General features: G+C 60.5%; 49 protein-coding genes and 1 pseudogene (2 of these 50 cut by a window edge). 27 read left to right on the top strand and 23 right to left on the bottom strand.

The genetic code is table 11. From position 1 onward, the window contains the following. The 8 genes from HB680_RS19405 to HB680_RS19370 all read left to right on the top strand — a co-directional run. Positions 1–348: the 3' portion of an alpha/beta hydrolase gene (locus HB680_RS19405; RefSeq protein ID WP_213940156.1), read on the top strand. It extends 570 nt beyond the left edge of the window; the window shows 348 of its 918 coding nt (coding positions 571–918); the start codon falls outside the window, past its left edge; it ends in the stop codon at positions 346–348. Between the two features lie 104 nt (positions 349–452). Next, the gene (gene pip / locus HB680_RS19400) at positions 453–1,424 is read left to right on the top strand and encodes a prolyl aminopeptidase (protein ID WP_213940155.1); all 972 of its coding nucleotides are present in this window, start codon (positions 453–455) and stop codon (positions 1,422–1,424) included. Then, positions 1,421–1,858: a D-aminoacyl-tRNA deacylase gene (gene dtd, locus HB680_RS19395; RefSeq protein WP_213940154.1), complete on the top strand. Its 438-nt coding sequence runs from the start codon at positions 1,421–1,423 to the stop codon at positions 1,856–1,858. Before pip ends, dtd begins: the two co-directional genes overlap by 4 nt. A gap of 276 nt (positions 1,859–2,134) precedes the next feature. Continuing rightward, positions 2,135–3,958, top strand: coding sequence for a glucan biosynthesis protein (locus HB680_RS19390; protein WP_213940153.1), 1,824 nt, complete (start codon positions 2,135–2,137; stop codon positions 3,956–3,958). Then, positions 3,951–6,521, top strand: coding sequence for a glucans biosynthesis glucosyltransferase MdoH (mdoH, locus tag HB680_RS19385; protein ID WP_213940152.1), 2,571 nt, complete (start codon positions 3,951–3,953; stop codon positions 6,519–6,521). The genes HB680_RS19390 and mdoH overlap by 8 nt, the downstream gene beginning before the upstream one ends. Before the next feature lie 447 nt (positions 6,522–6,968). Then, entirely contained in the window at positions 6,969–7,766 is a 798-nt protein-coding gene (locus HB680_RS19380) for a transporter substrate-binding domain-containing protein (RefSeq protein WP_213940151.1), read from the top strand. A gap of 139 nt (positions 7,767–7,905) precedes the next feature. Continuing rightward, entirely contained in the window at positions 7,906–8,865 is a 960-nt protein-coding gene (locus HB680_RS19375; RefSeq protein ID WP_213940150.1) for an amino acid ABC transporter permease, read from the top strand. Then, positions 8,858–9,592, top strand: a complete 735-nt coding sequence (locus tag HB680_RS19370) for an ATP-binding cassette domain-containing protein (RefSeq protein WP_213940149.1) — start codon at positions 8,858–8,860, stop codon at positions 9,590–9,592. Before HB680_RS19375 ends, HB680_RS19370 begins: the two co-directional genes overlap by 8 nt. A gap of 159 nt (positions 9,593–9,751) precedes the next feature. Here HB680_RS19370 and HB680_RS19365 read toward each other — a convergent pair whose 3' ends face one another. The 10 genes from HB680_RS19365 to ubiE form a co-directional block, all read right to left on the bottom strand. Continuing rightward, positions 9,752–11,668 carry a methyl-accepting chemotaxis protein gene (locus HB680_RS19365; RefSeq protein WP_213940148.1) on the bottom strand — a complete coding sequence of 639 codons (1,917 nt, stop codon included), beginning with the start codon at positions 11,666–11,668 and terminating at the stop codon, positions 9,752–9,754. A gap of 191 nt (positions 11,669–11,859) precedes the next feature. Beyond that, positions 11,860–12,567 (bottom strand): 16S rRNA (uracil(1498)-N(3))-methyltransferase, encoded by a 708-nt coding sequence (locus HB680_RS19360; RefSeq protein WP_213940147.1) that lies wholly within the window; start codon positions 12,565–12,567, stop codon positions 11,860–11,862. Beyond that, complete coding sequence (gene tatC, locus HB680_RS19355; protein WP_213940146.1) at positions 12,564–13,358, bottom strand: twin-arginine translocase subunit TatC; 795 nt, start codon at positions 13,356–13,358, stop codon at positions 12,564–12,566. The genes HB680_RS19360 and tatC overlap by 4 nt, the downstream gene beginning before the upstream one ends. After that, positions 13,355–13,807, bottom strand: a complete 453-nt coding sequence (gene tatB, locus HB680_RS19350; protein ID WP_054054648.1) for a Sec-independent protein translocase protein TatB — start codon at positions 13,805–13,807, stop codon at positions 13,355–13,357. The genes tatC and tatB overlap by 4 nt, the downstream gene beginning before the upstream one ends. Positions 13,808–13,817: 10 nt before the next feature. Further along, a complete protein-coding gene (locus tag HB680_RS19345) occupies positions 13,818–14,096 on the bottom strand; it encodes a twin-arginine translocase TatA/TatE family subunit (RefSeq protein WP_149659152.1) in 279 nt (92 codons plus the stop codon). A 25-nt stretch (positions 14,097–14,121) separates the two neighbouring features. Next, complete coding sequence (locus HB680_RS19340) at positions 14,122–14,454, bottom strand: phosphoribosyl-ATP diphosphatase (RefSeq protein ID WP_007899279.1); 333 nt, start codon at positions 14,452–14,454, stop codon at positions 14,122–14,124. Beyond that, positions 14,447–14,848 (bottom strand): phosphoribosyl-AMP cyclohydrolase, encoded by a 402-nt coding sequence (hisI, locus tag HB680_RS19335; protein WP_213940145.1) that lies wholly within the window; start codon positions 14,846–14,848, stop codon positions 14,447–14,449. Before hisI ends, HB680_RS19340 begins: the two co-directional genes overlap by 8 nt. A gap of 79 nt (positions 14,849–14,927) precedes the next feature. Next, a complete protein-coding gene (gene ubiB / locus HB680_RS19330) occupies positions 14,928–16,532 on the bottom strand; it encodes a ubiquinone biosynthesis regulatory protein kinase UbiB (RefSeq protein WP_213940144.1) in 1,605 nt (534 codons plus the stop codon). Continuing rightward, entirely contained in the window at positions 16,529–17,152 is a 624-nt protein-coding gene (locus tag HB680_RS19325) for an SCP2 domain-containing protein (RefSeq protein ID WP_213940143.1), read from the bottom strand. Before HB680_RS19325 ends, ubiB begins: the two co-directional genes overlap by 4 nt. Next, complete coding sequence (ubiE, locus tag HB680_RS19320; RefSeq protein ID WP_007948968.1) at positions 17,152–17,922, bottom strand: bifunctional demethylmenaquinone methyltransferase/2-methoxy-6-polyprenyl-1,4-benzoquinol methylase UbiE; 771 nt, start codon at positions 17,920–17,922, stop codon at positions 17,152–17,154. The genes HB680_RS19325 and ubiE overlap by 1 nt, the downstream gene beginning before the upstream one ends. 155 nt (positions 17,923–18,077) lie before the next feature. On the opposite strand from ubiE, the gene HB680_RS19315 reads away from it, so the two are divergent. Next, positions 18,078–18,353: a polyhydroxyalkanoic acid system family protein gene (locus HB680_RS19315; RefSeq protein WP_213940142.1), complete on the top strand. Its 276-nt coding sequence runs from the start codon at positions 18,078–18,080 to the stop codon at positions 18,351–18,353. 28 nt (positions 18,354–18,381) lie between these two features. Here the strand turns inward: HB680_RS19315 and HB680_RS33110 are convergent. After that, positions 18,382–18,492: pseudogene (locus HB680_RS33110) on the bottom strand (metal ABC transporter ATP-binding protein); the annotation flags it as partial. 110 nt (positions 18,493–18,602) lie between these two features. Between HB680_RS33110 and HB680_RS19310 the strand changes: the two are divergent. Both HB680_RS19310 and HB680_RS19305 read left to right on the top strand, forming a co-directional pair. Beyond that, the gene (locus HB680_RS19310; RefSeq protein WP_213940141.1) at positions 18,603–19,025 is read left to right on the top strand and encodes a phasin family protein; all 423 of its coding nucleotides are present in this window, start codon (positions 18,603–18,605) and stop codon (positions 19,023–19,025) included. Between the two features lie 10 nt (positions 19,026–19,035). Beyond that, positions 19,036–19,926 (top strand): phasin family protein, encoded by an 891-nt coding sequence (locus HB680_RS19305; RefSeq protein WP_213940140.1) that lies wholly within the window; start codon positions 19,036–19,038, stop codon positions 19,924–19,926. Positions 19,927–20,209: 283 nt separating this feature from the next. Here the strand turns inward: HB680_RS19305 and HB680_RS19300 are convergent, their stop codons facing one another. From HB680_RS19300 to HB680_RS19255, 10 genes are all read right to left on the bottom strand, one after another. Continuing rightward, on the bottom strand, positions 20,210–20,830 hold the full coding sequence (locus HB680_RS19300; RefSeq protein ID WP_054054634.1) for a TetR/AcrR family transcriptional regulator: 621 nt from the start codon (positions 20,828–20,830) through the stop codon (positions 20,210–20,212). Between the two features lie 59 nt (positions 20,831–20,889). Continuing rightward, the gene (gene phaC, locus HB680_RS19295; RefSeq protein WP_213940139.1) at positions 20,890–22,572 is read right to left on the bottom strand and encodes a class II poly(R)-hydroxyalkanoic acid synthase; all 1,683 of its coding nucleotides are present in this window, start codon (positions 22,570–22,572) and stop codon (positions 20,890–20,892) included. A 114-nt stretch (positions 22,573–22,686) separates the two neighbouring features. Further along, the gene (phaZ, locus tag HB680_RS19290) at positions 22,687–23,541 is read right to left on the bottom strand and encodes a poly(3-hydroxyalkanoate) depolymerase (RefSeq protein WP_123511108.1); all 855 of its coding nucleotides are present in this window, start codon (positions 23,539–23,541) and stop codon (positions 22,687–22,689) included. Positions 23,542–23,696: 155 nt separating this feature from the next. Further along, complete coding sequence (phaC, locus tag HB680_RS19285; protein ID WP_213940138.1) at positions 23,697–25,376, bottom strand: class II poly(R)-hydroxyalkanoic acid synthase; 1,680 nt, start codon at positions 25,374–25,376, stop codon at positions 23,697–23,699. Positions 25,377–25,635: 259 nt separating this feature from the next. After that, positions 25,636–26,007, bottom strand: coding sequence for a DUF971 domain-containing protein (locus HB680_RS19280; protein WP_213940137.1), 372 nt, complete (start codon positions 26,005–26,007; stop codon positions 25,636–25,638). Positions 26,008–26,087: 80 nt separating this feature from the next. Continuing rightward, positions 26,088–27,428, bottom strand: coding sequence for an ATP-dependent protease ATPase subunit HslU (gene hslU / locus HB680_RS19275; RefSeq protein ID WP_213940136.1), 1,341 nt, complete (start codon positions 27,426–27,428; stop codon positions 26,088–26,090). 54 nt (positions 27,429–27,482) lie between these two features. Further along, positions 27,483–28,013 (bottom strand): ATP-dependent protease subunit HslV, encoded by a 531-nt coding sequence (gene hslV / locus HB680_RS19270; protein ID WP_007899242.1) that lies wholly within the window; start codon positions 28,011–28,013, stop codon positions 27,483–27,485. A 255-nt stretch (positions 28,014–28,268) separates the two neighbouring features. Further along, positions 28,269–28,976 carry an SPOR domain-containing protein gene (locus HB680_RS19265; RefSeq protein ID WP_213940135.1) on the bottom strand — a complete coding sequence of 236 codons (708 nt, stop codon included), beginning with the start codon at positions 28,974–28,976 and terminating at the stop codon, positions 28,269–28,271. 1 nt (position 28,977) lies between these two features. Further along, positions 28,978–30,720: an arginine--tRNA ligase gene (gene argS / locus HB680_RS19260; protein WP_213940134.1), complete on the bottom strand. Its 1,743-nt coding sequence runs from the start codon at positions 30,718–30,720 to the stop codon at positions 28,978–28,980. A 223-nt stretch (positions 30,721–30,943) separates the two neighbouring features. Then, positions 30,944–33,163: a primosomal protein N' gene (locus HB680_RS19255; RefSeq protein WP_213940133.1), complete on the bottom strand. Its 2,220-nt coding sequence runs from the start codon at positions 33,161–33,163 to the stop codon at positions 30,944–30,946. Positions 33,164–33,453: 290 nt separating this feature from the next. Here HB680_RS19255 and rpmE point away from each other — a divergent pair, with 290 nt between their 5' ends. The 3 genes from rpmE to HB680_RS19240 all read left to right on the top strand — a co-directional run bounded on the left by rpmE (position 33,454) and on the right by HB680_RS19240 (position 35,950). After that, a complete protein-coding gene (gene rpmE / locus HB680_RS19250; protein ID WP_017336116.1) occupies positions 33,454–33,684 on the top strand; it encodes a 50S ribosomal protein L31 in 231 nt (76 codons plus the stop codon). Positions 33,685–33,698: 14 nt separating this feature from the next. Continuing rightward, positions 33,699–34,502, top strand: coding sequence for a thermonuclease family protein (locus HB680_RS19245; RefSeq protein WP_213940132.1), 804 nt, complete (start codon positions 33,699–33,701; stop codon positions 34,500–34,502). A 179-nt stretch (positions 34,503–34,681) separates the two neighbouring features. Then, a complete protein-coding gene (locus HB680_RS19240; protein WP_010464435.1) occupies positions 34,682–35,950 on the top strand; it encodes a malic enzyme-like NAD(P)-binding protein in 1,269 nt (422 codons plus the stop codon). 144 nt (positions 35,951–36,094) lie between these two features. On the opposite strand, the gene HB680_RS19235 is transcribed toward HB680_RS19240, so the two are convergent. Next, positions 36,095–38,539 carry a penicillin-binding protein 1A gene (locus tag HB680_RS19235; protein ID WP_213940131.1) on the bottom strand — a complete coding sequence of 815 codons (2,445 nt, stop codon included), beginning with the start codon at positions 38,537–38,539 and terminating at the stop codon, positions 36,095–36,097. 215 nt (positions 38,540–38,754) lie between these two features. Between HB680_RS19235 and HB680_RS19230 the strand changes: the two genes are divergently transcribed. The 11 genes from HB680_RS19230 (at position 38,755) to hemE (ending at position 54,568) form a co-directional block, all read left to right on the top strand. Then, positions 38,755–39,819: a type IV pilus assembly protein PilM gene (locus HB680_RS19230; RefSeq protein WP_213940130.1), complete on the top strand. Its 1,065-nt coding sequence runs from the start codon at positions 38,755–38,757 to the stop codon at positions 39,817–39,819. Further along, complete coding sequence (locus HB680_RS19225) at positions 39,819–40,385, top strand: PilN domain-containing protein (RefSeq protein ID WP_213940129.1); 567 nt, start codon at positions 39,819–39,821, stop codon at positions 40,383–40,385. The genes HB680_RS19230 and HB680_RS19225 overlap by 1 nt, the downstream gene beginning before the upstream one ends. Beyond that, a complete protein-coding gene (gene pilO / locus HB680_RS19220) occupies positions 40,382–41,005 on the top strand; it encodes a type 4a pilus biogenesis protein PilO (protein ID WP_213940128.1) in 624 nt (207 codons plus the stop codon). The genes HB680_RS19225 and pilO overlap by 4 nt, the downstream gene beginning before the upstream one ends. Further along, a complete protein-coding gene (locus HB680_RS19215) occupies positions 41,002–41,529 on the top strand; it encodes a pilus assembly protein PilP (RefSeq protein ID WP_213940127.1) in 528 nt (175 codons plus the stop codon). Before pilO ends, HB680_RS19215 begins: the two co-directional genes overlap by 4 nt. A 13-nt stretch (positions 41,530–41,542) precedes the next feature. Further along, positions 41,543–43,630 (top strand): type IV pilus secretin PilQ, encoded by a 2,088-nt coding sequence (gene pilQ / locus HB680_RS19210; protein WP_213940126.1) that lies wholly within the window; start codon positions 41,543–41,545, stop codon positions 43,628–43,630. Between the two features lie 4 nt (positions 43,631–43,634). Further along, positions 43,635–44,153, top strand: a complete 519-nt coding sequence (aroK, locus tag HB680_RS19205; protein ID WP_201192108.1) for a shikimate kinase AroK — start codon at positions 43,635–43,637, stop codon at positions 44,151–44,153. A gap of 151 nt (positions 44,154–44,304) precedes the next feature. After that, entirely contained in the window at positions 44,305–45,405 is a 1,101-nt protein-coding gene (aroB, locus tag HB680_RS19200) for a 3-dehydroquinate synthase (RefSeq protein WP_213940125.1), read from the top strand. Positions 45,406–45,415: 10 nt separating this feature from the next. Then, positions 45,416–46,999: an AAA family ATPase gene (locus HB680_RS19195; RefSeq protein ID WP_213940124.1), complete on the top strand. Its 1,584-nt coding sequence runs from the start codon at positions 45,416–45,418 to the stop codon at positions 46,997–46,999. Between the two features lie 350 nt (positions 47,000–47,349). After that, positions 47,350–51,795, top strand: coding sequence for a glutamate synthase large subunit (gltB, locus tag HB680_RS19190; protein WP_213940123.1), 4,446 nt, complete (start codon positions 47,350–47,352; stop codon positions 51,793–51,795). A gap of 33 nt (positions 51,796–51,828) precedes the next feature. Next, positions 51,829–53,247: an FAD-dependent oxidoreductase gene (locus HB680_RS19185; RefSeq protein WP_213940122.1), complete on the top strand. Its 1,419-nt coding sequence runs from the start codon at positions 51,829–51,831 to the stop codon at positions 53,245–53,247. A gap of 253 nt (positions 53,248–53,500) precedes the next feature. Next, a complete protein-coding gene (hemE, locus tag HB680_RS19180) occupies positions 53,501–54,568 on the top strand; it encodes a uroporphyrinogen decarboxylase (RefSeq protein ID WP_213940121.1) in 1,068 nt (355 codons plus the stop codon). Between the two features lie 166 nt (positions 54,569–54,734). Here hemE and HB680_RS19175 read toward each other — a convergent pair whose 3' ends face one another. After that, on the bottom strand, positions 54,735–56,009 hold the full coding sequence (locus HB680_RS19175; protein WP_213940120.1) for an MFS transporter: 1,275 nt from the start codon (positions 56,007–56,009) through the stop codon (positions 54,735–54,737). A gap of 118 nt (positions 56,010–56,127) precedes the next feature. On the opposite strand from HB680_RS19175, the gene HB680_RS19170 reads away from it, so the two are divergent. After that, positions 56,128–57,030 carry a LysR family transcriptional regulator gene (locus tag HB680_RS19170; protein WP_213940119.1) on the top strand — a complete coding sequence of 301 codons (903 nt, stop codon included), beginning with the start codon at positions 56,128–56,130 and terminating at the stop codon, positions 57,028–57,030. Between the two features lie 350 nt (positions 57,031–57,380). Then, on the top strand, positions 57,381–57,671 hold the 5' portion of the coding sequence (locus HB680_RS19165) for a DUF6124 family protein (protein WP_213940118.1). Its footprint extends 39 nt past the window's final position; only the first 291 of its 330 coding nucleotides appear in the window; it begins with the start codon at positions 57,381–57,383; its stop codon lies beyond the right edge, outside the window.

Genomic DNA, 57,671 nt, shown 5'->3' with positions numbered 1-57,671 from the left:
TCAGCGTCCCGCAGTGAATGCGCCGACGCTCCGTTGCTCAGCAGCAGCGACGTGGATTGTTATCACGCGCTCTATTTACGTGGCGCCGGACAATCGACCGCCTATGCCATGCCCTTGCTCGCCGACGATCTCAGCGGTTTGCCCCCGGCGTTGATCGCCGTGGCGCAATTCGACCCGTTGCGCGACGACGGTGTGCGCTACACCGAACGGCTCGATGCCGCTGGCGTGAACGCGAAGTTGTACTACGGGGAAGGGCTGGTGCACGGCTGTTTACGCGGCCGGGGGCAGGTCGCCGAGGTCGACCGGCTCTATGAAAACCTGCTCGGGTTTCTGGCTGACAGACTCTGACGCTGCAAGGACATGCTCATTGACGTAATTCGGGTTTATGATGCCGGACGGCAGAATAATTGAAGTCCCCCCAGGGATGACCTCGACCCTTTACGGAGCGTGCAATGCAGACTTTGTACCCGCAGATCAAACCCTACGCCCGGCACGATCTGGCCGTCGATAAAACCCACACGCTGTACGTCGACGAAAGCGGTTCACCGGAAGGTTTGCCGGTGGTGTTCATCCATGGTGGCCCCGGCGCCGGGTGTGATGCACAGAGCCGCCGGTACTTCGATCCCAACCTGTATCGCATTGTGACCTTCGACCAGCGCGGCTGCGGTCGCTCCACACCCCACGCCAACCTCGAAAACAACACCACCTGGGATCTGGTTGCCGACCTCGAGCGCATCCGCAAGCACCTGGGCATCGAAAAATGGGTGCTGTTTGGTGGCTCCTGGGGTTCGACCCTCGCCCTGGCCTATGCGCAAACCCATCCGGAGCGCGTGCACGGTCTGATCCTGCGCGGGATTTTTCTCTGCCGTCCGCAGGAAATCGAGTGGTTCTACCAGTGCGGTGCCAGCCGTCTGTTTCCCGATTACTGGCAGGACTACATCGCGCCGATCCCGATGGACGAGCGCGGCGACTTGCTGACGGCTTTCCATAAGCGCCTGACCGGCAACGATCAGATCGCCCAGATGCACGCGGCCAAGGCCTGGTCCACCTGGGAAGGCCGGACCGCGACCCTGCGCCCGAACCCGCTGGTGGTCGATCGCTTCTCTGAGCCGCAGCGCGCGCTGTCGATTGCCCGGATCGAATGCCACTACTTCACCAACAACGCCTTCCTTGAACCGAACCAGTTGATTCGCGACATGGGTAAGATCGCGCATTTGCCCGGCGTGATCGTGCATGGCCGCTACGACGTGATCTGCCCGTTGGACAACGCCTGGGAATTGCATCAAGCCTGGCCGAACAGTGAGCTGCAGGTCATTCGCGATGCCGGCCACGCCGCGTCCGAACCGGGTATTACCGATGCGTTGGTGCGCGCCGCTGGTCAGATGGCTCGCCGGTTGCTCGATCTGCCGCCAGAAGAAGCATGAAGGGTCTGCTGCAACGCGTGCGTGGCGCGCGAGTCGAGGTGGCGGGGGAGGTAGTTGGCGCAGTAGACCAGGGGTTGCTGGTGCTGGTGGCGGTCGAGCCCGGGGACACTCGGGCCAGTGCCGACAAACTTCTGCATAAACTGCTTAACTATCGTGTATTCAGTGATACAGAAGGCAAGATGAATCTGTCGCTGGCGGATGTCGGTGGTGGCCTGCTGCTGGTCTCGCAATTCACCCTGGCGGCCGACACCAAGAGCGGGTTGCGCCCCAGCTTTTCGACGGCGGCGCCTCCGGCCCTGGGTGAAGAACTTTTCGACTATCTATTAGAGAAAGCGAAAGAGGTGCATGGCACTGTGGCATCAGGTAGATTCGGCGCGGATATGCAGGTGCATCTGGTCAATGATGGCCCGGTCACCTTCCTGTTACAGACCTGAAAGCCCCTGAAACATGTTTTTAAGGGCATTTCGACTGAAAACAGGGGTTTTTCGCGATAAATACTTTGTTACCCCTGATGCGTTGTAACGCGGCCTACTAGATAATCGCGCGCTACGGGGATCAGCGTTCGTTGGCCCATTTTGACTTAGGTAGAGACTTGCCCGGAACCTGTTGGGGAATCATTTAGCCCCATAGGAGTCGGAACAATGCTCGCCAACCTGGCATATAGATAGCTGGCCGTTGGTTTTTTGATCTGTTTTCGGCGAGGGTTGCTCGTGATTGTTAGTCCCTGTAATGCACCAAAATTGTCTGCCCAACGGTTCCGAAGCGCTCTGGTAGCGGGCTCTGCACTGCTGTGCCTGCTCAGCGCCGGCCAGCTTTGGGCATTCAACCTGGATGATGTGTCGGTCAAGGCGAAAGACCTGGCCGGGCAGAAATACGAAGCCCCGCGCAGTAACCTGCCGAACGAATTCCGCGAGATGAAATTCGCGGACTATCAGAAAATTCGTTTCCGCACTGAAAAAGCCGAGTGGGCCGATCAGAAAACCCCGTTCAAGCTTTCGTTCTATCACCAGGGCATGCACTTCGACACCCCGGTGAAAATCAACGAAATCACGGCCAACACCGTCGAAGAAATCAAATACGACCCAAGTCGTTTCGATTTCGGCGATGTGCAGTTCGATCCTAAAGCCACCGAGCAACTGGGTTATGCCGGTTTCCGTGTGCTGTACCCGATCAACAAGGCCGACAAGCAAGACGAAATCATGACCATGCTCGGCGCGAGTTACTTCCGCGTTGTCGGTAAGGGTCACACCTATGGCTTGTCCGCTCGCGGCATGGCCATCGATACCGCATTGCCGTCCGGCGAAGAATTCCCGCGTTTCACCGAATTCTGGATTCAACAGCCGAAACCGGGTGACAAGCACTTGGTGATCTTCGCGCTGCTGGATTCGCCGCGTGCCACCGGTGCCTACCGCCTGACCCTGCGTCCAGGCAGCGACACCGTGGTCGACGTCAAGGCCCGCATGTTCCTGCGTGACAAGGTCACCAAGCTCGGCGTTGCCCCGTTGACCAGCATGTTCCTGTTCGGCGCGAACCAGCCTTCCAAAGTGCTGAACTATCGCCGCGAACTGCATGACTCCAGCGGTCTGTCGATCCATGCCGGCAACGGCGAGTGGATCTGGCGCCCTCTGAACAACCCGAAACACCTGGCGGTGAGCAACTTTGCCATCGAGAACCCGCGCGGCTTCGGCTTGCTGCAACGTGGTCGTGACTTCAGCCACTACGAAGACCTCGACGACCGCTACGACAAGCGCCCAAGTGCCTGGATCGAGCCAAAAGGCGATTGGGGCAAGGGTTCTGTAGACCTGGTGGAAATTCCGACCGCCGACGAAACCAACGACAACATCGTTGCCTTCTGGAGCCCGGAAAAACTGCCTGAGCCAGGCCAGCCGCTCGACGTCGCCTATCGCATGCACTGGACCATCGACGAAGCCGCCATCCACGCTCCGGACAGCGCCTGGGTCAAACAGACCCTGCGTTCCACTGGCGACGTCAAACAGTCCAACCTGATCCGTCAGCCGGATGGCACCGTTGCCTATCTGGTGGACTTCGAAGGCCCGTCCCTGGCCGCCTTGCCGGAAACCGCCGACGTGCGCAGTCAGGTCAGCGTTGGCGACAATGCCGAACTGGTCGAGAACACCGTGCGCTACAACCCTGATACCAAGGGCTGGCGCCTGACCCTGCGCATGAAGATCAAGGACGCGAGCAAGGCCACCGAGATGCGTGCATCCCTGGTCGAGAAGATCGTGCCTGAGGATCTGGCCAAGTCGTCGATTCCGGCCTCCAATTCCTCTGTTGCCAAGGCCGACAAAGTCGCCGCCAAGCAGCAGGAGAAAACGGACAAGGAAGCCAAGGACGCCAAGCAGGCGGACGCCAAGCAGGCCGATGCCAAGCCGGTTGCCGATGCCAAGAACAAGGACAACAAAGACGCCAAGCAGCCTGCTGCTGCGGACGCGGCCCCAGCCACACCGGATTCGGCGGCGACTGAAGAAGTCCTGACCGAAACCTGGAGCTACCAGTTGCCTGCCGATGAGTAATTCTCAAGTAAAGCCAGAGACTCTGTCGGAGTATCTGGCGCATTTACCGATGACCGACGAACAGCGCGCGGAACTCGCGGGTTGCCAGTCCTTCAGTGAACTGCATCAGCGTCTTTCGTCCTCGACGTTCGACGCGCCGGCCGAGGCTGCACAAGCCTCGGTGGGCAAGCGCCTGCTCCTGAACAGTGCTGAAGAACTGGAAGAAGCGCAGATGCTGGCGGTTGACGCCAGTGGTCGTGTCGTCCTCAAGGCGACCCCGCCGATTCGTCGGACCAAAGTCGTGCCGGAGCCGTGGCGCACCAATATTCTGGTGCGTGGCTGGCGCCGGATGACCGGTCGCACCAATCCACCGGCACCGCCGAAGGATGAACGCGTGTTGCCGGCAGCGCGCTGGCGCACCGTCGGTTCGATCCGTCGCTACATTCTGCTGGTGCTGATGCTCGGCCAGACCATCGTGGCCGGCTGGTACATGAAAGGCATCATGCCGTACCAGGGCTGGTCGTTCGTCGACCTGAACGAAGTGCTGCATCAACCGCTGCTGCAAACCGCCACGCAAGTGCTGCCGTATGCGCTGCAAACCAGCATCCTGATTCTGTTCGGGATTCTGTTCTGCTGGGTCTCGGCCGGTTTCTGGACCGCGTTGATGGGCTTCCTCGAGTTGCTCACCGGGCACGATAAATACCGTATCTCCGGTAAAAGCGCCGGCAACGAGCCGATTGCCAAGGACGCACGCACCGCGCTGGTGATGCCGATCTGCAACGAAGACGTGCCGCGTGTATTCGCCGGTCTGCGGGCGACGTTCGAATCGGTAGCGGCCACGGGTGACCTGGACCGTTTCGACTTCTTCGTCCTCAGCGACAGTAACGAAACCGATATCTGCGTGGCCGAGCAACAGGCCTGGCTGGATGTCTGCCGCGAAGCCAAGGGCTTCGGCAAGATCTTCTATCGCCGCCGTCGCCGTCGCGTCAAACGTAAAAGCGGCAACCTCGACGACTTCTGCCGTCGCTGGGGCGGTGACTACAAGTACATGGTCGTGCTCGACGCGGACTCCGTGATGAGCGGTGAATGCCTGACCAGTCTGGTGCGCTTGATGGAAGCCACGCCGGACGCCGGTATTATCCAGACCGCGCCACGTGCGTCGGGCATGGACACCCTTTATGCGCGCATGCAGCAGTTTGCGACCCGTGTGTACGGTCCGTTGTTCACCGCAGGCCTGCACTTCTGGCAGTTGGGCGAATCCCACTACTGGGGTCACAACGCGATCATCCGCATGAAGCCGTTTATCGAGCACTGCGCCCTGGCGCCGTTGCCGGGTAAAGGGGCGTTTGCCGGTGCGATTCTGTCCCACGACTTCGTCGAAGCTGCGCTGATGCGCCGTGCCGGCTGGGGCGTGTGGATTGCCTACGACTTGCCGGGCAGCTACGAAGAACTGCCGCCGAACCTGCTGGACGAACTCAAGCGTGACCGTCGCTGGTGCCACGGTAACCTGATGAACTTCCGCCTGTTCCTGGTCAAAGGCATGCACCCGGTACACCGTGCGGTGTTCCTGACCGGCGTGATGTCGTACCTGTCGGCGCCGTTGTGGTTCTTCTTTCTCGTGTTGTCCACGGCGCTGCTGGCGGTGAACACGCTGATGGAGCCGCAGTACTTCATGGAGCCGCGACAGCTCTATCCACTGTGGCCGCAATGGCATCCGGACAAGGCCGTGGCGTTGTTCTCAACGACCATCGTGCTGCTGTTCCTGCCGAAGCTGTTGAGCATCATCCTGATCTGGGCCAAGGGCGCAAAAGAGTTCGGCGGCAAGTTCAAGGTGACGTTCTCGATGCTGCTGGAGATGTTGTTCTCCATGCTGCTGGCGCCGGTGCGGATGATTTTCCACACCCGTTTCGTACTCGCCGCGTTCCTCGGCTGGGCTGCGACCTGGAACTCGCCACAACGTGACGACGACTCCACGCCATGGAGCGAAGCGGTCAAGCGCCACGGTCCGCAAACCTTGCTGGGCTTCTTCTGGGCCCTGCTGGTGATCTGGCTGAACCCGAGCTTCCTCTGGTGGCTGGTGCCGATCGTCGGTTCGTTGATGCTGTCGATCCCGGTGTCGGTGATCTCCAGTCGTGTGGGTCTGGGTCTGAAGTCCCGTGACGAGAGCCTGTTCCTGATCCCTGAGGAATACAATCCGCCACAGGCACTGCTGGCCACCGACCAGTACACCCACGAAAACCGTTATCACCAGTTGAAAGACGGCTTCATCCGCGCCGTGGTCGATCCGCAGCAGAACGCCCTGGCGTGCTCGCTGGCGACGTCCCGTCACGGTCAGGCCGAGCCGATCGAGTGGTTGCGTGTGGACCGTGTTCGTCATGCGTTGAAGGCCGGGCCTGCCGGGCTGAACAACCATGAGCGTCTGCAACTGCTGAGTGACCCGGTTGCATTGGGTCGCCTGCATGAGGCGGTCTGGAGCGAAGGCCACGCCGAGTGGCTGGACGCCTGGCGGCAGTCGGTGAAAGCCGATCCCCATGCGCCACTGCTGCCGCTCAAGCCATTGAGTGCACAGCCTCAGTTGGCGTGACGAAAAACCCCGCGAAAGCGGGGTTTTTTGTTTGTGGTGTGGGCTGGATGTGTATCGACTTCTAGAACCACCCCTCTCCCTAACCCTCTCCCCGAGGGGGGCGAGGGGACTGACCGAGTTGTGCTTGGAGCTACATCGACCTGAAATACCGAGTCGAACTCAAGACGAGAATAGCGTGAAGATCTGCTCCCTTTCCCCCTCTCCCTTCTGGGGTGAGGGGTGGATCTTGGATGTTTAAAAAACAAACAGTCGTCCACATCCCTCTGACAGGTTTCTCCTACGCCTTAGTCAACAAATCCCGCACAAACCCTTGTGCAAACAACCCAGTGCGTTAGCATCCGTCCCCGAATTGGTGCGCCCGGACAGCTTTCTGTTCGTATCTGTCGGTTTTCCAAGGAAAATCGTCGATTGCGCGCCTCACACCGCAATGGTTTTGGGGACTTGAAGATGAAGAAGTATCTGTCGATGCTGCTGGTCGGCGTCACGGCATTGGTTGCAGTCAACGCGGCGCAGGCCGGCGCCATCGATGACGCGGTCAAGCGTGGCACGCTGAAAGTCGGCATGGACCCGACCTACATGCCGTTCGAAATGACCAACAAGCGCGGCGAGATCATCGGTTTCGAAGTCGACATCCTCAAGGCCATGTCCAAGGCCATGGGCGTCAAGCTGGAGCTGGTGTCCACGGGCTACGACGGCATCATCCCGGCCCTGATGACCGACAAGTTCGACATGATCGGCAGCGGCATGACCCTGACCCAGGAACGCAACCTGCGCCTGAACTTCAGCGAACCGTTCATCGTGGTTGGCCAGACCCTGCTGATCCGCAAGGAGCTGGAAGGCACCATCAAGTCCTATAAAGACCTGAACACCGACGACTACCGCATCACCTCCAAGCTTGGCACCACCGGCGAAATGGTCGCCAGGAAGCTGATCTCCAAAGCCAAGTACCACGGCTACGACAATGAGCAGGAAGCCGTGCTCGACGTGGTCAACGGCAAGGCCGACGCGTTCATCTACGACGCGCCGTACAACGTGGTGGCGGTTAGCAAGGTCGGCGCCGGCAAACTGGTGTTCCTCGACAAGCCGTTCACCTACGAACCGCTGGCCTTCGGCCTGAAGAAGGGCGACTACGACAGCCTGAATTTCATCAACAACTTCCTGCACCAGATCCACGAAGACGGCACCTACGATCGCATCCATGACAAGTGGTTCAAAGACACCGCTTGGCTCAAGGACATGGAATAAGGGCCCGGTCAGTTAGACCGCGTCGCCCTCATTCGCGAGCAAGCCCGCTCCCACATTGGAATGCATTTCCCTGTGGGAGCGGGCTTGCTCGCGAAGACGGCCTCCCTGGCGACACAGAATTCGGAATCTTCAGAGCAAAATGAAACAGAAAACATCCCAACTGCCCTGGCACATCCTGACGGTGCTCGTGCTGATCGGCCTGGCCGGCGCGTTGTATTACGCCACCTCGCTGATGTCCTACGAATGGCGCTGGAACCGAGTGCCGCAGTACTTCGCCTACCAGGCCGAAGAATCCCAGCGCGCCGCCGACATCTCCACCGTCAGCGAACTGGTGCGTCAGGGCGACAAGGCCCAAGTCACCTTGCGCAACGACGCCGGTGACGAGCAGCACCTGACCGTCGACGACAACAGCCTGCAAGTCGCCCAGGGCGATGACGTGGCGGAAGGCGACGTGATCGGCGTGACCCGGCATTGGGCCGCCGGACCGCTGCTGTGGGGCCTATGGACCACGTTGTGGCTGTCTGTGGTGTCTGGCGTGCTCGGGCTGTTGATCGGCCTGGCCACCGGCCTGTGCCGGCTGTCGAACAACCCGACCCTGCGCGACCTCTCGACCCTTTACGTCGAACTGGTGCGCGGTACGCCGTTGCTGGTGCAGATCTTCATTTTCTACTTCTTCATCGGCACCGTGATGAACCTGTCCCGGGAGTTCGCCGGGATCGCCGCGCTGTCGCTGTTCACCGGCGCCTACGTGGCCGAGATCATCCGTTCCGGCGTGCAATCGATCGCCCGAGGCCAGAACGAAGCCGCACGCTCCCTGGGTTTGAGCGCCGGCCAGTCGATGCGCCACGTGGTGTTGCCGCAAGCGCTGAAACGCGTGCTGCCGCCGCTGGCCGGGCAGTTCATCAGCCTGGTGAAAGACACTTCGCTGGTGTCGGTGATCGCGATTACCGAGCTGCTGAAAAGCGGTCGCGAAGTCATCACCACCTCGTTCTCGCCGTTCGAAATCCTGTTCTGCGTGGCCGGGCTGTACCTGTTGATCAACCTGCCGCTGTCGAAAATCGCCAGCCGGCTTGAGCGGAGGCTCGCGCAAAGTGATTGAAGTCCGCGATCTGGTAAAAGTCTTCGACACCCGTGGCCAGGTAGTGCGCGCGGTGGATAACGTGTCCACGCAAGTGGCCAAGGGTGAAGTGCTGGTGGTGATCGGCCCGTCCGGTTCCGGCAAATCGACTTTCTTGCGTTGCCTCAATGGCCTGGAAGAATTCGATTCGGGCTCGGTGAGCATCGACGGCTTGCAACTGGCCGACCCGAAAACAGACGTGAACGCCTATCGCCGGGAAGTTGGCATGGTGTTCCAGCACTTCAACCTGTTCCCGCACATGACCGTGCTGGAGAACCTGTGCCTGGCGCAAAAAGTCGTGCGCAAGCGTGGCAAAAAGGAGCGCGAGGCCAAGGCTTTGGCGCTGCTGGAGAAGGTCGGTATTGCGCAGAAGGCCAACGAGTTTCCGTCACGCCTGTCCGGTGGTCAGCAACAGCGGGTGGCGATTGCCCGGGCGTTGGCCATGGAACCGAAGGTCATGCTGTTTGATGAGCCGACCTCGGCGCTGGACCCGGAAATGGTTGGTGAAGTGCTGGACGTGATGAAAACCCTGGCCGTGGAAGGCATGACCATGGTGTGCGTCACCCACGAAATGGGCTTTGCCCGGGAAGTGGCGGACCGGGTGCTGTTCTTCGATCATGGCAAACTGCTGGAAGACGCCTCGCCGGCGGAGTTCTTCGACGCGCCGAAGGATCCTCGGGCTCAGGCGTTTTTGCGGCAGGTTCTCTGACTTCAGCGCCTGTTCTGACGCCTTCGCGAGCAAGCCCGCTCCCACAGTAGATTTTCGGTGAATACATATTTTGTGCTCGACCAAGGTCCACTGTGGGAGCGGGCTTGCTCGCGAATGGCATCACCTCGGTCTCACGCGGACCGAGGCACCCGCATCACCTCAAACTTTGAACCGCCCCACCAACATCTGCAAATGCGTCCCCAACCGCGCCAGTTCAACACTGGATGCCGCAGTCTCTTCACTCGCCGCCGAGGTTTGCTCGGACACATCCCGCACGTTCAACACGCTGCGGTTGATCTCTTCGGCCACGGCGCTCTGTTGTTCTGCGGCGGCAGCAATCTGCTGATTCATCGACTGGATCGCCGACACCGTGCGGGTGATGCTTTCCAGCGAGCCCCCGGCGCGGCGGGTCAGTTCGACGCTGCTGTCGGTCAGGCTGCGGCTGTTGTCCATGATGGTCGCGACTTGCTGGGTGCCGGTTTGCAGGCCGACGATCAGCTCTTCGATTTCTTCGGTGGACTTCTGGGTGCGCTGCGCGAGGCTGCGGACTTCGTCGGCGACCACCGCAAAACCGCGTCCGGCCTCACCGGCACGGGCGGCCTCGATGGCGGCGTTGAGCGCCAGCAGGTTGGTCTGTTGCGCCACGGACTTGATCACGTCGAGCACGCTGCCGATCTTGTCGCTTTCGCGCTTCAGGTCGCTCATGGCCGCCGTGGAGTTGCCGACTTCGATGGCCAAACGTTCGATCTGGGCGATGGCTTCACCGACAACCTTGTCACCTTCGCGGGCCTGTTGATCGGCGGCGACCGCAGCTTCGGACGCTTCCTCGGCATTACGCGCAACTTCCTGCACGGTGGCGGTCATTTCGTGCATGGCGGTGGCGACTTGATCGGTTTCCACCTTCTGGCTGTTGACCCCGGCGCTGGTTTGCTCGGTGACAGCGGACAGTTCTTCGGCGGCGCTGGCGATTTGCGTGACGCCGTCGCTGATGCCGCCGATCAATTCGCGCAGGCCCAGGGTCATGCTCTGCATGGCGCGCTGGAGCTGGCCCAGTTCGTCCTGGCGTTCGGAGATCAGGTTGTGAGTCAGGTCACCAGCGGCCACGCGTTCAGCCACTTTCAGGGTCTGGCTCAGAGGAATGACGATCTGGCGGGTGATCGCCCAAGCGGCGAGCAAGCCAAACGCCAGGGCGAGCACGGTGGCCATCAGCAGCAGGTTCTTGGCGTGTGCGGCATCGGTGTCACGCACGACGGTTTGCGACACGGTCAGTTTCTTGCTCACGTCGGACAGGATGTCGCCTTGCTCGGTCATGCGTTTGAGCGCGGCGGCACTCGCCACTTGGGAGTCACGGTATTGGCTGACCGCTGCGCGATAAGCCTTGAGGGATTCGGTAGCCTGTTGCAGATTGGCAGCGAACTGCTCCGGCACTTTGCCCGGCAGGCTCTCGAGGTTTTTCAGGGCGTTGTCGATGGCGTCCAGCGCAGGCTGCTCGGCCTCGGTCTTGGCGCTGTAGGTGTAGCCGCGCACCTGGAAGCGCGCTTGCTGGATCAGCTTGCTCAGGTCGATCACGCTGTTGAACTGGGCGACGCTCTCGCCTTGCAGCAGGGCCTTCTCGACTTCGCTCACCTTGGCCACGGCGTTGTCGGCGGTGGCGCCGAGCTTGCTGCGGGCATCTTCGCGATTGGCACCGGCCTGGGTCATTGCGATGAAGGCTTGCTTGTACTGGCTGACGGCGGCCAGTTGCTGATCGATCATCGCCACGTCGGCGGGTTGTTCGATCAGCTTGCGTGCGGTTTGCAGCCCGGCGTCGAGTTGACCCAGCAAGTCATTGACCGCCCCCGGACCTTGTTCGCCACGGCGCATTTCGTAGTCCAGGCGCGCCAGGCGCAGGTCCTTGGTCAGGTCATTGAGACTGGCAATGAACCCGAGCTTGTCGCCACGGCTCATCACACCCGTCAGGCCGGTCCAGCCGGTGAAGGTGATCAACAAGGTCAGGAGCAGGACGAGACCGAAGCCGACACCCAGTTTGCGATTTACGCTTACGTTTCCCAGTTTCTCGGCTAGCCAACGGTACATGTTGCTACTCCCCTCGGACCACAATTTGGTTTTATGGGGACTGTATCGGCTGGAGGGAAGGAATCTGTAGGGCGACGAATACCCCTGTGGGAGCGGGCTTGCTCGCGAATGCGGTCTGCCAGTTGATTGAGATGTCGACTGGCACACCGCTTTCGCGAGCAAGCCCGCTCCCACAGGGTTGGCGTTCGACTTTAGAAGAGTCGCGCCAGCAGGGCGGTGACGGCGGTTTCAACTCGCAGGATGCGGTCGCCCAGTTGCACCGGATTCAGCCCGGACTTGCCCAGCAATTCGATTTCATAGGGAATCCAGCCACCTTCAGGGCCGATCGCCAGGGTCACCGGTTCGTCCAGGCCGCGGGGGCAGGGCGGGTAATTGCCGGGATGGCCGACCAGGCCCAGAGTGCCTTCGCTGATCGCGGGCAAACGGTCTTCAACGAACGGCTTGAAGCGTTTCTCGATGACGACTTCCGGCAGCACGCTGTCCCGGGCCTGTTCCAGGCCGAGGATCAACTGTTCACGAATCGCTTCAGGCTCCAGGAACGGCGTTTGCCAGAAGCTCTTCTCGACGCGATAGCTGTTCACCAGCACGATGCGCGGCACACCCATGGCCGCCACGGTCTGAAACACCCTACGCAGCATTTTCGGGCGTGGCAGGGCCAACACCAGGGTCAGCGGCAGCTTGGTCGGAGGCTGTTGATCGAGAACGACGCGCAATTCAGCTTCGCCGGCGTCCAGGCGCAGCACTTCGGCCGAACCCATCAGCCCGCCGATCCTGCCGACACGCATGCTGTCGCCGACTTCGCAGCGATGAACTTCCTGCATATGCGTCAGCCGCCGATCACGCAGGATCACCCGGTCGGCCGCAATGAAATCGGCCTCTTCGAGGAGCAGCAGGTTCACGGCTGGGTCGCTGGCGGCTGGTCGTTGTGATCGTCAGCCGGTTGGTCGTCCGGGTGCTCGCCGCGTTTGCTGACCAGGCTGCCGAACACGATGCCGATTTCGAACAGCAACCACATCGGTACGGCCAACAGCGTCTGCGAGAAGATGTCCGGCGGGGTCAGGATCATGCCGACCACGAAGCAGCCGATCACCACGTACGGGCGGATTTTCTTCAGGTATTTGACGTCGACCACACCGATCCACACCAGCAGCACCACGGCCACCGGGATTTCGAACGCCACGCCGAACGCGAAGAACAGGGTCATGACGAAATCGAGGTAACTGGTGATGTCGGTCATCATTTCCACGCCGGCCGGGGTGGCGGCGGCGAAGAACTTGAAGATCAGCGGGAAGACCAGGTAGTAGGCGAACGCCATGCCGGTATAAAACAGCAGGATGCTGGAGATCAGCAGCGGCACGGCGATGCGCTTTTCGTGCTTATACAGGCCCGGCGCGATAAAGCCCCAGATCTGGTGCAGGATCACCGGGATCGCCAGGAACAGCGACACCATCATCGTCAGTTTCAGCGGCGTCAGGAACGGCGATGAAACGTCGGTGGCGATCATCGTCGCGCCGGCGGGCAAGTAAGCCCTCAGGGGCGTCGAGACAAAGGTGTAGATCTGCTGGGTGAACGCGAACAACCCGGCGAAGATGATGAAAATCGCCGCTACACAGCGCAGCAGGCGGGTACGCAACTCGGTGAGGTGCGAAACCAGCGGCATGTGCTGGTCGTTTTCAGGAAGTTCGCTCATGGGGCTCGCGGCGGCAGTGTTGGGTCGTGAGGAGCCGGCGTTGTCGGCGCGGCGGCAGGCGCAACAGGTTCTACGGGCGTTGGCGTGGGGATCACAGGCGCGGGTTCGACACCGCCCATGGTCGGCACGGATTCGGTGCCCGGCGCATGAATCGTCGGCTCGGCCACCGGTTCAACCGGTGGCACCGGCGTGGGCTCCTGCTGGGTTGGCGTGAAGATCTTCCGCGCCTCCTGCTCCAGCGAAAGAATGTGCTCGTTGTGCAATTGCCGGCGAATCTCGTCGGCACCGATTTCACGTTCAACTTCCTGTTTGATCGCGTTGAAGCTGCGCTTCAGCCGCCCGATCCACAGACCGGCGGTGCGCGCAGCGCCCGGCAAACGCTCGGGGCCCAGCACCAGCAGGGCAACGAGGCCGACGAGCAGCAGTTCAGAGAAGCTGATACCAAACATTAGTCAGTGCTCACACGTCTTTGCGGATCGGCTCTTCGACTTTCTGTGCCTGCACGTCGATGGTGTGCGGCTGGTTCAGTGGCGAGGTCGTCGTAGGTTGAGCCGGTGGCACCGGTTGCGCCGGAGTCACGGTTGGATCGGCCGGTTTTTCTTCATCGTTCATGGCTTTGCGAAAGCCTTTGATCGACTCGCCGACGTCCGTGCCGAGGTTTTTCAGTTTCTTGGTGCCGAACACCAGCACCACGACAACCAGGATGACGATCCAGTGTTTCCAGTCAAAAATGCCCATGTTGCTGCTCCTCTCAAATAGTTATTCAGGCGGACGGACGCGAGGCTTTCTCGGCGTGTCCGGACAGACCGAAGCGACGGTCCAGTTCATCGAGCACAGCCTGTGGATGCTGCCCCAGTTGGGCGAGCATGACCATGCTGTGGAACCACAAATCGGCGGTCTCGTAGATCACGTCGCTGCAGTCACCGCTGATGGCGGCGTCCTTGGCGGCAATGATGGTCTCGACCGACTCTTCGCCGACTTTTTCCAGAATCTTGTTCAAGCCCTTGTGGTACAGGCTGGCGACATACGAGCTGTCGGCAGCGGCGCCTTTGCGCTCTTCCAGTACCTGCGCCAGACGCGTCAGAGTGTCACTCATGGGTGTGTCCTGCGGAATAGATGGCGTGCGGATCTTTCAGCACCGGGTCGACGATTTTCCAGTCGCCGTTCTCGAAGACGCGGTAGAAGCAGCTCTGGCGGCCGGTGTGGCAGGCGATGTCGCCGATTTGCTCGACCATCAGGATGATCACGTCAGCGTCGCAGTCCAGGCGCATCTCATGCAGGGTCTGCACGTGGCCCGACTCTTCACCCTTGCGCCACAGCTTGCCACGGGAACGTGACCAGTAAATGGCGCGGTTCTCGGCAGCGCTCAGTTCCAGCGCTTCGCGGTTCATCCAGGCCATCATCAGGACGCGCCCGGTCTTGTGATCCTGGGCAATCGCCGGCACCAGGCCATCTGCGTCCCACTTGATCTCGTCCAGCCAGTTTTTCATCTTCGACTCCGACAGCGGGCCCGACACTTCATTAGTCGGGCAGGCGTTGAAACAGTGTGCCAGCGTGCGATGGCGCTGGCTATCGGCGAACGACCAGATACAAACCGACAATCATCATGATTCCGGCGGGCCAGTGCCCCAGATCATTCAGCGGGCCACCGGCGGCGAGTAGCGCGCCGCCGCCCAGATGCGCACAACCGAGCAGGCGCAGGAACCAGTCGTCCTTGCGTCGATGCCACGGTGGTGGCGGGTCGTAGGCATGGGGCTGGGACATGCGTTCCAGCAGGTCGCGGGCCATGTTGGCCAGGTGCGGCAGTTGTTCGAACTGACTCTGCACGTTGCCGATCAAGGCTTTGGGGCTGACGCGCTCGCGCATCCAGCGTTCGAGGAACGGCTGGGCGGTGTTCCACAAATCCAGGTCCGGGTACAGCTGACGGCCCAGGCCTTCGATGTTCAACAGGGTTTTCTGCAAAAGAACAAGCTGCGGCTGCACTTCCATGTTGAAGCGCCGAGCGGTCTGGAACAGGCGCATCAGCACCTGGCCGAAGGAAATATCTTTTAACGGTTTTTCAAAGATCGGCTCGCAAACGGTTCGGATCGCCGCTTCGAATTCGTTGAGTTTGGTTTCCGCCGGCACCCAGCCCGAATCGATGTGCAACTGCGCCACACGCCGGTAGTCACGCTTGAAGAAGGCAAACAGGTTGCGCGCCAGGTAATCCTGGTCTTCCGGGGTCAGGCTGCCGACGATGCCGCAGTCGATCGCAATGTACTGCGGGCTCCACGGGTTCACGGTGCTGACGAAGATGTTGCCCGGGTGCATGTCGGCGTGGAAGAAACTGTCGCGGAACACCTGGGTGAAGAAAATCTCCACCCCGCGTTCAGCGAGCATTTTCATGTCGGTGCGTTGGTCGGCCAGGGTCGCGAGGTCCGTGACCTGAATCCCGTAGATGCGCTCCATCACCAGCACTTTCGGCCGGCACCAGTCCCAATAGACTTGCGGCACGTACAGCAGCTCCGAGCCTTCGAAGTTGCGCTTCAACTGGCTGGCGTTGGCTGCTTCGCGCAGCAGATCGAGTTCGTCGTAGATGGTTTTTTCGTAGTCCTGGACCACGTCCACCGGGTGCAGCAGGCGCGCGTCGGCCGAGAGCTTTTCGGCGGCGCGGGCGAGGATGAACAGCCACGCCAGATCCTGAGCGATGATCGGTTTCAGGCCCGGACGGATCACTTTGACCACGACTTCTTCGCCGGTTTTCAGTTGCGCGGCATGCACCTGCGCTACCGAGGCCGAGGCCAGCGGTTCGACGTCGAAACGGCTGAAGACTTCGCTGATTTTTTTGCCGAGCTGCTCTTCGATCAGTTTGATCGACACTTGCGAGTCGAACGGCGGCACCCGGTCCTGCAGCTTCATCAGCTCATCGGCGATGTCTTCCGGCAGCAGGTCGCGGCGGGTGGACAGGATCTGCCCGAACTTGATGAAAATCGGCCCCAGGTCCTGCAATGCCAGACGCAATCGCGCGCCACGGGTCAGGTCCAGGGTCTTGCGCGGGAACCAGCGCCACGGCAAGGCATAGCGCAGCGCCAGCAGAAACCAGGGCAGCGGCAGGGCGAACAGCAGGTCATCGAGGCGGTAGCGGATCACGACGCGCTGGATGCGCAACAAACGGCGGACGGCAAGCAGCTTCATGCGTTATCGCTTGGGTCGAGGGATCGGGAAAGGCGCTCGAAACGCGCCTCGAGACGTTCCAGATCGAGTTTGATCTGGTCCAGTTCACTGAAACGGGCTTCGGCTTCGCGCTGACCGACGAGGGTGCGCGATTCTTCGGCCAGGTATTCGCCAAGGTTCTGGTTCAGGCTGGCGAACCCTTGCTGATAAAAACGTGCGCGGCTGCGCAGGTGACCGCCGAGCAGTTGCGTGGCCACCGGGCCGAGCCAGCGCGAGAGCTCGTACTCCCAGTCCAGCTCAAGGTCTTGCAGGATCGCCGCCAGCTCCAGTAGCACGCCGCTGTCGCCGTCGAGTTCGACTTCAGGAGCATGCAGCACCGAAGTCTTGTCCTTGCTCAGCGCCAGTTTCAACAGGCTCGAGGCCGGGGCACGCAAGGTGCAATCGGCGCCGGTTTCCCACCGGGAGGCGAGCATCAGGCCTTCGTCGCTGGGCAGGATAAACAGCTGCAACGCCGGGCTGCGGCAATCGACGGCAATCACCCGGCCGCTCAAATGCGCCAGGCGCGGCAGCGCGGTGCTGTCGAGACGCAGCACCCGGTTCAGACCGAGTTCAACGCTGGCGAGCAGGCCGGCCAGCAACATCAGGGCTTGATGCCGCGGTGCAGGGCGACGATGCCTGCGGTCATGTTGTGGTAGGTCACGCGGTCGAAACCGGCCTCGACCATCATCGACTTCAGGGTTTCCTGATTCGGGTGCATGCGGATCGATTCGGCCAGGTAGCGATAACTTTCCGAGTCGTTGGTGATCAGCTTGCCCATCAGCGGCATGAAGGCGAACGAGTAGGCGTCGTAGGCTTTGGACATCAGCGCGTTGGTCGGTTTGGAGAATTCCAGCACCAGCAAGCGACCGCCCGGTTTCAGCACGCGCAGCATCGAACGCAGGGCGTCTTCTTTATGGGTGACGTTGCGCAGGCCGAAAGCGATGGTCACGCAGTCGAAGTGATTGTCCGGGAACGGCAGCTTTTCCGCATCGGCCTGGACGAATTCGACGTTGCCGGCCACACCGAGGTCCAGCAGGCGGTCACGACCGACCTTGAGCATGGATTCGTTGATGTCGGCCAACACCACCTGGCCGGTCGGGCCCACGAGGTGCGAGAACTTCTTGGTCAGGTCGCCAGTGCCGCCGGCGATGTCCAGCACGCGGTTGCCGGTGCGAACGCCCGACAGTTCGATCGCGAAACGCTTCCACAGACGGTGCATGCCGCCCGACAGGAGGTCGTTCATCAAGTCGTACTTGGCGGCTACCGAATGGAAAACCTCAGCGACTTTTTCCGCTTTTTGGCTTTCCGGAACGTTTTTGAAACCGAAGTGAGTGGTGGGTTCGGCATCGCTGCCTTTGCGCTGATCAGTCATATCGCTGTCACCAGAAGAGAATGCGGGACATTCTAATCCCGGTGGCCTGCTTTGTCTTGGCAACACTGAAGGTAAGATAGGCAACCGCCGGGACGTTTTGCCGCAGAGACGGTCAAGATGCTTCAGGAAAGTATCCATAAAGCAGGAGTCATTCGATGGCCCGAATTAGTGTTGAACGTGCCCACGGCCTGGGCAAGGAAGCGGCCCGCGAGAAGGCTGATCTGTTGGCGCAGAAACTGTCCGAGCAATATGGCCTGGAGCCGACATGGTCTGGCGACACCCTGAACCTCAAGCGTTCGGGTGTGAAAGGCGCGGTGTTGGTGGGCGAGGATTCGATCAAGGTGGATGTCGAGTTGGGCCTGATGATGTCGGCCATGAGCGGCATGATCAAATCCGAAATCGAAAAGGCGCTGGATAAAGCGTTGGCTTGACCAGCAATCGATTTGCAAATGCATATCCCTGTGGGAGCGGGCTTGCTCGCGAAAGCGGTGTGTCACTCAACGAGGATGTTGACTGATCCACCGCTTTCGCGAGCAAGCCCGCTCCCACATTGATTTGTGGTGTGGCCACCGGTTTATGTCAGTTGTTAGGGTGCCGTTTCTAATTTTTCTCCCTACTTTGTGCCTGAGCCCGACACTTTCGCGGGCAGTTCCTCAAACCTTCTGCGCGTGAGGTGCACCATGGCCAAAGTTATTTTGAAGAAAAAAATCGACGCATCGACTAATGCTCTGCAAGACGTCAGAACGTATGCCCGCAAGATCTGGCTGGCAGGCCTGGGTGCCTACACCAAGGTTGGCATCGAGGGCAGCGAGTACTTTCAAGAGTTGATCAAGGCTGGTCAAACTGTTGAAACCAAAGGCAAAAAGGTCGTTGCCGAGAAACTCGAAGCGGCCAATGCCGAGATCGATGAAGCCAAGAGTGAAGTGAGTACTTTCAAAGGCAAGGTCGAAGTTCAACTCGACAAGGTCGAGAAGGCTTTTGACTCGCGTGTCGCAAGTGCCTTGAATCGTATCGGCATTCCGTCTAAACATGACGTTGAGACACTCTCTGCTAAGCTCGATGAGCTGACGGCATTGCTCGAACGTGTCGCGCGTAAATCTTAAGGAGAACGGGATGGCTGGTAAAAAGAATACTGAAAAAGAAGGCAGCTCGTGGATCGGGAAAGTCGAAGACTACTCCCGCAAAATCTGGCTGGCTGGTTTAGGCGTGTATTCGAAGATCGACACTGACGGCAGCAAACTCTTCGATACATTGGTTAAAGACGGCGAGAAAGCCGAGAAGCTCACCAAAAGCGCTGTTGGCAAAAAAGTCGACGCCGCCAAGGACTCCGCTTCTTCGGCCAAGTCGCGCATCAGCGGCGTGAAAGATCGCGCACTGGGCAAGTGGGATGAGTTGGAAGGGGCTTTCGACAAGCGCCTGAACAGCGCCATTTCGCGCCTCGGTGTTCCGAGCCGCAACGAAGTCAAAGCGCTGCACAGCAAGGTCGATACGCTGACCAAGCAAATCGAAAAACTCACCGGTGCCAAGGTTGCGCCTGTGGCGGCGAAAACCGCGGCGGCCAAACCTGCTGCTAAAACTGCGGCCGCCAAACCGGCAGCCAAAACCGCTGCCAAGCCACTGGTGAAGGCCGCTGCTAAAGCAGTTGCCAAGCCTGCTGCTAAAGTCGCTGCCAAAACCGCTGCCGCTAAACCGGCCGCCAAGGCCGTTACCAAAGCAGCCGCCAAACCGGTCGCCGCCGCCAAGGCCGCAGCCAAACCTGCGGCTAAACCGGCTGCCAAAACCGCAGCGGCCAAACCTGCAGCCAAGCCAGCGGCAAAACCTGCCGCCGCTAAAAAGCCTGTAGTGAAAAAGCCGGCAGCTCCAAAAGCCGCCGCACCAAAACCAGCAGTGGCTGCCGCCAAACCGGCAACCCCGGCCACTACAGCGAACTCTGCTGCAGCGCCGACCCCTGCTGTGACCCCGACTGCCGCGCCAGCTCCATCGACGCCAACCAGTCAGTCCTGATTTTCAGGACTCAAGAAAACGCCCGGCCTGCAAAGGTCGGGCGTTTTTTTATGCGCGGTTTGTCGTGATGAATGGGGGGGATTGAAGAGCCACCCCTCACCCCAGCCCTCTCCCCAAGGGGGAGAGGGAAAAGGGAGCCGATCTCCATGCATTTCAGATCCGGAGTTCGACTCAGGGCTTTCAGGTCGATGTAAACCGAATAAACAACTCGGTCAGTTCCCTCTACCCCTTGGGGCGGTCCGACGTTTCGGGAGGGTTAGGGTGAGGGGTGGTTCCAACTGACTCAATCGTGTTCTTCGAGATACTGCAAAGCCAACTGCTCAGTCGCAGCCTTGATCGGCGGCAGCAAGTGCGGCGCCACCAGCATCATGATCTGGTACACCACCAGCCTCACTTCACCCTCGCGATCCAGAATCCGCTGATAGTCCAGCGAGAACAGCAACGTCATGGTGATCTGTTCCACCAGTTGCCCCAACGCCTGGGTGTCGCTGACCAACTGCCCTTGAGCCTGGAGCCGCGCCAGCAATGACGCCAGTGTGCGTTTCAAGGCATTGAGCAGATTGCGGATGCCTTTGGCCAGTTTCGGCAGACGTCCGGCCAGGTTCGACAGGTCCTGGAACAGGAACCGGTAATGCGCCAGGCGCTCGACGATCAGGTGCAGGAACAGCCAGTAATCTTCAGGTCCCAGTTCCACATCGGAGGGTGGATCGAGCAGCGGCGCCAGCTCATTCTGGAAACGTTCGAACAACCCCAGGATCAGCGGTTCCTTGCCGTGGAAGTGGTAGTAGAGGTTGCCGGGGCTGATCCCCATTTCGTTGGCAACTTCCATGGTGGAAACGTTCGGTTCGCCCTTGCAGTTAAACAACTGCAGGGCACATTCGAGGATCCGGTCGCGGGTTTTCATCCAGTCTTCTTAATGGTCGAGTCATGCCACGGCCTGCGTCGGCCGTGGTTGGTTGAGCGTCAGCGCACGCGAACGTAAGTGCCGGGTGCGGCTTCCATCGGTGGATAGTTCGGGTTGCCGAGGGCCATGTGGGTTTCTTTTTGCGCGCCGGAACGTTCCTGAATCCAGGTCAGCCATTGCGTCCACCAACTGCCATCGGTTTGCTTGGCGTCGTAATACCAGGCCCGTGGGTCGCTGCTCAGTTTGGGGCTTTCGACGAAGTTGGCTTTCGGGTTGGAAGGCGGGTTGAGGATGCTCTGCACATGACCGCTGTTGGACAGCACGAAACGCCGCTCGCCGCCCAGCAACAGGGTTGAGCGATACACCGCATCCCACGGAGTGATGTGATCGTTGATGCCGGCCACGCTGAAACTGTCGACGGTGACTTTCTGCAAGTCGATCGGCGTGCCGCACACCTCGAGACCGCCCGGATGGCTCAGCGGGTTGTGCTTGAAAAAGTCCAGCAGGTCGCCATGAAATGCGGCGGGCAGCCGCGTGTTGTCGTTGTTCCAGTAGAGGATGTCGAACGCTGGCGGCTCCTTGCCCATCAGGTAGTTATTGACGAAGTAGCTCCAGATCAAATCGTTGGGACGCATCCAGGCGAACACCTTGGCCATGTCGCGACCGTCCAGCACGCCTTTCTGATAAGACCGGCGCTTGGCCGCTTCCAGGGTTTGTTCGTCGGCGAACAGCGTGGCCGGGCTGTCCATCTGGCTGTCGAGCAGGCTCACCAGATAGGTCGCGCTCGACACCCGCCGCAATTGCCGCTTGGCCTGGAGATGCCCCTGCAACGCCGCAATCGTCAGCCCGCCGGCGCAGGCGCCCATCAGGTTCACTTCGCGGGCGCCAGTGATCGCCCGGCACACGTTCATCGCTTCTTCCACTGCTTCAACGTAGGTCGACAGCCCCCACTCGCGATGGCGCACATCCGGGTTGCGCCAACTGATCATGAAGGTTTGCAGGCCATTCTTCAGGGCGAACTGGACGAAGCTGTTGTGCGGGCTCAGGTCGAAAATGTAGTACTTGTTGATCTGCGGCGGCACCACCAGCAGCGGTTTGGAATACTGTTTTTCGCTCATCGGCTTGTACTGGATCAGCTCCAGTAACTCGTTGCGAAACACCACGGAACCGGTGGTGGTGGCGACGGTTTTACCGACCTCGAAGGCTTGCTTGGTGACCTGCCGGGGCAAGCCGTCGTTGTGCAGGAAATCATCGATCAGGTGCCCGACACCGCGCACCAGGCTGTGGCCGCCGGAGTTGAAAATCTCCTTGATCGCCAGCGGATTGAGCAGGGTATTGGAGGGCGAAACCGCATCATTGAGCAGAGCGAAAGCGAAGTGGGCGCGGGCGCGATCGTCCGGGCTCATGTTGCTCTCGTCGATCCAGCTTTTGACCTGCTTCTGCCAACTCAGGTAAGCCTGCAAACTGCGCCGGTAAAACGGGTTGAGGCTCCATGACGGGTCGGCAAAGCGACTGTCCTGCGGGTTGGTCGGATGCAGGGTTTCCCCCAGCAGCACACGGCCCAACTGCCCGCCTAGCTTCAAGGCGTGCCGGGCGCTGTGCACCGGGTTGCGCAATCCGTGGGCGGCCACGCTGCGCAGGGTGGAAAACAGATCCCGGCCACGCAGGCCGGTAATCGCACTCTGTGCGTTGATGAACGCGGCGGGAGTGGGCAAAAATTCCCTCGCTGGCTTTTCGCGCATGAATCAACACTCCTTCGTCTTCAGGCCAAAAACAAACACACCGAACCAGAACACCATAGACGCTGTTGCGGGTTGTTGCGCGGAACGGCGTCCTGCCGTCCGACATTGGGCTCATTAGCCGCCCAATGGTGTCGGGTGCGGATGCATCACCGCACGCTGACGTTCTTCCTCAAGAAATTTCATGATGATCGGCGCCACCGCTTCGGCGCGGGTGATCAGGAACAGATGCCCGTCATCGATGATGTGCAACTGGGCGTTGGGGATGCGCCAGGCAAGCATGCGCATGTTGATCAGCGGGATCAGCGGATCGTCATCGCCGGCCAGTACCAGCGTCGGCTGATGGATCTTGTGCAGCCAGTGAATGCTGGTCCAGCCGAGGCCGGCGAACAGTTGCCAGTAGTAACCGAGCTTGCCCGCCGAACGGACCTTCGCCGCGTGGCTGGCGGCCAGTGTCGGATCGCGCCGGAACGAGCCGCCGTAGATCATCGGCGCAATGCGAATCACGTGGGACGGCTGGATGTAACGCCGGGGGCTGGCCATCATCCACAGTACTTTCGGCTTGCCCGGCACCATCACCGCACCGGCGGCGGTGGCGGCGAGCACCAGTTTTTTGCAGCGCTCGGGATAGTCGTAGGCGAATTGCTGCGCCAGGGCGCCGCCCCAGGACACGCCGATCACGTTGACTTGTCCGTAGTCGAGATAGTCGAGCATCCGTGCCGTCAGTTTGGCCAATCCCGGAAAACGATACGGCCGGTTCGGCGTCGACGAACCGCCGACACCGGGAACGTCGAAGGCAATGACTTCCAGGTCCGGGTCCAGCGCCGCGACGAACGGAAACACCAGCTCCAGGTTGGCGCCGATGCCGTTGAAAATCAGCAAGGGCGTCAAGTGAGGCTTGCCGGGGCGTACCGCGGTGCGGAGGGTCTGGCCATCCAGGTCGACGGTACGAAAAATGAACGGTTGCGGCATGCTTCAGGCCCTGTGGGTCACTCTCTCAAATTCATCCTCGATCCCCCTGTGGGAGCGGGCTTGCTCGCGAAGGCGTCAGGTCAGTCGACATCAATGTTGAATGAATGACCGCTTTCGCGAGCAAGCCCGCTCCCACAGGAAGCAAGGTGTGTCAGTTACCGCTCATGCACGTAGGTACCCGGCGCAGCTTCGCCCGCCGTGTAGGTTTTGTTGCCCAAAGTGGTCGGGGATTTCTTCAGCTTGCCCGAACGCTCGGCCTGCCAGGCCTGCCAGTGCAGCCACCAGGAATCGGTGTGTTTGGTGGAGTTTTCTTGCCAGTCCTCGGCCTTTACCGGCATCTCGGTGCTGGTCATGTAGCGCGACTTCGGGTTGCCCGGCGGGTTCAGAATGCTTTGAATGTGCCCGCTGCTGGACAGCACGAATTCCACGTTGCCGCCGAACAGTTGCGCCGACTTGTAGCAAGACTTCCACGGCGTGATGTGATCGTTGGTACCGGCCAGGGAAAAGATGTCGGCAGTGACCTGCTTCAGGTCGATCGCGGTGCCGCACACTTCCAGGGCGTTGGGGCGGATCAGCGGATTGCTTTTGAACATCTCGATCAGATCGCCGTGGAACGCCGCCGGTAACCGGGTGGTGTCGTTGTTCCAGAACAGGATGTCGAACACCGGCGGTTCATTGCCCAGCAGGTAGTTGTTGACCCAGTAGTTCCAGATCAGGTCGTTGGGGCGCATCCAGGCGAAGACTTTGGCCATGTCGCGGCCTTCCAGCACGCCGGCCTGGTAGGAATGGCGCTTGGCGGCTTCGAGGGTCTGCTCGTCGACGAACAGGGCCACGTCGCTGTCCAGGGTGGTGTCCAGCACGCTCACCAGCAAGGTCAGGGCGTTGACCTTCTTCTCGCCGATCGCGGCGTAGTGACCCAGCAGGGCGGTGCAGGTGATGCCGCCGGAGCAGGCACCGAGCATGTTCACGTCTTTACTGCCGGTGATCGCCATCACCACATCGACCGCTTCCTTGAGCGCTTCGATGTAGGTGGACAGGCCCCACTCGCGTTGTTCCTTGGTCGGGTTGCGCCAACTGACAATGAAGGTCTGCACGTTGTTGCGCAGGCAGAAGCGCGCCAGGCTCTTGTCCGGGCTCAGGTCGAATACATAGAACTTGTTGATCTGCGGCGGTACCACCAGCAATGGGCGCTCGTGCACCTGCTCGGTGATTGGCCGGTACTGGATCAGCTCCAGTACGTCGTTGCGAAACACCACGGCGCCTTCGGTCACGCCCAGGCTCTTGCCGACTTCGAACGCGCCCATATTGACCTGGCTCGGCATGCCGCCGTTGTGCACGATGTCCTTGGCCAAATGGGAGAGGCCATCGAGCAGGCTCTTGCCGCCGGTTTCGAAGAAGCGCTTGACCGCCGCAGGGTTGGCCGCACTGTTGGTCGGGGCCATGGCTTCGGTCATGAGGTTGATCACGAAGTGCCCGCGAGCAACATCTTTGGGCGACAGGCTGCTGTCGTCGATCCAGTCGTGGAGTTCCTTGCGCCACGCCAGGTAAGTTTGCAGATAACGTTTGTAGAGCGGGTTCTGGCTCCAGGCCGGATCGTTGAAGCGACGATCATCACCCGGCGGTTGCAGCTCGGATTTGCCGAACAGCACATTCTTGAGTTCGAGGCCGAAATGAGCGACGTGCTTGACGCTGTGAATCGGTTGTTTGATGGCCTGCCTGAGCACCATCCGAGCAGAAGCCAGTAGATCCTTTCCACGCAGCCCAACAACAGGATTAAGCCCCAGGGTGTTTTCCGAGGCTTGATACTTCAGGTCATCGTTGTTCTTGTTACTCATCTACGACGCTCCATTGTCCTGAGACGAGTACCTGAGCCCAGCCGTGTAGTCACACAACCAATGCCAGGTACTGCTGCTCGGGTGACCGTTAATACTGCATCGCTGCTTTTTCAACACAACGAGCACTGCAGGGAACTTGCCAGTTCCATTGGTTACCCGAGTTTAATTTTTTTCGCAAGCGGGCCGATCCTCGGCCTTACAGCGGAGCATTCAAACAGATGAAATTAGAAAATGCCCTCTAAAGAGCAAGAGGCCTGACCTAGAGCATCAGCTTGACGACGGACTGGCTCGGATCACGGGTTTTGCCGGCGGCTTTGAGCTCGGCAAGATAATCGTTCCAAAGGTCCTCTTGGCGCACCGCCAACTGATAGAGATATTCCCAGGTGAACAGGCCGCTGTCGTGGCCATCGTCGAAGGTCAATTTCAGTGCGTACTGACCGGCCGGTTCTACCTTGCTCAGGCCAACGGCGATCTTGCCAAATTGCAGGATAGGTTTGCCGTGGCCCTGGACCTCGGCGGAAGGAGAGTGCACGCGCAGGAACTCGGCGGGCAGGTGATATTCCTCGCCGGACGCGTATTTCAGCGACAGGGTTTTCGAGGCTTTGTGCAGCTTGATGTCGGTGGGAATCATAGAAAGGGCCTTGGGTGGCAAGCTACAAGCTGCAAGCTTAACGCGATCAGCTTGACGCTTGTAGCTTGCAACTTGAGGCTTTACAGAATGTAACGGGACAGGTCTTCGTTCTGCGCCAATTCGCCGAGGTGGCTGTTGACGTAGTCGGCGTCGATCAGGATCACCTTGTCGTCGTGGGCGCTGGCCAGGTCGCCGGCGCTGAACGACACCTCTTCCAGCAGACGCTCAAGCAGTGTGTGCAGGCGACGGGCACCGATGTTCTCGGTTTTCTCGTTGACCTGCCAGGCGATCTCGGCGATGCGCTTGATCCCGTCCGGCTGGAACTCGATCACCAGGCCTTCGGTTTTCAGCAGCGCGCAATATTGCTCGGTGAGCGAGGCGTGTGGTTCGCTGAGAATGCGCTCGAAGTCTTCCGGGGTCAGCGCCTTCAGTTCGACGCGGATCGGCAGACGACCTTGCAGCTCAGGCACCAGATCGCTCGGCTTGCTCAGGTGGAACGCACCGGAGGCGATGAACAGGATGTGATCAGTCTTGACCATGCCCAGTTTGGTGTTGACGGTGCAGCCTTCGATCAGCGGCAGCAAGTCACGCTGCACGCCTTCGCGGGACACATCGACGCCACCGGAATTGCCGCGCTTGGCGACCTTGTCGATTTCGTCGATGAACACGATGCCATGCTGCTCGACCGCTTCCAGGGCCTTGGCTTTCAACTCTTCTTCGTTGACCAGGCGCCCGGCTTCTTCGTCACGCACCAGTTTCAGCGCTTCCTTGACCTTGAGCTTGCGGCTCTTGCGTTTGCCCTTGCCCATGTTGGCGAACAGGCTCTGCAACTGGTTGGTCATCTCTTCCATGCCCGGTGGCGCGGAGATATCGACACCCGCCACTTCGGCGACTTCGATTTCGATCTCCTTGTCATCCAGCTGACCTTCACGCAAGCGCTTGCGGAACAGCTGACGGGTGTTGGAATCGCTGGCCGATCCGGCGTCTTCGTTACTGAAACCCATGCGTGCCGGTGGCAGCAGGGCGTCGAGGATGCGATCTTCGGCGGCGTCTTCGGCGCGGTGGCGAACCTTGGTCATTTCCTGTTCGCGCAGCAGCTTGATCGCGGCGTCAGCGAGGTCACGGATGATCGATTCGACGTCACGGCCGACATAGCCGACTTCGGTGAACTTGGTCGCTTCGACCTTGATGAACGGCGCGTTGGCCAGTTTGGCCAGGCGACGGGCGATCTCGGTTTTACCGACGCCGGTCGGGCCGATCATCAGGATGTTCTTGGGGGTGACTTCAACACGCAGCTCTTCCGGCAGCTGCATCCGGCGCCAGCGGTTACGCAGCGCGATGGCGACGGCGCGCTTGGCATCGTCCTGGCCGATGATATGGCGATTGAGTTCGTGGACGATTTCACGGGGAGTCATGGACATAGTAATTGGCGGTCCTCTGGCAAAAGTGAGCCGTGGCGCTAGGCCGAAACAGGCTTACTCGGCGAGGTCCTGCTCCTCAATGGTGAAGGTGTGGTTGGTGAATACACAGATGTCGCCGGCGATGCCGAGCGCGGTTTCGACGATTTCCCGAGCCGACAGATCGGTTTTCTTCAGCAGGGCACTCGCGGCGGCCTGGGCGTAACCGCCGCCGGAACCCATGGCGATCAGGCCTTCTTCGGGTTCAACCACGTCACCGTTGCCGGTGATGATCAAGGAGGCGTCTTTGTTGGCGACCGCGAGCATGGCTTCGAGGCGGCTGAGGGAGCGGTCGGTGCGCCATTCTTTGGCGAGTTCGACGGCGGCGCGAACCAGGTGACCCTGATGTTTTTCGAGCTGACCTTCAAAACGCTCGAACAGGGTGAAGGCGTCAGCGGTAGCCCCTGCAAAACCGGCGATGACCTGGCCGTGATACAGGCGACGAACTTTCTTCGCGTTGCCTTTCATCACGGTATTGCCGAGCGAAACCTGGCCGTCGCCGCCCATGACGACTTTGCCGTGGCGGCGAACTGAAACGATGGTGGTCAAGGGAGAGTCTCCACGCAGCGGGGCGAAAATGCCTTATGCCAACTCATATGGGGGTGGTGGAGATTTTTTCAACTGTAGGAAGGGAGAGGGGACGAGCGGTGTTTGGCAGGGAAGGGTGTGTTGTTTGTTCTGGCGCCTTCGCGGGCAAGCCTCGCTCCTACAGGTTTATGTCGTTCGCACATTCGGCGAACGGTGCATTTCCTGTAGGAGCAAGGCTTGCCCGCGAAGGACGATAACTCGGTATTTCTGACGAAATCAGCGGCTCTGGCGTTGTTGTAACAACAGGTTGCTGAAACCGCTGCCAGCCAGTTGTTTCTGGGCGGTGGTCAGTTGTTCGCGGTTGCTGAACGGCCCGACCAATACGCGATACCAGGTTTCGTCCTTGACCATGCCGGACTCAACCGCCACCGCTTGCCCGAGCAAAATGATCTGCGCACGAACCTTATCCGCATCGGCTTCCTTGCGGAACGACCCCGCCTGCAAGAAGAACTTGGTCACGGGCGCCGCTTTCGATACCGGTGGCGGCGGTGGCGGAGTAATCCCCGCCAGCGCTGCCTGGGCCCGCGCGGTGTCGATCTTCGCCGCTTGCTCTGGCGTCACCGGCGTAGTCGGCACGGCCGGCACTTGTGGCGTCGGCAGGGTTTTCTCCGGCACCGCGTCCGGCGGCACGATCACTTCCGATTCCGGCAGCAAGGTGTAGAAGTCGTACTTCGGCTTCACCGGTTGCGTCGGGCTTGGCGGGGTCTTGTTGGCCTCGGCGATCTTGGTGGCTTTCTGCTGTTCGATCTTCTCGCGCTTGACGCTTTCGCTGCCCTTGCCCGGTTCCAGTTTCATCAGGAACACGATAAACGCGCCGACCGTCAGGCCGATGGCCATCCACAGCCAGCCCGGGATCGGTTGTTTGGCAGGAGCGGTGTAACGACTGGCGCCACGCTTGGGTGCAGGTTTTTTCTTGGCAGCCAACTTACATACGCTCCAGAGTTTCCAGACCCAAGAGTTCCAGGCCTTGCTTGAGTGTGCGACCGGTCAGCGCGGCGAGGCGCAGACGGCTTTGCATTTGCGCCGGGGTGTCGGCGCCGAGGATCGGGCAGTTCTCGTAGAAGCTGGAGAACAGGCCGGCGACATCGTACAGGTAGGTGCAAAGGATGTGCGGCGTCCCTTTGTCGGAAACGTTGTTCAGCACTTCGCCGAACTGCGCCAGCTTGGCCGCCAGTTCATGTTCGTGCGCCGCTTCGAGGACGATCTGGCCTTCGACTTCGCTGAAGTCCTTGCCGAGCTTGCGGAACACGCCGGCCACGCGGGTGTAGGCGTACAGCAGGTATGGCGCGGTGTTGCCTTCGAAGTTCAGCATCAGGTCGAAGTTGAAGCTGTAATCGCTGGTGCGGTGTTTGGACAGATCGGCGTATTTCACCGCGCCGATGCCCACGACCTTGGCGATGTTGCGCAAATCGTCTTCGGCCAGCTCCGGGTTCTTCTCTTTCACCAGGGTGTAGGCGCGGTCCTTGGCTTCGTTCAGCAGGTCGACCAATTTCACGGTGCCGCCATCACGGGTCTTGAAGGGGCGGCCATCGGCGCCGTTCATGGTGCCGAAGCCCATGTGTTCCATTTCCATCGGGTGCGTCACGAAGCCGGCCAGACGTGCAACCTGGAACACTTGCTGGAAGTGCAGGGCCTGGCGCTGGTCGACGAAGTACAACGCGCGATCAGCCTTCAGCGTGCCGCTGCGATAACGCACGGCCGCCAGGTCGGTGGTGGCGTAGAGGTAGCCGCCGTCAGCCTTGACGATGATCACCGGCAGCGGGTCGCCGTCAGCGTTCTTGAATTCGTCGAGGAACACGCACTGGGCGCCGTTGCTTTCCACCAGCAGGCCGGCAGCCTTGAGGTCGTTGACCACGTTGATCAGGTCGTCGTTGTAGGCACTTTCGCCCATCACGTCGGCCATGGTCAGTTTGACGTTCAGTTGTTCGTAGATCGCCTGGCAGTGGGACAGCGAGATATCGCGGAAGCTCTTCCAAACGTCCAGACAGTTGGGATCTCCGGCCTGAAGGTCTACAACCAACTGACGCGCATGATTTGCAAAGTCTGGATCTTCGTCGAACCGCTTCTTGGCCGCACGATAGAACTCTTCCAAGTCTGACAAGTTACCGCTTCTGTCAAATTTCTTCTGCTCCATCAGGTACGCCATCAGCATGCCGAACTGGGTGCCCCAGTCGCCGACGTGGTTCTGCCGGATCACGGTGTCGCCGAGGAACTCCAGCACCCGGGCCACGCCGTCGCCGATGATGGTCGAACGCAAGTGGCCGACGTGCATCTCTTTGGCCAGGTTCGGCGCCGACAGGTCAACCACGGTGCGTTGCGCCGGGCCGGACTTGCGTACGCCGACGTGATCATCGGCCAGGGCGGCGTCCAGGCGCGCGGCCAGGGCCTGGGTGTTCTGGAAGAAATTCAGGAACCCCGGGCCGGCGATTTCGGTCTTGGTGACGTTTTCGTCAGCCGGCAGGGCGGCGATGATTTTTTCCGCCAGGTCGCGGGGCTTCATGCCCGCCGGTTTGGCCAGCATCATCGCGATATTGCTGGCGAAGTCGCCGTTCTTCTTGTCGCGGGAGTTTTCCACCTGGATCGCCGGCGACAGGCCTTCAGGCAACACACCTTCGTTGACGAGTTGGGTGATGGCTTGTTGGATCAGCTGGCGAATGGTGTCTTTCATGGTGTTCTCTTTCGACCGCAAGCGCGGCGGCGCCTGGGTGCGCTAGTGGAAAAACTGGGTATTATCCGTGGCATGGACGTGCTTGCCAACTATAGCGGGCAGGTTATGGATATGTGGTGACAATTAGGGCCTCTTCGCGTGTAGGAGCAAGGCTTGCCCGCGATGGCGATCTCTAGGGCGCTATCGCGGGCAAGCCTTGCTCCTACAGGTGGCGATATTTCGATCAATACAAATCCACAGGATCAACATCAAGCGACCAGCGCACCGCCCGCCCACTCGGCATCTGCTCCAGCGCCAGCAACCAACTGCTCAACAATCGATGCAATGGCGCCCGCGCCGTCGCCTGCAACAACAACTGCGCGCGATAACGCCCGGCGCGACGTTCCATCGGTGCCGGCACCGGCCCGAGCAATTCGATACCGCTCAGATTCTGCTCGGCCAGCAATCGTTCCGCCTCGCTGCACGCCTCATCGAGAAAGCCTTCGGCCTGCCCCGGTTTGTGCGCCTCGGCGCGCAACAGCGCCAGATGCGCAAACGGCGGCAGGCCAGCGGCGCGGCGTTCGCTCAAGGCTTGTTCGGCAAAGGCGAAGTAACCCTGTTCGGTCAGTTGCACCAGCAGCGGATGGTCCGCCAAGTGAGTCTGGATGATCACTCGACCCGGCTCTTCAGCCCGGCCCGCGCGGCCGGCGACCTGAACAATTAACTGTGCCATGCGCTCGCTGGCGCGGAAGTCGCCGGAAAACAGACCGCCGTCGGCATCGAGGATCGACACCAGCGTCACTCGCGGAAAGTGGTGCCCTTTGGCAAGCATCTGCGTGCCGACCAGGATGCACGGCTGGCCTTTCTGGATGGTCGCGAACAGCTGATTCATCGCGTCCTTGCGTGAGGTGCTGTCGCGATCGACCCGCAGCACCGGCACATCCGGGAACAGAATCGCCAAACGTTCCTCGGCGCGCTCGGTGCCGGCGCCCACGGGCCGTAAATCGACCTTTCCGCATTTCGGGCAGTGCCGGGGGACGCGTTCGACGTAGCCGCAATGGTGGCAGCGCAGTTCGCCGGAGCGCTGATGCACGGTCATCCGCGCATCGCAGCGCTGGCACTCGGACATCCAGCCGCAATCGTGACATAGCAGAGTCGGCGCAAAGCCACGGCGGTTGAGAAAGACCAAAACTTGCTGGCCGGCGGCCAGGGTCTGGCCGATGGCTTGCTGCATCGGCCCGGAAATTCCGCTGTCCAGCGGACGACTTTTCACGTCCAGGCGTAGGAAGCGCGGTTGTTTGGCGCCACCCGCGCGCTCATTCAGGCGTAGGAGGCCGTAACGACCGGTGTAGGCGTTGTGCAGGCTTTCCAGCGAAGGCGTGGCGGAGCCGAGGACGATCGGGATGTTTTCCTGCCGCGCGCGGACCAGGGCCAGGTCGCGGGCGTGGTAACGCAAGCCTTCCTGCTGTTTATAGGAACCGTCGTGCTCTTCGTCGATGATGATCAGGCCGGGGTTCTTCATCGGCGTGAACAAAGCCGAGCGGGTGCCGATAATAATGTCGGCGTCGCCGTCCCGGGCGGCGAGCCAGGCTTCGAGGCGCTCACGATCGTTGACCGCCGAGTGGATCAGCGCGATGCGTGCATTGAAGCGCTGCTCGAAACGCGCCAGGGTCTGCGGGCCGAGGTTGATCTCCGGGATCAGTACCAGCGCTTGCTTACCGGCCTCCAGGGTTTCGCGGATCAACTGCAAGTAGACTTCGGTCTTGCCGCTGCCGGTGACGCCCGCGAGCAGGAACGCGTGATAACTGTCGAACCCGGCGCGGATCGCTTCGTAAGCAGCGCGTTGTTCCGGGTTGAGCGGCAACTCTGGTTGGGCCAGCCAATGTTCGTGGCGGGCGTCGGGGGCGTGCTTGCGGATTTCCACTTGCACCAGGTCTTTGGCCAGCAGCAGATCGAGACTGTCCTTGCTCAGCATCAGTTTGCTCAGCAACTGATGGGCGACGCCGTGGGGATGCTGCGCCAGAGTCGCCAGGGCTTCACGTTGGCGTGGGGCGCGGGCGATGCGCGGATCATCGAGGCTGGCGCCGGGCGCAGCCGACCAGAAGCGCTCCTGGCGGGCTTCGGCCAGTTCGCCCTGGCGCAACAACACTGGCAGCGCCCAGCTCAGGGTGTCGCCGAGGCTGTGCTGGTAATACTGGGACGTCCACAGGCACAGCTTGAACAGCGCGGGCGGCAGCGGTGGCGTGGCATCGAGCAGGGCAATGGCTGGTTTGAGCTTTTCCACCGGCACTTCGCTGGTGTCGGCGACCTCCACCAGAATCCCGATCATCTCCCGCCGGCCGAACGGCACCCGCAGGCGCATGCCCGGCTGCAACTGGGCGCGCAAGACCCCGGCCGGGGCACGGTAATCGAACAGGCGGCGCAGCGGCGAAGGCAGGGCGAGGCGCAAAATGGCGTCGGGCACGCGGGGGATTCTCTCTGGGCGGGCAATAAATGAAAGGCTGCGCGCATACCTGTGGGAGCGGGCTTGCTCGCGAAGAGGACGTGTCAGTCAGCATTTATGTCGCCTGACACAACGCTTTCGCGAGCAAGCCCGCTCCCACCGTGAGTGTGCTTTGGGTCGGGAGCCTAGCAGACGGTCGGTAGAAGCGACAGCTTGCGTGATTGTCATTGTCTGGTAGAATCCGCGGCCTAATTACGTGCGGTATTCAACAATAGTGTTGAGTGGCGGCACGCTAGCCTGAGGAATACACCATGAAAGCCGATATCCATCCAACATACGAAATCACCGCAGTTACCTGCAGCTGTGGCAACAAGTTCGAAACTCGTTCGAACCTGGCCAAGCCTCTGGCGATCGACGTATGCAATGAGTGCCACCCGTTCTACACCGGTAAGCAGAAGACTCTGGATACTGGCGGCCGTGTACAGCGCTTCGCAGACCGTTTCGGTGCTTTTGGCAAGAAACCTGCTGCTGCAGCAGAGTAAGGTTCCAAAGCCTTATGGGCTTTTCCTTGCTAACGAAAAAGGCGTCCCTTGCGGGCGCCTTTTTTGTGTCCGCGATTTGGCTTTCCGGCGCCCAGGCCTTTTGTTCGGCGCCGGGCGGTTTGACGTCCGTCACCGTGCAGCGGGTAGTGGACGGTGACACCCTGCGCCTGAGCGATGGCCGCAGTGTGCGCATGATCGGCTTGAACACCCCGGAGCTGGGTCGGCAGGGCCGTACCGACGAGCCGTTCGCTGTCGCGGCGCGCAAACGCCTCGAGGCAATGGTGGCTGCCAGCCATGGCCGGGTGGGTTTGCTGCCGGGGAAAGAGGACAAGGATCGCTATGGCCGCACCTTGGCGCATGTCTATGGCGCCAATGGCGCCAACCTCGAAGCGCAAATGCTCGCCGAAGGTCTTGGTTTTCAGGTAGCCATCGCGCCGAATATCGATTTGGTGACTTGCCAGCAGTCAGCGGAACGCGTAGCCCGGCAGGCGCGTCTCGGGCTGTGGCGACAGTCACCTGTGCTGAAAGCGGATCAGATTCGCGCGTCCGGTTTTGCTGTGCTCAGCGGTCGTGTGAGCAAGGTGCAACGCAATCGTGGCGGGGTTTGGATCGAGTTGCAGGATTCGGTTGTATTGCGCGTTGCACCCAGTTTGCTCGGGCAATTCGATGTTGCTTCGCTTGAGGGGCTGAAGGGCAAGCAGGTCGAGGCTCGGGGCTGGGTGCTGGACCGTTCGCGCCGTGGTGGACTCAACGACGGTCAGGCGCGCTGGCTGCTGCCGTTAAGCGATCCATCGATGCTTCAAGCGAAGCAGCCTTAAAAAATTGTAGACATTTTTTGAGTGGATTGTGAACAGTCAAAGCCTTGTGTTCCGTGGCTCTTGGCCCAAAGTCGTAGGGCAGGGCGCTTGACAGGGGTGACCGGTCAGTCTTGTAGGGACTTTACGACACGCGTATCCTCGGCGGTCCGTCTGTCCAACAGTAAAAGCGGAATGCCCACATGTCTGATTTGAAAACTGCCGCTCTCGAATATCACGCCCATCCTCGTCCAGGGAAGCTGAGTGTCGAGCTCACCAAGGCCACCGCTACCGCCCGCGATCTGTCGCTGGCCTACAGCCCCGGCGTAGCCGAACCAGTACGCGAAATCGCCCGCGATCCTGAACTGGCCTACAAATACACCGGTAAAGGCAACCTGGTTGCAGTCATTTCCGATGGCACCGCAATTCTCGGCCTGGGTAACCTCGGCCCATTGGCTTCCAAGCCAGTGATGGAAGGTAAGGGTGTACTGTTCAAGCGCTTCGCCGGTATCGACGTTTTCGACATCGAAGTCGACTCCGAAAGCCCGCAAGCCTTCATCGACACCGTCAAGCGTATCTCCATCACCTTCGGTGGCATCAACCTGGAAGACATCAAGGCACCTGAGTGCTTTGAGATCGAACGTGCTCTGATCGAGCAGTGCGACATTCCGGTATTCCACGATGACCAGCACGGCACCGCGATCGTTACCGCCGCCGGCATGATCAACGCCCTGGAAATTGCTGGCAAAACCTTGGCTGACGCCAAGATCGTCTGCCTGGGCGCCGGTGCGGCCGCCATCTCCTGCATGAAATTGCTGGTGAGCATGGGCGCCAACATCGAAAACATCTTCATGGTTGACCGTACCGGTGTGATCCACTCCGGCCGTGACGACCTGAACCAGTACAAGGCTGTCTTCGCTCACGCGACCGACAAGCGCACCCTGGCTGACGCCCTGACCGGTGCTGACGTATTCGTTGGCCTGTCCGGCCCGAACCTGCTGAGCGCTGAAGGCCTGAAGTCCATGGCGGCCAACCCGATCGTGTTCGCGTGCTCGAACCCGGATCCGGAAATCGCCCCGGAACTGGCGCACGCCACCCGTGACGACGTGATCATGGCCACCGGCCGTTCGGACTACCCGAACCAGGTCAACAACGTGCTGGGCTTCCCGTTCATCTTCCGCGGTGCCCTGGACGTTCGCGCCAAGCGCATCAACGAAGAAATGAAAGTGGCTGCTGCCAACGCCCTGCGTGAACTGGCCAAGCTGCCGGTTCCTCAGGAAGTGTGCGACGCCTACGGCGGCATCAAACTGGAATTCGGTCGTGAGTACATCATCCCGAAACCAATGGACGCCCGCCTGATCACCGTGATCTCCGATGCCGTGGCCAAGGCTGCCATCGAGACTGGTGTGGCAACCCTGCCGTATCCGAAGAACTACCCGCTGAAAAGCGTGGATGACGTGTTCAACGGATAACAGCAGCGCCCATAAAAAAACCCAGCCAAGTGCTGGGTTTTTTTATGGGCTTCAAGTGGCAAGCTACAAGCTGCAAGTCAGGAGCGTGGCGCACGGCTCTTGCTTTTACTTGAGGCTTGCAGCTTAAAGCTTGCCGCTGCTTCTCTAGAACAAATCGATCGGCGCCGCTTCATCCGCTGGCAGCGGGCTGCCCGGCGCTGTGCCGTTGCCCAGCTCGTTCACCGACGGTGGCGTGTCTTCGGCCTTGAACAGCTCGAAGTAGGCCCCAGGCGTACTTGGCGTGGCCGCACGGCCGCTCACCGGGTCAACCCGCAGACTCAGGATGCCTTCCGGCTCGGCTTGCGTATGCGGCGGTTTGCCTTTAAGCGCGGCGCCCATGTAGTTCATCCAGATCGGCAGCGCGACGGTGCCACCGAATTCCTTGCGACCCAGGCTTTCTGGCTGGTCGAAACCGGTCCAGACCGTGGTCACGTAATCGGCGTTATAGCCGGAGAACCACGCATCCTTGGATTCGTTGGTGGTACCGGTCTTGCCCGCAATGTCGGGACGGCCCAGGGCCAGCGCGCGGCGGCCGGTGCCGAGCTTGATCACGTCCTCAAGCATGCTGTTGAGGATGAACGTGGTGCGGCCATCGACAATCCGCTCAGCCAGCGCCGGGGTTTGCGGCAGCGTGCCGGGAGCGGCGGGTGCCTCGCCCGGGGTCGCGTTGACCGTAAACGGCTGCGCGACCGGTGCGGCCAGGCCTGCGGTCGCCGCATCGCCCTGAGGTACGCTCGGCGGGTTGGCGACGAACAGCGTGTCGCCATTGCGGCTTTCGATCTTGTCGATGATGTACGGCGTGATCTTGTAGCCGCCGTTGGCGAAGGTGCTCCAGCCGGTGGCGATTTCCATCGGCGTCAGCGTCGCGGTGCCCAGCGCCAGGGACAGGTTGCGCGGCAGATCCTGCTTGTTGAAGCCGAACTTGCTGATGTAGTCGATAGTGCGATCGACGCCCAGCGCCTGCACCAGTCGGATCGACACCAGGTTGCGCGACTTGTACAGGCCTTCACGCAGGCGGATCGGGCCGAGGAAGGTGTTGGTGTCGTTCTTCGGGCGCCAGACCTTGTCCAGGTATTCATCGACAAACACGATCGGCGCGTCGTTCACCAGGGTCGCGGCGGTGTAGCCGTTATCCAGGGCGGCGCTGTAGACGAATGGCTTGAAGCTCGAACCCGGCTGGCGCTTCGCCTGCAAGGCACGGTTGTAATTGCTCTGCTCGAACGCGAAGCCGCCGACCAGCGAACGGATCGCGCCGTTCTGCGGATCCAGGGATACCAATGCGCCTTGGGCCTGTGGAATCTGGCTGAACTTCAGCGAGTTGTCCGGCTGGCGTTGCACGCGAATCAGGTCACCGACCTGGGCCACGTCCGCCGGCTGCTTCGGATTGGCGCCCATGCTGTTGGTGTTCAGGAATGGCCGCGCCCATTTCATGCTGTCCCAGCCGACGTGTTCGTCGCCGGTGCGGGTCATCACTTGCAGGCCGTTCTTGTCGACCTGAGTGACGATGGCCGGTTCCAGGCTGCTGATGGTGCGCTGCTTGGTCAGCTCGGTGGCCCAGGCTTCACGGGTCTTGCCCGGCAGACGCGACTCAGGGCCGCGATAGCCGTGACGCTGGTCGTAGGTCATCAAACCTTCGTGAACCGCGGTGTTGGCCATTTCCTGCAGATTACTCGGCACGGTAGTGGTGACGCGGAAACCTTCGGTGTAGGCGTCGCTGCCATAACGGCCGACCATTTCGGCGCGGGCCATTTCGGCGATGTACGGCGCGTTCACTTCCGGGGTCGGCACGTGATAGCTGGCGTTCAGCGGTTCGTTGATCGCGGTGGTGTAGTCGGCTTCGGTGATTTTCCCGAGCTTGTACATGCGCCCCAGAATCCAGTCGCGACGCTCCTTGCTGCGGGCCGGGTTGGCCAGCGGGTTGAAGCGTGACGGCGCTTTCGGCAGGCCGGCGATCATCGCCATTTGCGCCAGACTCACATCACGAATCGATTTGCCGTAGTAGACCTGCGCCGCCGCCTCGATGCCGTAGGCGCGGTTACCCAGGTAGATCTTGTTGACGTACAGCTCAAGGATCTCGTCCTTGGTCAGCTGTCGTTCGATCTGCAGGGCCAGGAGAATTTCGGTGGTTTTGCGCGAGAAGCTGCGTTCGCTGGTCAGGAAGAAGTTCTTCGCCACCTGCATGGTGATGGTGCTGCCGCCGGACTGGATGTGACCGCTTTTGACCAATTGGGTCGCGGCGCGCATCAGGCTGCTGGGGTCGACGCCATAGTGGTTGGCGAAGTTATCGTCTTCAGCACTTAGTAACGCATTGATGAAATTGGGGGGAATGTCGGCGAAACGGATCGGAGTGCGGCGCATCTCGCCAAATTCGGCAATCAACTTGTTATCGCTGCTGTAGACCCGGAGGGGAATCTGCAACTGAATGCTTCTCAGCGCCTCCACGGACGGCAAACCCGGACTAAGGTAAAGATAGGCGCCACTGAGACCTAAAAGCAGTCCGCAGAAAACGGCGACGATGGACCAACCGAAAAATTTCAGCAGACGAATCAAGGCGTTTGAACATCCAGGGCAAAGAATGAATTTGGCGTCAGGGTCTCGACTACACAGAGAACGACCCGCGCTGGCAGTAAAAGCGGAAAAAAACGCTGGGCATTATAAGCATTTTTCCGTGGTGGGCGTCATTTGCGCTTCTGTCAAGACGCAGGGATTGAACGCAATGCACATTACAGAGTCCGTAACTCACGGATAGTCATAGGGAATTGGTAGTGCTAGGACTCTTCAATAAAAAGACCAGAACGCTTCTGGGGATCGACATCAGCTCCACGTCGGTGAAGCTTCTGGAGCTGAGCCGCCAGGGCGACCGCTACCGGGTCGAGGCCTACGCGGTCGAACCGCTGCCGGCCAGTGCAGTGATCGAGAAAAACATCGCCGAGCTCGAAGGTGTGGGCCAGGCACTCGCGCGCGTGCTGCTCAAGGCCCGGACCGGTATCCGCAATGTCGCCGTCGCGGTGGCCGGTTCGGCGGTGATCACCAAGACCATCGAGATGGACGCCGGGCTGTCCGACGACGAGATGGAAAACCAGCTCAAGATCGAGGCCGATCAATACATTCCTTACCCATTGGACGAAGTCGCCATCGACTTTGAAGTCCAGGGCGTATCGGTGCGCAACCCCGAACGGGTCAATGTGCTACTAGCCGCCTGTCGAAAAGAAAATGTCGAGGTCCGTGAGGCCGCCCTGGCCCTGGCCGGACTGACCGCCAAAGTGGTGGACGTCGAGGCCTACGCCCTGGAGCGCTCCTTTGGCCTGCTGGCGCCCCAGCTCGCCGCCAATCAAGAGCGCTCCACCGTCGCCGTGGTCGACATCGGCGCGACCATGACCACCCTGAGCGTGCTGCACAACGGCCGGATCATCTACACCCGCGAACAATTGTTCGGCGGTCGCCAACTCACCGAAGAAATCCAGCGTCGCTACGGCCTGACCATCGAGCAGGCCGGGTTGGCGAAGAAGCAGGGCGGTTTGCCGGACGACTACGTCAGCGAGGTGCTGCAGCCGTTTCGCGATGCCCTGGTGCAGCAGGTCTCTCGTTCATTGCAGTTTTTCTTTGCGTCCGGCCAGTACAACGCGGTCGATCATATCTTGTTGGCCGGCGGCACCGCCTCGGTTCCGGGGCTTGATCGGCTGATCGAGCAGCGGCTGGGTACGCCGACCCAGGTTGCCAATCCCTTCGCCGACATGGCGCTGAGCAGCAAGGTCAACGCCGGCGCCCTCGCCAGTGATGCCCCGGCCCTGATGATTGCTTGTGGTCTGGCCCTCAGGAGTTTCGACTGATGGCGCGGATCAACCTTTTACCGTGGCGTGAAGAACTGCGCGAAGAGCGTCGCAAACGCTTTCTATTGGTGTTGGTGGGTGTGCTGGTCGGGTCGGTGGGTTTGGTCGTCATTGGCGATCAACTCATCAGCGGCGCCATCAGCCAGCAAGTGGCCCGCAACGATTACCTGGGCAAACAGATTGCCGTGGTCGATGAGCGCATCAAGCAAATCAGCGACCTCAAGGCCCGCCGTCAGCAGTTGGTGGAGCGCATGCGCATCATCCAGGACCTGCAAGGCAACCGTCAGATCAGCGGTCGAATCTTTGACCAATTGGCACGTACCCTGCCGGACGGGGTGTATTTCACTGAAGTGAAAATGACCGGCAAGACCCTGGCGATCACCGGTGCGGCAGAGTCGAACAACAAGGTATCGGAGCTGATGCGCAATCTCGACGCCTCGGACTGGTTCGACGCGCCGAGCCTGACTGAGGTCAAGGCGACGACCGCCGGTCAGTTGGACCAGGCCAACGTTTTTCAGCTAACCGTTCGTCAGACTCAACCAGCCACGATGGAGGTCGCTAAATGAGGCCATCCGAATGGTTCGAAGGGCTGCGCAAGATCGACATCAACGATCTGGACACCAACAACATCGGGTCCTGGCCCCCGGCAATCAAAGCGGCGGCGGGCATCCTGCTGATGGCTCTGGTGCTGGGGCTCGGTTACAACTTTTTCATCAGCGACATGCAGAACGAACTCGATCTCAAGCGCGCAGAGGAGTCGACGCTCAAGGATCAGTTCGCCAGCAAGGCCAGCATGGCGGCGAACCTGGAGCTCTACACCCAGCAGATGAAGGCGATGGAAAACTCTTTCGGCGTACTGTTGCGGCAATTGCCCAGCGACACTGAAGTGCCCGGCCTGCTGGAGGACATTACCCGCACGGGTCTGGGCAGCGGTCTGGAATTCGAAGAGATCAAATTGCTGCCGGAAGTTACTCAGCAGTTCTACATCGAGTTGCCGATCCAGATCACCGTCACCGGCGCTTACCACGACCTGGCGACCTTCGTCAGTGGCGTGGCCGGGCTGCCGCGCATCGTCACCCTGCATGACTTCGACCTTGCACCGGCTAACCCTGACGGCGGGACGAAGCTGCGCATGAGCATCCTCGCCAAGACCTATCGCTACAACGATAAGGGGCTGCAAAAATGACCCCGTTTCGTTACTTATCGATGGTTGTCGTCATGGCAGGTCTGGCCGGTTGCGGCGGCGACAATGGCTTCGGTGATCTGGACGCTTACCTCAACGAAGTGCGCCTGCGTCCACCGGGCAAGATTGAACCAACACCCACATTCCGGTCTTACCCCACATTCACTTACAGCGCCGCTAACCTGCGCAGCCCGTTTTCCCGGCAGGTCCGAGTTGACCTGGCCGGCCAGAAGCACGGTTCGCGCAACGTCAAACCTGACCCCAATCGGGTCAAGCAGTACCTCGAAGGTTTCAACATCGAGCAGTTTGAAATGGTCGGCACCATCTCCAATGCCTCCGGTTCCTTTGCGCTGCTGCGCGGGGCGGGTGGGGTGCATCGATTGAAAGTCGGCGATTACCTGGGGCGTAACGATGGGCGGATCGTCGCCATCAGCGGCTCGCAAGTCGATGTGGTCGAAATCGTTTCCGATGGCGAAGGCGCCTGGCTGGAACGGCCGCGGACCATCCCTTTGAAAGAGCACTCATAGTGGAACTCGAATAATGAACAGGATTTTCTCAACCCTCGGTATTTCGCTATGGATAGCGCTGCTGTCGCCGATGGTACAAGCGGCCGCCCTCAACGCGCTGGATGTCGCCGCGCTGCCGGGTGACCGTGTCGAGTTGAAGTTGACCTTCGACGGACCGCCACCGCCGCCCCACGGCTACACCACCGAATCACCGGCGCGCATCGCGCTGGATCTCCCGGGTGTGGTCAGCAAACTGGCCAATAAAAATCGTGACCTGGGCGGTGGCAATGCTCGCAGCGCCACGGTGGTGGAGGCCAAGGACCGCACGCGACTGATCATCAACCTGACCCAACTGACGCCCTACAGCTCCAGGGTTGAAGGCAACAATCTGTTCGTGGTCGTCGGGCAAGGCGCGAAGAGCCCGGCAGCCAAACCCGTCGCCAGCGCACCGCGGGTAGCGGCTGCCAAACCGGCACCCGCCAAGCCCTACGCTCCCGTGGGCAAAGCCATTCGCGGTGTGGATTTCCAGCGCGGCACCCAGGGTGAAGGCAATGTGGTGATCGACTTGTCGGATCCGTCCATCGCGCCGGACATCCAGGAACGCGAGGGCAAGATCATCCTCGGTTTCGCCAGGACCCAATTGCCCGAGCCGTTGCGTGTGCGTTTGGACGTCAAGGATTTCGCCACCCCGGTGCAGTTCGTCAACGCCAGCGCTACCGGCGACCGCGCCGTGATCAGCATCGAGCCCAGTGGTGCCTTCGAATATTCGACCTATCAAACCGACAACAAGCTGACCGTCAGCATCCGTCCGGTCACCGCCGACGACTTGCAAAAGCGCAATGCCGAGCGTTTTGCCTATACGGGCGAAAAGCTCTCGCTGAATTTCCAGGACATCGACGTGCGCTCGGTGCTGCAACTGATCGCCGACTTCACCAACCTCAATCTGGTGGCCAGTGACACGGTGCAGGGCGGTATTACCTTGCGTCTGCAGAATGTGCCGTGGGATCAGGCGCTGGACCTGGTGCTGAAAACCAAAGGCCTGGACAAGCGCATGATCGGCAACGTCCTGCTGGTCGCGCCAGCGGATGAAATCGCGGCCCGTGAGCGTCAGGAACTGGAGTCGCAAAAACAGATTGCCGAACTGGCGCCGCTGCGTCGGGAGCTGTTGCAGGTCAACTACGCCAAGGCCGCCGACATCGCCAAGCTGTTCACGTCAGTGACCAGCGCCGAGGCGAAAGTCGATGAGCGGGGCTCGATCACGGTCGACGAGCGCACTAACAACATCATCGCCTACCAGACCCAGGATCGCCTCGACGAGCTTCGGCGCATCGTCGCGCAACTGGATATCCCGGTGCGCCAGGTGATGATTGAGGCGCGGATCGTCGAAGCCAACGTCGATTACGACAAGAGTCTCGGCGTGCGCTGGGGCGGCTCGATCCAGAACAAGGGCAACTGGAACACCTCGGGTGTCAGTAACGGCGCCAACGCGTCGTCCACCATCGGTACGCCCGGCAGCACCAGCACCAACTCGCCGTTCGTCGATATGGGCACGGCGGCCAATACCTCGGGGCTCGGCATCGCCTTCATTACTGACAACGTGCTGCTCGACCTTGAACTGACAGCCATGGAAAAGACCGGCAACGGCGAAATCGTCTCGCAGCCCAAAGTGGTCACGTCCGACAAGGAAACCGCGAAAATTCTCAAAGGCACCGAGATTCCGTATCAGGAAGCCAGTTCCAGCGGCGCGACATCGGTGTCGTTCAAGGAGGCCTCGCTGTCCCTGGAGGTGACGCCGCAAATCACCCCGGATAACCGCATCATCATGGAGGTCAAGGTCACCAAGGACGAACCGGACTACCTCAACAAGGTGCAGGACGTACCGCCCATCAAGAAAAACGAGGTCAACGCCAAAGTGCTGGTCAACGACGGCGAGACCATCGTCATCGGCGGGGTTTTCTCAAATACTCAGAGCAAGGTTGTAGATAAGGTGCCATTTCTCGGCGATGTGCCGTATCTTGGCCGCCTTTTCCGGCGTGACGTGGTTTCGGAGAAAAAATCCGAGCTGCTGGTATTTCTCACTCCGCGTATCATGAATAACCAGGCGATTGCTGTGAGTCGTTGATTCTGTGCGAAATTTGATTCTTGTTGGACCGATGGGTGCTGGCAAAAGCACCATCGGCCGTTTGCTGGCCAAAGAGCTGCGCCTGCCATTCAAAGATTCCGACAAGGAAATTGAATTGCGCACGGGCGCCAATATCCCGTGGATTTTCGATAAGGAAGGCGAGCCCGGCTTCCGTGATCGCGAGCAGGCGATGATCGAAGAGCTGTGCGCCTGCGACGGCGTAGTGCTGGCGACCGGTGGCGGTGCAGTGATGCGCGAAGCCAATCGTCGGGCCCTGCATGCCGGAGGGCGCGTGGTTTATCTGCACGCCTCCGTTGAGCAGCAAGTCGGCCGCACCGCTCGAGATCGCAATCGTCCGCTGTTGCGCACCGCCGATCCGGCCAAGACCCTGCGGGATCTGCTGGCGATCCGCGATCCGCTTTATCGGGAAATCGCCGATCTGGTGGTGGAAACCGATGAGCGGCCGCCGCGAATGGTTGTGCTAGACATCCTCGAACGCTTGCAGCAACTTCCGCCCCGTTAAAGCGCGGCGCGAAATGCGCTATCCTCGGCGTCCTGTCATGGCCGCTCAAGGTTGTGGCGGATGGCTATCAAACGGCGTCACACCAGCAGACGCCGCGCACCTTCGTTAATTCAAGGCAGGACGCCTGATTCCATCTTCACTGTGGGGACACATGCAGACACTCAAGGTCGATCTAGGCGAGCGCAGCTACCCGATTCATATTGGCGAAGGTTTGTTGGATCAGCCCGAGTTGCTGGCCCCGCATGTTCGCGGGCGGCAAGTGGCAATCATCTCCAACGAGACTGTTGCGCCGCTCTATCTCGAACGTCTGACCAAAAGCCTCGCTCAGTTCTCGGTTGTCTCCGTGGTGCTGCCCGACGGCGAAGCCTTCAAGACCTGGGAAACCCTGCAACTGATTTTCGACGGTCTGCTGACCGCCCGGCACGACCGCCGCACTACGGTGATCGCCCTCGGTGGCGGCGTGATTGGTGACATGGCCGGTTTTGCCGCCGCCTGCTACCAGCGCGGCGTCGATTTCATTCAGGTGCCGACCACGTTGCTGTCGCAGGTTGACTCTTCGGTGGGTGGCAAGACCGGAATCAACCATCCGCTGGGCAAGAACATGGTCGGCGCCTTCTATCAGCCCAATGTGGTGCTGATCGATACCGCGACGCTCAATACCTTACCGGCGCGCGAACTGTCTGCGGGCCTGGCTGAAGTCATCAAGTACGGGTTGATCTGCGATGAGCCGTTCCTGACATGGCTCGAAGAAAACGTCGATCGCCTGCGCGCTCTCGATCAGGTCGCCCTGACGTACGCTATCAAGCGCTCCTGCGAGGCCAAGGCTGAAGTGGTGGGCGCCGACGAAAAAGAAACCGGCGTGCGCGCCACGCTGAACCTGGGGCACACCTTCGGCCACGCCATCGAAACCCACATGGGCTATGGTGTGTGGCTACACGGTGAAGCGGTCGCTGCCGGGACCGTCATGGCGCTGGAAATGTCCGCGCGCCTGGGCTGGATCAGCGAGCAGGAGCGGGATCGCGGCATTCGCCTGTTCCAGCGTGCCGGCCTGCCGGTCGTCCCGCCGGAAGAGATGACCGAAGCCGATTTTCTCGAACACATGGCAATTGACAAGAAAGTGATCGACGGTCGTTTGCGCCTGGTGCTGCTGCGCCACATGGGCGAAGCGGTGGTGACCGACGATTATCCGAAAGAGGTTCTACAGGCCACGCTGGGAGCGGATTACCGCGCCCTGGCTCAGCTTAAAGGTTAATAAGATCCCGATGACTAGTTTGCATGCCGACGAGGCTTTCCTCGGCCATTTCCAGTTAAGTCATGACCCTTTCGCTCCACGGGTGCCTGGCTTCAAATTTTTCCCGGCCCAGCGCAAACCGGTGCTGGGACAACTGCATCACCTGGCGCGCTACAGCCAGTTGCTGCTGGTGGTCACCGGCCCGCAAGGCAGCGGCAAGACGCTGTTGCGCCAGGCCCTGGTGGCCAGCACCAACAAGCAGTCCGTGCAAAGCGTGGTGGTTTCCGCCCGTGGTGCCGGCGATGCGGCCGGTGTACTGCGTCAAGTCGCCCAGGCGCTGAACGTGGCCCAGGCCGAGATCGGTGCGATTCTGGCCCAGGTGGTGCAACTCGCGCTGACCGGGCAGGAAGTCTATTTGCTGGTGGACGACGCCGAGCAACTCGACGAATCCGCGCTCGAAGCCTTGATGGCGTTGGCCGCCGGTGCGCCTGAGGGTCGCCCGCATGTGTTCCTGTTCGGCGAGTCGTCGCTGATTGCGCAACTGGAGGCCCTGAGCCTTGAGGAAGAGCGCTTCCACGTCATCGAATTGCAGCCGTACACCGAAGAAGAAACCCGCGAATACCTGGACCAGCGTCTTGAAGGCGCCGGTCGGGGTATCGAACTTTTCACCGCGGATCAGATCTCTGATATTCACGAAAGCTCCGAAGGTTGGCCTGGCAATATCAACCAGGTCGCCCGCGATGCGATGATCGAAGCCATGATTGCCAGCCGCACAGCGGTGAAGCGTCCAAGTATGGGGTTCAACATGCCGAAGAAACACGTATTGGCGATTTCCGCCGTAGTCGTGGTCGCGGTAGCCGCCGCCTGGTTGATGCCGGGCCGCAGCAAGACACCGACCACCGGCGCACCTGCAAATGAGCAGGCTCAGTTGCCATTGGGCACGCCAAAACCTAACGCTGCCGGGGGCGCGCCTTCGGTAGAGTTCGCCGGCAACACCCAACCGATGCCATTGCCGCTGGTCGGCCAATCGCAACCGGTCATGCGCAGCCCATTGGCTGAAGCGGCCGGTGGTATCACTGAAGGCGACGACGGCGTGCCGGTCGAAGGCTCCAGCGCCACACCGCCGACCGTGACCACCGTTGCGCCGCCGGCTGGCATCCAGCCTGGTCCTGCACCGACGCCAGCCGCCAAACCGGTTCCGGCGCCGACGCAGGTTGCTACCGCCAAGCCAGCGCCTGCGCCAGTGGCCAAACCGGCGCCAGCGCCAGCCAAGCCTGTGGTTGCCGCCAAACCGGCCGAGAAGCCGGTTACCGTCGCCAAGGCTGCCGGTGGCACCTGGTACGCCGGACAACCGACGAGCAATTACGTGGTGCAGATCCTCGGCACCAGCTCCGAAGCCACTGCGCAAACCTTCGTCAAGGAGCAGGGCGGCGAGTACCGGTATTTCAAGAAAGTGCTGAACGGCAAACCGCTTTACGTCATCACCTACGGCAGCTTCGCCAACCGCGATGCAGCCGTTACCGCCATCAAGGCCTTGCCAGCGAAGGTTCAGGCTGGTAAACCTTGGCCTCGCTCCGTCGCCAGCGTCCAACAGGAACTGGCAACAGCTCGCTGATGATTCGGCGGCCTTACCCAGGCCGCCTCTCTCGGCACCTCAAAATTTCTACAAGCGCATGCCGCCTCTACAGGCCGCGTGCCTTGTGGTGTCTGCGTCATAGTGGTCTTTGAGTCGTTGCGGTCAAAATTAAAAAAGTTTTGACTAGCACAGCGTATCGCTTTAAACCTTTCACAAATGCGACATAGATTTGCGACATTTCGTCGTCAAATTTGTGAGCGTAAGTGTCGGTGTGTACAATGACCTCCCTTTTGCCCCCGCAAAGCCGACGTACGTTCGGCGTGGATGGCAAGTGGTTGAATTGAAAAGAAATTTGCCTCGAAAAGAGGCAGCCTGGTGAGAAAGTGTCTATGAAAGCAGGTCTGTACCAACCAGATGAATTCAAGGATAACTGCGGTTTTGGCCTGATAGCCCATATGCAGGGCGAGCCCAGTCATACCCTTTTGCAAACGGCCATTGAGGCCCTGACCTGCATGACCCACCGCGGTGGGATCAACGCCGACGGCAAGACCGGTGACGGTTGCGGCTTGCTGATTCAAAAGCCGGATGTGTTCCTGCGAGCCATTGCCCAGGAAACCTTCGGCGTCGCATTGCCCAAGCAATATGCCGTGGGCATGGTCTTCTTCAACCAGGACCCGGTCAAAGCCGAAGCCGCTCGCGAGAACATGAACCGCGAGATCATCGCTGCCGGCCTGACCCTCGTCGGCTGGCGCAAAGTGCCGATCGACACCAGCGTCCTCGGCCGTCTGGCCCTTGAGCGCCTGCCGCAAATCGAGCAGGTGTACATCGGTGGTGAAGGCCTGAGCGATCAGGACATGGCGATCAAGCTGTTCACCTCCCGTCGCCGCTCGTCCGTGGCCAACGCCGGTGACGCCGATCACTACATCTGCAGCTTTTCGCACAAGACCATCATTTATAAAGGCCTGATGATGCCGGCGGACCTCACCGCCTTCTATCCAGACCTCAGCGACCAACGCCTGCAAACCTCGATCTGCGTGTTCCACCAGCGCTTTTCGACCAACACCCTGCCGAAATGGCCGTTGGCGCAGCCGTTCCGCTTCCTCGCCCACAACGGCGAAATCAACACCATCACCGGTAACCGCAACTGGGCCGTGGCCCGTCGCACCAAGTTCACCAACGACTTGATGGACCTGGAAGAACTCGGCCCATTGGTGAACCGCGTGGGTTCCGACTCCTCGAGCATGGACAACATGCTCGAGTTGATGGTCACCGGTGGCATCGACCTGTTCCGTGGCGTGCGGATGATCATTCCACCTGCGTGGCAGAACGTCGAAACCATGGACCCGGATCTGCGGGCGTTCTACGAATACAACTCGATGCACATGGAACCGTGGGACGGCCCGGCCGGCGTGGTCATGACCGACGGTCGCTACGCGGTGTGCCTGCTCGACCGTAACGGTTTGCGTCCGGCGCGTTGGGTTACCACCAAAAACGGTTTCATCACCCTGGCCTCGGAAATCGGTGTCTGGAACTACCAGCCTGAAGACGTGATCGCCAAGGGCCGTGTGGGCCCGGGTCAGATCTTCGCCGTGGATACCGAAACCGGCCAGATCCTCGATACCGATGCGATCGACAACCGCTTGAAGTCCCGTCATCCGTACAAGCAATGGCTGCGCAAGAATGCCCTGCGCATCCAGGCGACCATGGAAGACAACGACCACGGTTCGGCTTTCTATGACGTCGACCAACTCAAGCAATACATGAAGATGTATCAGGTCACGTTCGAAGAACGCGACCAGGTGCTGCGTCCGCTCGGCGAGCAAGGCTACGAAGCCGTCGGCTCGATGGGCGACGATACGCCGATGGCCGTGCTGTCCCAGCGCGTGCGCACGCCGTACGACTATTTCCGTCAGCAGTTCGCGCAGGTCACCAACCCGCCGATCGACCCGCTGCGTGAAGCCATCGTCATGTCGCTGGAAATCTGCCTCGGTGCAGAGCGCAACATTTTCCAAGAGTCGCCGGAGCACGCCTCGCGCGTAATCCTCAGCTCGCCGGTCATTTCCCCGGCCAAGTGGCGTTCGTTGATGAACCTCGATCGTCCGGGCTTCGAGCGCGCGATCATCGACCTCAACTACGACGAAAGCGTCGGCCTCGAAGCGGCGATCCGCAACGTCGCCGATCAGGCTGAAGAAGCCGTGCGTTCCGGTCGTACCCAAGTTGTGTTGAGCGACCGTCACATTGCCCCGGGCAAATTGCCGATCCACGCTTCGCTGGCCACTGGCGCGGTGCACCACCGCCTGACCGAAAAAGGCCTGCGTTGCGACTCCAACATCCTGGTGGAAACCGCCACCGCTCGCGACCCGCATCACTTTGCGGTGTTGATCGGTTTCGGCGCCTCGGCGGTTTATCCGTTCCTGGCCTACGAAGTGCTGGGCGACCTGATCCGTACCGGTGAAGTGCTGGGCGACCTCTATGAGGTGTTCAAGAACTACCGCAAAGGCATCACCAAAGGTCTGTTGAAGATTCTGTCGAAGATGGGCATTTCGACCATCACGTCGTATCGCGGCGCGCAGTTGTTCGAAGCCATCGGCCTGTCCGAAGAAGTCTGCGAACTGAGCTTCCGTGGCGTGCCAAGCCGCATCAAGGGCGCGCGCTTCGTCGACATCGAAGCCGAGCAGAAAGCCCTCGCCGCCGAAGCCTGGAGCCCGCGCAAGCCAATCCAGCAGGGCGGTTTGCTGAAGTTCGTCCACGGTGGCGAATATCACGCCTACAACCCGGACGTGGTCAGCACCCTGCAAGCCGCTGTGCAGCAGGGCGACTACAGCAAGTTCAAGGAATACACGGCGCTGGTGGACAACCGTCCGGTGTCGATGATCCGTGACTTGTTCAAGGTGAAGACCCTGGACACGGCGCTGGACATCAGCGAGATCGAACCGCTGGAATCGGTGCTCAAGCGCTTCGACTCCGCCGGCATCTCCCTCGGCGCTTTGTCGCCGGAAGCTCACGAAGCCCTGGCCGAAGCCATGAACCGCCTCGGTGCGCGTTCCAACTCCGGCGAAGGCGGCGAAGACCCGGCGCGCTACGGCACGATCAAAAGCTCGAAAATCAAACAGGTTGCGACTGGCCGTTTCGGTGTAACCCCGGAATACCTGGTCAACGCTGAAGTGCTGCAGATCAAAGTCGCCCAGGGCGCCAAGCCCGGTGAAGGTGGTCAGTTGCCTGGGGGCAAGGTTAACGGTCTGATCGCCAAGCTGCGTTATGCAGTGCCGGGCGTGACCCTGATTTCGCCGCCACCGCACCACGACATCTACTCGATTGAAGATTTGTCACAGCTGATTTTCGACCTGAAACAAGTCAATCCGAAGGCTTTGGTCTCGGTGAAATTGGTCGCGGAAGCAGGCGTCGGCACCATCGCCGCCGGTGTGGCCAAGGCCTATGCGGACTTGATCACTATCTCCGGCTACGACGGCGGCACCGGCGCATCGCCGCTGACCTCGATCAAATACGCGGGTGCACCGTGGGAGCTCGGCCTGGCCGAAACCCACCAGACCCTGCGTGGCAACGACCTGCGCGGCAAAGTCCGGGTACAGACCGACGGTGGTCTGAAAACCGGCCTCGACGTGATCAAGGCTGCAATCCTCGGCGCTGAAAGCTTCGGCTTCGGCACCGCGCCAATGATCGCCCTGGGCTGCAAATACCTGCGCATCTGCCACCTGAACAACTGCGCCACCGGCGTCGCGACTCAGAACGAGAAACTGCGCAAGGATCACTACATCGGCACCGTCGACATGGTGGTGAATTTCTTCACCTACGTCGCCGAAGAAACCCGTGAGTGGCTGGCCAAGCTGGGCGTGCGCTCCCTCGAAGAGCTGATCGGCCGTACCGATCTGCTGGAAATCCTCGAAGGCCAGACCGCCAAGCAGCAACACCTGGACCTGACCCCGTTGCTCGGCAGCGATCACATCCCGGCAGACAAGCCGCAATTCTGCCAGGTGGACCGCAACCCGCCGTTCGACAAAGGCCTGCTGGCCGAGAAAATGGTCGACATGGCCACCTCGGCGATCAACGACAAGAGCGGCGCTGATTTCGAGCTGAATATCTGCAACTGCGACCGTTCCATCGGCGCGCGGATCTCCGGCGAAATCGCGCGCAAGCACGGCAACCAAGGCATGGCGAACGCGCCGATCACTTTCCGCTTCAAAGGGACGGCCGGTCAGAGCTTCGGTGTGTGGAACGCCGGCGGCCTGAACATGTACCTGGAAGGCGACGCCAACGACTACGTCGGCAAAGGCATGACCGGCGGCAAACTGGTCATCGTTCCGCCGAAGGGCAGCGTCTACAAGACTCAGGACAGTGCCATCATCGGCAACACCTGCCTGTACGGCGCCACCGGCGGCAAGCTGTTCGCCGCGGGCACCGCGGGCGAGCGTTTCGCCGTGCGTAACTCCGGTGCTCACACCGTGGTGGAAGGCACTGGCGATCACTGCTGCGAGTACATGACCGGTGGTTTCGTCTGCGTCCTGGGCAAGACCGGTTACAACTTCGGCTCAGGCATGACCGGCGGTTTCGCCTACGTGCTCGACCAGGACAACACCTTCGTTGACCGGGTCAACCACGAACTGGTGGAAATCCAGCGGATCAGCGGCGAAGCGATGGAAGCCTATCGCAGCCACCTGCAACGCGTGCTGGACGAATACGTCGCGGAAACCGACAGCGAATGGGGTCGTAACCTCGCTGAGAACCTCGACGACTATCTGCGCCGTTTCTGGCTGGTCAAGCCCAAGGCTGCCAACCTGAAATCGTTGCTTTCCAGCACCCGTGCCAACCCGCAGTGATATGCGCCTGAAGAGTTTGATGAGGTTTTAACAATGGCTGAACGTCTGAATAACGACTTCCAGTTCATCGATGTCGGGCGCAAGGATCCGAAGAAGAAACTGTTGCGTCAACGCAAGAAAGAGTTCGTGGAAATCTACGAACCCTTCAAACCCCAGCATTCGGCCGATCAGGCCCACCGCTGCCTGGGTTGCGGTAACCCGTATTGCGAATGGAAGTGCCCGGTGCACAACTTCATTCCGAACTGGCTGAAGCTGGTGGCCGAGGGCAACATCCTCCAGGCCGCCGAGCTGTCGCACCAGACCAACACCCTGCCGGAAGTCTGCGGCCGGGTGTGCCCACAGGATCGTCTGTGCGAGGGTGCCTGCACCCTTAACGACGGCTTCGGCGCGGTGACCATCGGTTCGGTCGAGAAGTACATCACCGACACCGCGTTCGCCATGGGCTGGCGCCCGGACATGTCCAAGGTCAAACCGACCGGCAAGCGTGTCGCGATCATTGGCGCAGGCCCGGCCGGCCTGGGTTGTGCCGACGTACTGGTACGTGGCGGCGTGGCCCCGGTGGTGTTCGACAAGAACCCGGAAATCGGCGGTCTGCTGACCTTCGGCATCCCCGAGTTCAAGCTGGAAAAGACCGTGCTGAGCAATCGCCGCGAAGTCTTTACCGGCATGGGCATTGAATTCCGCCTGAACACCGAAGTGGGCAAGGACGTGACCATCGAGCAACTGCTCGAAGAATACGATGCCGTGTTCATGGGCATGGGCACCTACACCTACATGAAGGGCGGCTTTGCCGGTGAGGACCTGCCGGGCGTGCATGACGCGCTCGACTTCCTGATCGCCAACGTCAACCGCAACCTGGGCTTTGAAAAGTCGCCGGAAGATTTCGTCGACATGAAAGGCAAGAAGGTTGTGGTGCTGGGCGGCGGCGACACGGCGATGGACTGCAACCGCACGTCGATCCGCCAGGGCGCCAAGTCCGTGACCTGTGCCTATCGTCGCGACGAAGCGAACATGCCGGGCTCGCGCAAAGAGGTGAAGAACGCCAAGGAAGAAGGCGTGAAATTCCTCTACAACCGCCAGCCGATCGCCATTGTCGGTGAAGACCGCGTCGAAGGCGTGAAAGTGGTCGAGACCCGTCTCGGCGAACCGGACGCCCGTGGCCGTCGCAGCCCCGAGCCGATCCCGGGTTCCGAAGAGATCATCCCGGCCGACGCCGTGGTCATCGCGTTCGGTTTCCGTCCGAGCCCGGCGTCGTGGTTCGAACAGTTCGAGATCCAGACCGACAGCCAGGGCCGCGTCGTGGCCCCGGAACAAGGCAAGTACAAGCACCAGACCAGCAACCCGAAAATCTTCGCCGGTGGCGATATGGTTCGCGGGTCTGACCTGGTGGTGACAGCGATCTTCGAAGGGCGTAATGCCGCTGAAGGGATTCTGGATTACTTGGGCGTCTGATCACTTCCTGAGATTGGAATACGATCAAAATGTGGGAGCGGGCTTGCTCGCGAAGACGGAGTGTCAGTCAGCATTGATGTTGCCTGACACACCGCTTTCGCGAGCAAGCCCGCTCCCACATTGGTTTCAGGGTGTTGCGAAAACCGTGGTCTTACCGCGACAAATTGACCCGATAGACAAAAGGTGCGGCGCTTGCCGTGCCTTTTGCGCCGCGCTCTGAGAAAATGCCCGCACTTTTTTTCCGGATGCCGACATGACTGCCCTGAAGAACGACCGTTTCCTTCGCGCCCTGCTCAAGCAACCTGTAGACGTCACGCCGGTATGGATGATGCGTCAGGCCGGTCGCTACCTGCCGGAATACCGCGCCAGCCGTGCCAAGGCCGGTGACTTCATGAGCCTGTGCATGAACCCGGAGTTCGCTTGCGAAGTCACGATGCAACCGCTCGACCGCTACCCGCAACTGGACGCGGCGATCCTCTTCTCCGACATCCTGACCATCCCGGACGCCATGGGCCAAGGCCTGTACTTCGAAACCGGCGAAGGCCCGCGCTTCAAGAAAGTCGTCAGCACCCTGGCCGACGTCGAAGCCCTGCCGATCCCGGACCCGCACAAAGACCTCGGTTATGTGATGGACGCGGTCAGCACCATCCGCCGCGAACTGAATGGCCGCGTGCCGCTGATCGGTTTCTCTGGCAGCCCATGGACCCTGGCCACCTACATGGTTGAAGGCGGCTCGTCGAAAGACTACCGCAAGACCAAAACCATGCTCTACGACAACCCGCAAGCCTTGCACTTGTTGCTCGACAAGCTGGCTCAGTCGGTCACCAGCTACCTCAACGGCCAGATCATGGCCGGTGCCCAAGCGGTGCAGATTTTCGATAGCTGGGGCGGCAACCTTTCGGCGGCGGCGTACCAGGAATTCTCCCTGGCCTACATGCGCAAAATCGTCAGCGGCCTGATCCGCGAACACGAAGGCCGCAAGGTTCCGGTCATCCTGTTCACCAAGGGCGGGGGGCTGTGGCTGGAAAGCATCGCCGACGCCGGCGCTGATGCGTTGGGCCTGGACTGGACCTGCGACATCGGCGAAGCCCGCCAGCGTGTCGGCGGTAAAGTCGCGCTGCAAGGCAACATGGACCCGACCGTGCTCTACGCCAAGCCAGAAGCCATCCGCACCGAAGTCGGCCGCATCCTCGCCAGCTACGGCAAGGGCAGCGGCCACGTGTTCAACCTCGGCCATGGCATCACCCCGGAAGTGGATCCGGAGCATGCGGGTGCGTTCCTGCGCGCGGTGCATGAGTTGTCGGCGCAGTATCACGAGTAGTCGTCGCCCCATAACGAAAACGCCCGGCTTATGCCGGGCGTTTTTGTTTGGTGTACTCGGTCAAATGTGGGAGCGGGCTTGCTCGCGAAAGCGGTGGATCAGTCGACATCATTGTTGAATGCTCAACCGCTTTCGCGAGCAAGCCCGCTCCCACAGGGGGATTGGGTCAGGCCCTTATATCGCCTAACGGCGGCAACTTCGCCAGTTTCAACGCCACCAACAACGCAATCACCAACAACCCGCCAATAAACAACCCGATCCCGTTCCACCCACCGAGGTGCCAGAACACTCCACCGGCCGTACCGGCAATGCTCGACCCGGCGTAATAGCTGAACAGGTACAGCGACGACGCCTGTCCCTTGGCCTTGATCGCCCGGCGCCCGATCCAGCTACTCGCCACCGAATGCGCGCCGAAGAAGCCGAAGGTGAAGATCAGCATGCCGATGATCACCAACGGCAGCGGCGTGAACATGGTCAGCGCCAGGCCTGCGAGCATCAGCACAATCGTCGCCCACAGCACTTTGCGTCGGCCCAGTTTGTCGGCCAGCGAACCGATCTTCGCCGAGCTGTAAATCCCCGACAGGTACACAACAGAGAGCAACCCGACAAAGGCCTGGTCCATGTTGTACGGCTCGGCCAACAGGCGATAGCCGATGTAGTTGAACAGCGTGACGAACGCGCCCATCAGCACGAAAGCCTCAAGGAACAGCAGCGGCAAACCGGCATCGCGAAAGTGCATGGTGAAGCCGTCGAACAGGCTGCGCGGGTGCATCGAGCGGGCGCGGAAGTTGCGCGATTCAGGGAGAATTTTCCAGAACACCGTCGCCGCGATCAGCGCGAGACCGCCAATCACCAGCATCGCCGTGTGCCAGCTCACGAAGTCGATCAACACGCCGGTAATCAGTCGTCCGCTCATCCCGCCGATGGCGTTGCCACCGATGTACAAGCCCATCGCCAGACCAATGTGTTGCGGATGAATCTCTTCGCTCAGGTACGTCATGGCGACCGCCGCCAGACCGCTCAACGACAGCCCGATCAGCGCCCGCATGATCAACACGCCTTCCCAGCTCGGCATCATCGCGCTGGCCATGGTGCACAACGCCGCCGCGAACAGGGCCGTCACCATTACCGGTTTGCGCCCGACGCGGTCAGAAATCGGCCCGGTGATCAGCAGACCAATCGCGAGCATGCCGGTGGCCACCGACAGGATCAGGCTGCTTTGCGCCGCGTTGATCGAATATTCGTGGGACAGCAGCGGCATCATCGGCTGTACGCAATACAGCAGCGCGAACGTCGCAAAGCCGCCGGAGAACAGCGCCAGCACCGTGCGCATAAACATCGGCGTGCCTTTCTCGATGTAGATTTCGTTCAGCTCGGCGACGACATCGTCCAGCGCAGTGGGCGGAGCTTCATGGGCGAGTGGGGCGACAGCAGTTTTCACTTCGGACCTCGGAGGGCGCAGCCGGTCAGGCAATGAAAAAAGCATATAGCTGCCTAACGATTCAATCCAATATATTATTCGACCTGTTTAAGAGGTTTTACGACCTAATGGAGTTTTCATGGAATTGCGCCACCTGCGCTACTTCATCGCCGTCGCCGAAGAACTGCACTTTGGCCGCGCCGCCCAGGTGCTGGGCATCTCCCAACCGCCGCTGAGCCAGCAGATTCAGGCGCTGGAAGCTGAGGTGGGCGCACGGTTATTCGAGCGGACCAATCGTCGGGTCGAACTCAGCGAGGCCGGCCGATTGTTTCTGCAAGAGGCGCGGCTGGCGCTGGCCCAGGTCGATAAAGCGGCGGATGTTGCCCGGCGTGCGCAACTGGGCGAGTTGGGTGAACTGAAGATCGGCTTCACCTCGTCGGCACCGTTCAACTCGACCATCCCTCAGGCAATCTTCTCGTTTCGCCAGCGCTTCCCGGCCGTGCACCTGAACCTGCGGGAGATGAGCAGCACCCAAGTGGCCGACGCACTGGTCGATGAATCGATCGAAGTCGGCATCATGCGGCCGCTCGGTTTGCCGGATTCCCTCAGCGTCGTGGAATTGATGCGCGAGCCATTGGTGGCCGTGCTTAGCTCCAAGCATCCGCTGGTCAATGGCAGCGAAGAAGGTCTGTTTCTTTCAGCTCTGGCCCTCGAACCATTCGTCTTTTTCCCACGCAGTTATGGCAGTGGTCTGTACGCCCAATTACTGACGTTGGCGCGGGATGCCGGGTTTAGCCCGCATTTCGCCCAAGAGGCGGGTGAGGCGATGACCATCATCGGGTTGGTGGCGGCGGGGTTGGGGGTGTCGGTGTTGCCGGCGTCGTACCAGCGGATGAGGATTGATGGCGTGGTCTATCGGCCATTGCTGGATCCGGAAGCGGTGTCGGCGGTGTGGCTGGTGCAACGCAAGGATCAGAAATCGCCGATGGCAAAGGCGTTTGTGGAGTTGTTGACGAGGAAGGTTGAACCGCTGAAATCGTGAGGTCCTCTGTGGGACATTTCCGAAGCTATATTCCGGAAGACTACAACACCTTGCGACGGAGGCTACGACTAACCCAGAATCCGTCCCCTTGTGCGCTTTTGAGTCCATCGATAACTTGATTCGCGTCACTGCTCATCAGTGATCGGGTTTAGTAGCTCGTGGTATTTGAAGATCGCATAAGTGTCCGTCAATCAGGTATTCCTATGCCTGTTCTTGATGGTGGTTGTGCGTAGGGCGCCCTCGGGCGCGCCGGCTTTCTTCGTTTCCCCGGTCTACTAACCTGCGTACAGCCGCCACCCCTTCGTATTAGTAGCGATGGAATGGCGGCACCACATCAGGAAATGACGATTATGTTCAAGGACACACCAAACCCGCCGGATAGTGATTCGGCATCTCGCGATACGTCCCCGGGCGCAGAAACGCTCAATCAGTCCGCCGACAACGTAGCGCCCATCTACAAGCGAAAACCCAGCAACATCGTCCTCATCGCCCCGGATATCGACAACCGGACCTTGCTGGAATACGCCTGTGAATCGCTGGCATCAGCGAATGTCATGGCGAGTGATTTCGTGAGGTTTCTGGAAGGATCGCAGTGCAACACACTGCTTGGAATTCAGCAGTCGATCATGCTTGGAGAGCTG

This window comes from Pseudomonas sp. dw_612 (assembly GCF_018449725.1).
GTDB lineage: Bacteria > Pseudomonadota > Gammaproteobacteria > Pseudomonadales > Pseudomonadaceae > Aquipseudomonas.
This window is presented reverse-complemented; position numbering and strand designations above follow the sequence as displayed.

What these genes read in the sequence shown, in the direction of transcription:
- pip (WP_213940155.1), top strand. Translation starts at nt 453, where the DNA reads ATGCAGACTTTGTACCCGCAGATCAAACCCTACGCCCGGCACGATCTG.
- dtd (WP_213940154.1), top strand. Translation starts at nt 1,421, where the DNA reads ATGAAGGGTCTGCTGCAACGCGTGCGTGGCGCGCGAGTCGAGGTGGCG.
- mdoH (WP_213940152.1), top strand. Translation starts at nt 3,951, where the DNA reads ATGAGTAATTCTCAAGTAAAGCCAGAGACTCTGTCGGAGTATCTGGCG.
- HB680_RS19380 (WP_213940151.1), top strand. Translation starts at nt 6,969, where the DNA reads ATGAAGAAGTATCTGTCGATGCTGCTGGTCGGCGTCACGGCATTGGTT.
- HB680_RS19375 (WP_213940150.1), top strand. Translation starts at nt 7,906, where the DNA reads ATGAAACAGAAAACATCCCAACTGCCCTGGCACATCCTGACGGTGCTC.
- HB680_RS19365 (WP_213940148.1), bottom strand. Translation starts at nt 11,668, where the DNA reads ATGTACCGTTGGCTAGCCGAGAAACTGGGAAACGTAAGCGTAAATCGC.
- tatC (WP_213940146.1), bottom strand. Translation starts at nt 13,358, where the DNA reads ATGAGCGAACTTCCTGAAAACGACCAGCACATGCCGCTGGTTTCGCAC.
- tatB (WP_054054648.1), bottom strand. Translation starts at nt 13,807, where the DNA reads ATGTTTGGTATCAGCTTCTCTGAACTGCTGCTCGTCGGCCTCGTTGCC.
- HB680_RS19345 (WP_149659152.1), bottom strand. Translation starts at nt 14,096, where the DNA reads ATGGGCATTTTTGACTGGAAACACTGGATCGTCATCCTGGTTGTCGTG.
- HB680_RS19340 (WP_007899279.1), bottom strand. Translation starts at nt 14,454, where the DNA reads ATGAGTGACACTCTGACGCGTCTGGCGCAGGTACTGGAAGAGCGCAAA.
- hisI (WP_213940145.1), bottom strand. Translation starts at nt 14,848, where the DNA reads ATGAAAAACTGGCTGGACGAGATCAAGTGGGACGCAGATGGCCTGGTG.
- ubiB (WP_213940144.1), bottom strand. Translation starts at nt 16,532, where the DNA reads ATGAAGCTGCTTGCCGTCCGCCGTTTGTTGCGCATCCAGCGCGTCGTG.
- HB680_RS19325 (WP_213940143.1), bottom strand. Translation starts at nt 17,152, where the DNA reads ATGTTGCTGGCCGGCCTGCTCGCCAGCGTTGAACTCGGTCTGAACCGG.
- ubiE (WP_007948968.1), bottom strand. Translation starts at nt 17,922, where the DNA reads ATGACTGATCAGCGCAAAGGCAGCGATGCCGAACCCACCACTCACTTC.
- HB680_RS19315 (WP_213940142.1), top strand. Translation starts at nt 18,078, where the DNA reads ATGGCCCGAATTAGTGTTGAACGTGCCCACGGCCTGGGCAAGGAAGCG.
- HB680_RS19310 (WP_213940141.1), top strand. Translation starts at nt 18,603, where the DNA reads ATGGCCAAAGTTATTTTGAAGAAAAAAATCGACGCATCGACTAATGCT.
- HB680_RS19305 (WP_213940140.1), top strand. Translation starts at nt 19,036, where the DNA reads ATGGCTGGTAAAAAGAATACTGAAAAAGAAGGCAGCTCGTGGATCGGG.
- HB680_RS19300 (WP_054054634.1), bottom strand. Translation starts at nt 20,830, where the DNA reads ATGAAAACCCGCGACCGGATCCTCGAATGTGCCCTGCAGTTGTTTAAC.
- phaC (WP_213940139.1), bottom strand. Translation starts at nt 22,572, where the DNA reads ATGCGCGAAAAGCCAGCGAGGGAATTTTTGCCCACTCCCGCCGCGTTC.
- phaZ (WP_123511108.1), bottom strand. Translation starts at nt 23,541, where the DNA reads ATGCCGCAACCGTTCATTTTTCGTACCGTCGACCTGGATGGCCAGACC.
- phaC (WP_213940138.1), bottom strand. Translation starts at nt 25,376, where the DNA reads ATGAGTAACAAGAACAACGATGACCTGAAGTATCAAGCCTCGGAAAAC.
- HB680_RS19280 (WP_213940137.1), bottom strand. Translation starts at nt 26,007, where the DNA reads ATGATTCCCACCGACATCAAGCTGCACAAAGCCTCGAAAACCCTGTCG.
- hslU (WP_213940136.1), bottom strand. Translation starts at nt 27,428, where the DNA reads ATGTCCATGACTCCCCGTGAAATCGTCCACGAACTCAATCGCCATATC.
- argS (WP_213940134.1), bottom strand. Translation starts at nt 30,720, where the DNA reads ATGAAAGACACCATTCGCCAGCTGATCCAACAAGCCATCACCCAACTC.
- rpmE (WP_017336116.1), top strand. Translation starts at nt 33,454, where the DNA reads ATGAAAGCCGATATCCATCCAACATACGAAATCACCGCAGTTACCTGC.
- HB680_RS19245 (WP_213940132.1), top strand. Translation starts at nt 33,699, where the DNA reads ATGGGCTTTTCCTTGCTAACGAAAAAGGCGTCCCTTGCGGGCGCCTTT.
- HB680_RS19240 (WP_010464435.1), top strand. Translation starts at nt 34,682, where the DNA reads ATGTCTGATTTGAAAACTGCCGCTCTCGAATATCACGCCCATCCTCGT.
- HB680_RS19225 (WP_213940129.1), top strand. Translation starts at nt 39,819, where the DNA reads ATGGCGCGGATCAACCTTTTACCGTGGCGTGAAGAACTGCGCGAAGAG.
- pilO (WP_213940128.1), top strand. Translation starts at nt 40,382, where the DNA reads ATGAGGCCATCCGAATGGTTCGAAGGGCTGCGCAAGATCGACATCAAC.
- HB680_RS19215 (WP_213940127.1), top strand. Translation starts at nt 41,002, where the DNA reads ATGACCCCGTTTCGTTACTTATCGATGGTTGTCGTCATGGCAGGTCTG.
- pilQ (WP_213940126.1), top strand. Translation starts at nt 41,543, where the DNA reads ATGAACAGGATTTTCTCAACCCTCGGTATTTCGCTATGGATAGCGCTG.
- aroB (WP_213940125.1), top strand. Translation starts at nt 44,305, where the DNA reads ATGCAGACACTCAAGGTCGATCTAGGCGAGCGCAGCTACCCGATTCAT.
- HB680_RS19195 (WP_213940124.1), top strand. Translation starts at nt 45,416, where the DNA reads ATGACTAGTTTGCATGCCGACGAGGCTTTCCTCGGCCATTTCCAGTTA.
- gltB (WP_213940123.1), top strand. Translation starts at nt 47,350, where the DNA reads ATGAAAGCAGGTCTGTACCAACCAGATGAATTCAAGGATAACTGCGGT.
- HB680_RS19185 (WP_213940122.1), top strand. Translation starts at nt 51,829, where the DNA reads ATGGCTGAACGTCTGAATAACGACTTCCAGTTCATCGATGTCGGGCGC.
- hemE (WP_213940121.1), top strand. Translation starts at nt 53,501, where the DNA reads ATGACTGCCCTGAAGAACGACCGTTTCCTTCGCGCCCTGCTCAAGCAA.
- HB680_RS19170 (WP_213940119.1), top strand. Translation starts at nt 56,128, where the DNA reads ATGGAATTGCGCCACCTGCGCTACTTCATCGCCGTCGCCGAAGAACTG.